We start from the raw sequence: 57,671 nt of genomic DNA, 5'->3' as shown, positions 1-57,671 counted from the left end.
AGATGAAAGTATCCACCAGAGGGGAATACGCACTTCGAGCGTTGATTGTCTTGGGGCAGCATCCCAATGGGGTGATTCCCATCGCTGATATCTCCGAAAAAACCCTGGTGCCGGTGAACTATCTGGAACAGATTCTCCTGCAGCTGAAAAAGCTGGGTTATCTAAAAAGCAAGCGGGGATCGCAGGGCGGCTACGCCTTACGCATGCCCGCCGATCAGATTGTGATCGGAGAAGTCATCCGCCGGTTGGAAGGTCCCTTGGCCCCCATGGGGTGCGTAAGTATAACGGCTTATGATCCCTGTCCGCTGGAAGAAGGATGTTTGCTAAAGCCTTTGTGGGGACTGATCCGGGATACGGTGGCCCATCTGTTGGAACATACCACTTTGGATGATTTGCTCCAACAACGTATTCAAACCGGAAAGGAGAGCTTTGGTGCACAATGAATGATTCACTTTTGTCTCAACTGCAGGTTGATCGGATTATCAAAGCGTTGGATGGACTCAAATATGGTTCGGTCCTGATCACGGTTCACGATGAACAGATCGTCCAGATCGATCGAACGGAAAAGCACCGATTTTCCGTGGAAAGCCCCCGGCTTTCGAAACGCAGCTCTGTCAGGAGGCCGCAAAAGTAATGGATTCAAATAATCAAATACTGCCGACCGGTCCACCGGAGGCCCCTTTTACCCTTATGGTTTTTGTTCAGGGTAAACGGGGCTTTTTCATTTATTAAAGGAGGTTGTTGAAATGAAACGCATCGTCACGATTTCCGGTAGTCCGTCCCCGTCTTCGCGGACCACTGCCGTTGTCGAAAGGATTAAAAAGCAACTGGCCGTGAAAGGATGGCAGGCGGATTCCATCGAGGTCCGGAATTTGCCGCCGGAAGATTTGGCTTATGCCCGTTTTGACAGTCCATCGGTTCAAGATACGGTTCGCTTGCTGGAACAAGCAGACGGTGTCATCATTGCCACCCCGGTGTATAAAGCTTCGTACACAGGGGTGTTAAAGGCCTATCTAGATCTGCTGCCGCAGGATGTTTTATCGGAAAAAGTGGTCTGGCCTATTGCCGTGGGAGGTACACTCGCTCATTTGTTAGTGCTCGATTACGCATTAAAACCGGTGCTTTACGCTCTTGGCGCTCAAAACGTATTAAGCGGTGTCTATATCCAAGACCAGTGGATTCGGGTGTATCAGGGTGAGATCTTGCTGGAAGAGAGTGTGGAAAAACGAATCGAGACCTCTCTTGTACGTTTTACCCAAGCCTTATCCATCCCAGCTAATTGAGGTGAATCGAATGTTTCAGTTTTTTGATCTAAAACGTTTCAAGCCGCTGGTATTGTTGTTATCCCTTTTCCTACTGTTGGGGGTATGGAATACAGGTTGCAGTACCGGTATCTCCGGGGAGAAGAAAAATGTGGTACGAATCGGTTACCAGAAGTTTGGGACACTCAGCATCCTGAAAGCCCGCGGAACTTTGGAAAAGCGTTTGAAGTCCAAGGGTATCAAGGTGGAGTGGGTTCATTTTCCCGCCGGTCCGCAGTTACTGGAGGCGATGAATGTCGGGAGCATTGATATCGGGGCAACGGGAAATACACCGCCGATCTTTGCCCAAGCGGCAAAAACACCGCTGGTGTACATAGCCACCGGAACGCCCAAACCAGAGAATGAAGCCATCATCGTACCCAAGGACTCCCCAATCAAAAGTGTAAAGGATTTGAAGGGGAAAAAAGTGGCCCTGAACAAAGGTTCCAACGTGCACTATTTGTTATTGCAAGTGTTGGACAAAGCTGGGCTGAAATACAGCGACATCCAACCGGTTTATCTTCCCCCGGCAGATGCTCGGGCGGCCTTTGCCAAAAAAAGCATCGATGCCTGGGTGATATGGGATCCCTATTATGCTGCGGCAGAGACGGACCTAGGAGCTCGAACGATTACCGATGCTGAGGGATATACCACCAACCGGGAGTTCATCCTTGCCTCCAAAGACTACGCCAACAAACATGAAGATAATATCCAAATCATCTTGGATGAACTGGATAAAACAACGGATTGGTTCAATAAACATCCCGACGATGCGGCCAAACAGCTTTCCCGACAGATCGGGATGGATGCCTCATCGGTGAAAAAGGCTATTACACGATCCAAGTACGGGCTGAAACCGCTGGACGACTCCATCATCCGAGAGCAGCAGCGGATTGCGGATACTTTTTTGGCAGCGAAACTGATTCCGGAAAAAATTCAGGTGAAGCAAGCGATATGGTCTGGGAACCGGACAAAATCGAAAGCGGAAAGGGCGGAGAGAAAATGAATGTTTTTTGGTTTATTCCTATCCACGGTGATGGCCGGTATTTAGGTACTCCAAAGGGCGGACGCGCAATCACCTACCCGTATATCAGACAACTGGCCCAAGCGGTGGATCATCTGGGCTACAGCGGAGCACTCCTGCCTACCGGGCGTTCCTGCGAAGATGCGTGGGTGGTGGCTTCTTCCTTGTTGTCTGTCACGGAGCGCATGCGTTTTCTGGTGGCGGTCCGTCCCGGACTGATCTCCCCATCGGCTGCAGCGCGCATGGCTTCCACTTTTGATCGGTTGTCCGGAGGACGCCTTTTAATCAATGTGGTGACAGGAGGGGATCCGGTTGAGATGGCCGGGGACGGGATCCACCTGGACCACGATACACGATATGAACTGACTGATGAATTCCTGACGGTTTGGCGGGACGAGATGAAGGGGAAGGAAGTGAACTTCAACGGTCGGCATCTGAACATCCAGGGCGGGAAAATCCTTTTTCCGCCGGTACAAACACCATATCCGCCCCTGTACTTTGGCGGGTCCTCGTTGGCAGGGCAAAAGGTGGCGGCAAAGCATGTGGACGTTTATCTCACCTGGGGAGAGCCTCCCGCTCAAGTAGCCCAAAAAATCGAACAGGTTCGTCAACTGGCTGCCGAACAGGGAAGGACGGTGCGCTTTGGAATTCGCCTGCATGTCATTGTGCGGGAGACAGAACAGGAAGCTTGGGATGCGGCCGACCGATTGATTCAGCATGTGGATGAGAAAGTGATCCAAGCTTCTCAACGGGCTCTTTCCCAGTTCGATTCCGTCGGACAACGCCGCATGTCCCAATTGAACGGATTTACGAAAACCGACCTGGAGGTGAGCCCTAACCTGTGGGCGGGGGTCGGTCTGGTCCGGGGGGGCGCTGGCACAGCGCTTGTCGGTGATCCGCGTACCGTGGCCGATCGGATGAAGGAATATGCAGATTTAGGAATTGAGACATTCATCCTGTCCGGGTACCCCCACTTGGAAGAGGCGTACCGGGTGGCCGAGCTGTTGTTCCCGGAGCTGCCTCTGAAAGAAAGTGCTCCCGTGCCGGATAATCTTATATACAGCCCCTTTGGAGAAATCGTCGCCAACGATCACTTTCCCAAGGAACAGAAAGGAGTGGTGGCCGATGACCAGCGGCTTTCGGCCGGGGAGAACGGTTAAATTCATGATTCCCTGGAGTGTCCCCGTCGGGTTGGTGATCCTTTGGCAGCTTCTGGCGCATTTCGGTTGGATTTCCTCCCGGATCTTACCGGAACCTGCGGGGGTGATACAGTCGGCCATCCGCTTGACAGAATCGGGGGATCTTCTCCGGTATATCAGTGACAGTACCTCACGGGCCTTGGTGGGATTGGTGATCGGGGGGAGCATAGGATTGGTTTTGGGTTTTTTCAACGGCTTTTTCCCTGTGGCGGAAAAGCTGCTGGATACCACGATCCAGATGCTTCGCAATATCCCCCACCTCGCCTTGATTCCTGTAGCGATTCTGTGGTTCGGGATCGGTGAGGAGTCCAAACTGTTCCTCGTCGCTCTGGGTGTGTTTTTTCCGCTTTATCTAAACACCTTTCACGGGATTCGTTCGGTGGATCCCGGCTTGATTGAAATGGGGAAAGTTTACGGTTTGCGGGGGTGGACGCTGTTTTGGAAGGTAATTCTACCGGGGGCGATGCCTTCGATTTTGGTGGGGCTGAGGTATTCCCTCGGGATCATGTGGCTGACCCTGATTGTGGCGGAAACGATTTCTTCCGATACAGGCATCGGATATATGGCGATGAATGCCCGGGAATTTATGCAGATGGATGTGGTGGTTCTGAGCATTCTGCTGTACGCCTTGCTTGGCAAGCTGGCGGATGTGTTGGCAAAAGGGCTGGAGAGCTGGTGCTTGCGCTGGCGGGTCAACCGATAAAAAGGGAGTGGTTTGCACATGGGCAAAGCGGTCGGTATCCATCTGGAGATTCGTGGACTCCAAAAGCGGTTTGGAGAGCGGCTCGTGATAGAGAACATAGACCTTCAAGTACGAGAGGGTGAATTCGTGGCGATTGTCGGGCGGTCCGGGTGCGGGAAAAGTACGTTGCTTCGTTTGATCGCCGGATTGGAAACGCCGACGGAAGGGAAGATCACTCAGGACAACATATGGGTCCAAGGGATAAATCCCGCCGTCCGGGTGATGTTTCAGGAACCGCGTCTTCTTCCGTGGCAAAAGGTGTCCGACAATGTGGCATTGGGAATGGACGGGAAGACAGAGGATATCGAAGAACGCACATCCCAGATACTCCAGCAAGTAGGACTGGAAGATTACAAGGACGAATGGCCCGCTGTTCTCTCGGGGGGACAGCGCCAGCGGGTGGCTCTGGCCCGGGCGTTGGTCAGCCGTCCCCGCTTGCTGTTATTGGATGAACCGTTGGGAGCGTTGGATGCATTGACAAGGATCGAAATGCAGCAATTGATCGAGAAGTTGTTGCAGAAACAGGGAACGACAGCTCTGTTGGTCACCCACGATGTGGAGGAAGCGGTGGCATTGGCGGACCGGGTGATTTTGCTTGAAGAAGGGGAAATCACCCTTGATCTGCCGATCCCGCTTCCGCGCCCCCGCCAACGGAACAGTACGAAGTTCGTATCCTTAGCAGGCAGGATCTTAGACCGGATCATGCAGACATCGGCCAACGAAAGCAGCAGGCAAGTCTTGTGAGCGCCGGCTGAGAGGTTCAACAAGGAGCATTTACATTCCTGGATCGGGTGAAGGGCCATAGTAATTTTGATTGGATAAGGTGCGGGGGAGGGGGCGAGGGAGTCGACAAAAGATGGAATGGAACGGGGTTTACTTTGGGGAATGGATCTGGAATTTGCGCTGGAGTGGATAATTACAGGCCGAACTCCGGGGAGCCGGTCATCCTTCCAGCGGAAACGACCGATCGATCTGATCCATTTTCAATGCTATTTGTGAAGGTCTTCTTTTACGAGCAGACGGGGTCAAGGCTACTGGATCGGGACGTATGAACCTGCCCAATCCAGGGGGAATGGGCAGGTTTTAGAAACGACGGTCAACTTTTGCAAGCGAATCGAGGGCAACCCTCGATTTTTTATTTGTTAGATCGGTGAATTTCACATGTTTTTGGGCTAGGTACTGTTTGGGGAGAGCGTTGGACTGTGGACCGCCGGCCGGCTGCAACAGCGAAAACAACGATGAGGGATGTAGACACGGTGAAAAGAGTAATGGTTTCATTCAGGAAAAGAGCGGAGAAGACAATGGTCACAAAGGGCTGAAGATATTGCAGTTGCGAAATCTTTGCCACCCCTCCCAAAGCAAGGCCCTGATACCAAGCAAAAAAGCCGAACAGCTGGCTGACCAAACTGAGGTAAACAAAACCCCACCAAGACAGCAGGGGCGCTTCCAATACTTTGGAAGAAACGGTCATAGGGAGGATGACAAGCAGGATCGGGGCGGACAAGACCAATGCCCAACAAATGACCTTCCAACCGCCCATTGTTTGCGACAACCGTCCTCCTTCCGCATAACCAACCGCAGCGGCCAGAACAGCACCCAACAAGGCTAAATCGCCTAATTGCACATGGCTCCATTTCTCTCCCATACTATAAAGCAATACGGCGATGCTCCCTGCCAGACTCGCCAACCAAAAACGCCTGGACGGCCGTTCACCGATACGCAATACGGCTGCACCCGCTGTTGCCAAGGGAAAAAGGGCGAGTATCACGGCTCCGTGGGAAGCGGGAAGGTGCTCCATTGCCCATGCGGATAAAAGAGGAAAGCCAAATACCACACCGGCAGCAACAATGGCGAGGCCTTTTATCTGTTGTAGAGAAGGGAGCTTCGCTTTTTTCCAAAGGAGAATCAAGGCGGCTGGAATGGAAGCTGCCAGCGCTCGACCCCATCCGATTCCGACGGCTCCAAAATGGTCGATGGAAATGCGGGTTACCGGCAATGTCAACCCAAATGCAACGATCCCGATCAGACCGTAAAACAACCCTTTTTGTTCCAGACTCATCAAGCGAATACCCCCTTCTTGGCTAGTTATTAACTCCTATTGTCTAAATTCTTTGTTTTTAAGTCAAATACCCCAAAACAATGGATTAACGCCTCCTTAACAGAGCTCGACTATAATGCTGTTGGCTGTAAGCCCCAAATGACAAGGAGGCGATGGATAGTGTTTCGATGGCTTAGTACGATCCTGGCGGTTCTGTTTATGGCGAACCTGCCTGCTGTTGCTTACGCGGAAGCCAATGAGCCGGCCGGACAGGAATCGGTCATGCCCTTGGCCAGGGCTCATGCCCATAACGATTACTGGCATTCCCGTCCGCTCTATGATGCTCTCGATCACGGATTTACCAGCGTGGAAGCGGATGTCTGGCTGAAAGAGGGAAAACTGCTCGTCGGTCATTCGGAAGATGAACTGGATTCCGGGCGCACTCTGCAATCGCTGTATCTAAATCCACTGAAGGAAACCGTTCAAAAGAACGGCGGAGCGGTTTATCCGGGCTATCCGCACGATTTTATTCTCTGGGTGGATATAAAAAGCGATGGCGAATCAACCTACCTTGCTGTGCACAAGGTGTTAAGCCAATACAAGGACATGCTTACCCAGTTTAATCAAAAGGGAGTAAAAGCGGGAGCGGTCACCGTGATCATCTCAGGGAATCGTCCGCGAGCCCTGATGGAGAACCAACCCGTTCGCTATGCGGGTTATGATGGGCGGTTAAGTGATCTCGGTTCCGACACCTCCCCTCAGTTTATGCCCGTGATCAGTGATAACTGGACCAAATATTTTACGTGGCAGGGTAAAGGACCGATGCCGGAAGAGGAACGCGCCAAGTTGCATGCGATCGTTTCCACTGCCCATGCCCATGGGCAGAAAGTCCGCTTCTGGGCCACCCCGGACGAGCCCTCGCCGGAACGGGACGCCCTTTGGAAGGAACTGATGAAGGCCGATGTCGATCTGATCAACACCGACGATCTGGCCGGTTTGCAAAGCTTTTTGCAGAAGTACGATCCACATCCTTCCGAGCCGTCCGTCACCTGGCAAACCGCAAACAAGTAATATCGCTTGCTATGGTTTGTTGGATGATTCGATTTAAAAAGCATTCAAAAATAAGATAAGAGCTTCAGATTCCATGACAGAACCCCCTTGAAGCAACCAACATTCGCTTCAAGGGGGTTCTTTTTACGCCACTGCTCGCTGAAAGCCCACGGCGCCCATAGGAAGTGTCCTTGGGGTATTTCAATCGCAGGATGAAAGACAGCATTGCTCGGTATCCCTTCTTGTGGGGATGCCTAAACTTGGGCGTTGTCCGAAACAGAAATGGATTGAGGACCTGACGACCCAAGAATCCCGCGGGTTCAGCCGTGGGGAGTCTCAACACAAAGTGTAGTCTACTCCCGCTCCAGAAGTTCCACCCCGGCAATTCCCGGGTGAGTCATTTCATAGGGATCCAGGATTTGATCTAGCTCTTCTTCACTCAGTACATTGTACTTCAAGCAAAGTTGGCGGACGGATTGTCCGGTCAGGATGGCTTCCCGGGCGATGCGGGCCGCAGCTTCATAGCCGATGTGCGGGTTGACGGCGGTGATGACGCCTACGCTTTTTTCCACGTACTCCTTCATCCGCTCTTCGTTGGCTTCGATGCCACGGAGGCAGTAGTCGGTGAAGACGCGGAAGGCGTTGTTCATGATGCTGAGGGATTGCAGCAGATTGAAGACCAGTACCGGTTCCATTACGTTCAGTTCCAGCTGGCCCGCTTCCGAGGCCAAGCAGATAGTGTGGTCGTTGCCGATGACCTGGAAGGCGACCTGGTTGATTACTTCCGCCATCACCGGGTTTACTTTTCCCGGCATAATGGAGGAACCGGGTTGCCGTGCCGGCAGTTTCAGTTCACCCAGCCCGACCCGGGGTCCGGAAGCCATCAGCCGCAGGTCGTTGGCGATTTTGGACATGTTCATCATGCAGACTTTGAGAGCAGCGGAGACTTCCGTATAGGCGTCGGTGTTTTGGGTGGCGTCCACCAGATGATCCGCACATACCAGGGGATAGCCGCTGATGTCGGCCAGATGTTGAACTACGCTTCTGATATAACGCGGGTCAGCATTCAGCCCGGTGCCAACAGCGGTCGCTCCCATGTTGACTTCGTACAGATGCTGGCGGGACTGCTGCATCCGTTTGATATCCCGTTCCAATACCCGGTGGTAAGCTTCAAACTCCTGTCCTAAGCGGATGGGCACGGCGTCCTGAAGGTGGGTGCGTCCCATTTTGATCACATGGTCGAAGGCTTTCGCCTTTGCTTGGAACTGGTCTGCCATTTCCCGTGCGGTTTTTAGAAGCTGTTCCAACAGTTCCAGGGTAGCGAGGTGGATCGCCGTCGGGAACGTATCATTGGTGGATTGGGACATATTAACATGAGTGTTGGGACTCAGGTGGAAATAATCCCCTTTTTCTTCTCCCAACAGTTCCAGCCCGCGGTTGGCGATCACTTCGTTGGTGTTCATGTTGATGGAAGTACCGGCGCCGCCCTGGATCGGGTCGACGATAAAATGATCGTGCCACTGTCCGTCGATGATTTCCTGCGCGGCCTTGACGATGACGTTGCCCAGCCGCGGATTCAACCGTCCGACTTCCATGTTGGCCAAGGCGGCCGCTTTCTTCACCATCGCCATGGCCCGGATCAAAGAAGGGTGCAGCCGGTAACCCGTGATCGGGAAGTTTTCTTTGGCCCGTGCTGTTTGAATGCCGTAGTAAGCAGCGGCGGGAATCTGTTTTTCGCCGAGAAAATCTTTTTCCGTTCGGTACAGTTTGTCATCTGTGATCATCACTATCTACCTTCTTTTGATAAGTTCTATGATGTCCGCTGAAGGCGGTATATGACTGAAGTTTCGTTAACAAAATACACCCTCGGGGCCCGGTATGTCCAGTTTTTTGCACAGGAAAAAACCGCCGTTTGGCGGCTTGGCTTGGAGACTGCTTTTTCTTTGATTATCCCTCGTGTACTTCCTCCACATACTCCGGATATTCCGTCAAAAAAGTTCGGGCGACCTCTTCGTATTCTTCATCCGGGATATCCTTCAAGTCTCCGTCCTCGATTTCGAAAAAGTAGGGATAACCCGCCGGGTTTTCCCGGTTGTAGTACATGCCGATCAATCGATCGCGGTAAGGGAAGGTAGCGCCCAATACCACAGACTCCATGCCGTCTTCCGTTTGCAACTGGCGAAAAAAGACGGGTTCTACCTGGTCCAGCACCACTTCGGTATAAGTTTCGCCGGGGTATCGCAGCTCCAAGCCGTCTTCCTTTTCTTCCACCACATACAGCTGGCGGGCGGCCTCTTTGTTCCAAACCAGCAACAGGTGTTTGACGTTTTCATGGATAAACACATATTGGTGCGGGGTTTGAAAACGGATGTGCACAAGCAGTCCTCCGTTCGGATATCGATTCGGTCTCAGCATATCAGAGGTTTCACCAGGCGTCCAGGATGACAGCCGAAGGAAACGAAGAAGCCCCCTTCCTTCCCCGGAAGCGGGCTTTTTTTCACTGCTCCTTCTCTGGCAATACGGTAATGTAGGCGACCATGGGGCCGTTTTGATCCACTCCGTGGTGGTTGTGGCAAATCAGTTCATAGGTACCGGGTTTATCCGCCACAAAACGGACGGTGGTAGCTTTTCCTTTTTTCACCGTACCTTGCAGACCGAACTCTTTCAGGGAAAAGTGGTGTACTTTCCCGTGCACGCCGTGCATCACCAGCTTTATCCGGTCCCCTTCACGGACGACGAGATTGCCCGGGTTCCACCGGTATACTTCCATTTCCCTGCCGTTGACCGTGGTCTTATATTCCGTGGTGATCAGGTGGAAGGTTTTTTCAGTCTGGGTTTCCGAAGTAACCTCTTCGATTACGGTTTTGCCGCCAAACCAGGGCATGGGTAACAGGGCCGACGTTGCGATGAGGACAAAAGCGAAAGCGATGCTCAAGTAGAGCCATTGTCTGGATGTAGTCATGGAATTCCTCCTTTTCCGGTTTTCATTTCCCATCCTTACCGCTTGGGGGAGAGTTTAGACGTGTTCCGTTTGAAAAATCCCAACTATTGGATGTTGTATCTTTTTCGAGGAGCTGCATATAATAGGAACAAACGTTCTGATAAGGTGCGTGTCTAACAAACTTCCGGTATCAAAAAAGAGAACCGGGGAAAACGTAACGGCTGGATTCAACATCTGTAAGAAAGAGGACTTCCGGGAGGAATCATCATGGACTGGGTACTTACACATGGATCGGCATCGGGTTTTCCCATCGATATGATTTACCTGGATGAGCAGGGGAACTGTACGCAGCGGCGTGTTCGCATCTGCTCTGTGGAAAAGGACTACATCCTGGGCTTTTGCTATGAGCGGCGGGCTTTTCGCCGCTTTAAACGGAGCGGGATCTTGGCAGCGATGAAAGGAGAAGGACACCGTGGACCGAGGCAATAAGCTGTGGGAGGGGCACCGGATGGTGCTGCCGGAGCATGTGGAATGCTATCTTGACCAGCGGAAGGAAAGATACCAGCCTCCTGTGCTGGATGAACAGCAGACAGAAGAGTTGAACCGAGTGGTACAGGAAGCAAGAGCGGAAGATCGCCCCTTGCGATGGACAGCTTATAACGAAGAGGGTCCTTATGTGGTGGAAGGGAAAGTCGGGCGTGTCCATCCGATGCATGGCTGGGTGGAAGTGCTCACCCTGGAGGGGAAGGTGCGCTTGCCCATCGTTCGGTTGCTCGATGTGGAGAAATTGGGATAGCAAAATATAGGAAGGATGGAACCATTTTTCGTCCATTTTCGATTTTTCCCAAAAGAGTTCCGGGTGCGGTATTTTCGCAAGCCCAAAACCGTGCTATACTGACCATGAAACTTATTTGAAATCGCTCACTTCGGGTAACCTAGTGAAAGGCCGGCCGGTCTCTCCGATTGCCGGTCGCGAAAATCAGGAGGGTGGAACATGAGCTCCGATTCGCGCAAGGAAAACCAAGAAAATGATTTGCTGGACATGGTGTTCGGAACGACCGTCGCAACGGTGTTCTTCATGGGCATTGCGGCTGCCGGTATGGTAATCAGCATGCTGGTGAAGTGACAGGAGCAAAAGGGCTGGGGACAAGCAGCCCTTTTGTTGTGTGTGAAAACGGCTGTTCATCAGAAAGTATATAAGGCAACGGGATTTCCAAAGGGCAGGTGAAAACGGTTCACCACCTGTGCTCCTTGGGAAGTGCGGCGGCAGACGGTTGGCAAAGCCCGTCACATGCGCTATACTTTCCATGGAGCCAAGAAGGTTCGCCCTGCTGGGATTTTTCTTCGGAATTCAGGCAAAATGCCATTGTTGCCAGAAGGTTCTGTAAGTGGTCGCATCTTGCTTGAAACCAAAAAGGGTGTCCTCGAACCCGAAGGTGAACCGCCGGGCTTTTTTTGATGAATGAAGATGAAACGAGATAGGGGGATGGGGCATGAACGTACATGAATACCAAGGCAAAGAAGTGCTGAAACAGTACGGGGTGGTCGTTCCCCGTGGCCATGTCGCTTACACACCGGAAGAAGCAGTGGACGCAGCGAAAAAACTCGGCGGAGATCTGTGGGTGGTCAAAGCCCAAATCCATGCCGGCGGCCGCGGGAAAGCCGGCGGTGTGAAACTGGCCCGCAGTCTGGATGAGGTAAAAGCCTTTGCTTCCGAGCTGTTGGGCAAAGTGCTGGTTACCCACCAAACGGGCCCGGAAGGAAAAGAAGTGAAACGCCTGCTCATCGAAGAGGGCTGCGCCATTCAGAAGGAATATTATGTCGGAATGACGCTGGACCGTTCCAAAGGCCGTCTGGTGATGATGGCTTCGGAAGAAGGCGGTACGGAGATCGAAGAAGTGGCTGCACGCACGCCGGAAAAAATCTTCAAAGAAGTGGTGGATCCGGCTGTCGGGCTGCAAGCTTTCCAGGCCCGCCGTTTGGCATACTCCATCGGCATTCCGAAGGAACTGATCAACAAAGCCGTGAAATTTATGCTCGGTCTGTACCAGGCATTCGTGGATAAAGATTGCTCTCTGGCGGAAATCAACCCTCTGATCACCACCAAGGACGGTCAGGTCATGGCGCTGGATGCCAAGCTGAACTTCGATTCCAATGCGTTGTACCGTCACAAAGACATCGTGGAGCTGCGGGACTTTGATGAAGAAGATCCGAAAGAGATCGAAGCTTCCAAGTACGATCTCAGCTATATCGCTTTGGACGGCAACATCGGCTGCATGGTAAACGGAGCCGGTCTGGCCATGGCCACCATGGACATTATCAAACACTATGGCGGAGAGCCGGCCAACTTCCTGGATGTGGGAGGCGGCGCCACCACCGAGAAAGTGACGGAAGCCTTCAAGATTATTCTGGATGATCCCAATGTAAAAGGTGTTTTGGTCAACATTTTCGGCGGGATCATGAAATGCGACGTCATTGCCAACGGTGTGGTGGAAGCGGCGAAACAAGTGGGCCTGGATCGTCCCCTCGTGGTTCGTTTGGAAGGAACCAATGTGGAGTTGGGTAAAGAGATCCTCAATCAGTCCGGACTGAAAATCGTCGCTGCCGACTCCATGGCGGACGCTGCAGAAAAAATCGTGTCCCTGGTGAATTAACAACGTCCCAAAAACATCTGGAAAGGCGGGTTCAACGTGAGTATCTTTGTGGATAAAAACACCAAAGTCATCACCCAAGGCATCACCGGCTCCAATGGCTTGTTCCACACCAAACAAGCGATCGAATACGGAACCCAGGTGGTCGGCGGGGTGACCCCGGGCAAAGGCGGTACGGAAGTGGAAGGCGTGCCGGTGTTCAACACGGTCAAAGAAGCAGTGGAAGCAACAGGTGCCAACGCTTCCGCCGTGTACGTGCCCCCGGCGTTTGCCGCTGATGCGATCATGGAAGCGGTGGACGCGGAGCTGGATTTGGTCATTTGTATCACCGAGGGCATCCCGGTGCTGGATATGGTGAAAGTGCGCCGTTACATGGAAGGAAAGAAAACACGCCTGATCGGTCCGAACTGCCCCGGCGTCATCACTCCGGGCGAGTGCAAAATCGGAATTATGCCTGGTTATATCCATACTCCCGGAAAAGTGGGCATTGTATCCCGGAGCGGAACCCTCACTTATGAAGCGGTGCATCAGTTGTCCACCCGCGGTATCGGTCAATCCACCGCAGTGGGTATCGGCGGCGACCCAGTCAACGGGACCAATTTTATCGATGTACTGAAAGAGTTCCAAAAGGACAAAGACACCGAAGCCGTGATTATGATCGGGGAAATCGGCGGTACGGCAGAAGAAGAGGCCGCCGAATGGATCCGTGACAACATGGATAAACCGGTGGTCGGCTTCATCGGGGGTCAGACTGCGCCTCCGGGAAAACGGATGGGCCATGCGGGTGCCATCATTTCCGGCGGTAAAGGTACCGCGGCTGAGAAGATCGCCAAATTGGAAGAGTGCGGCGTGGCTGTGGCCCCGACCCCGGCCGTCATCGGTGAAACGCTGGTGCGCGTCCTGGAGGAGAAAGGGCTGCTGCAAACCTGCATCACGAAGAACTGAGCGGGCATCCAGCTCGTGCATTCGTGCAATAGAACCTTTCTTCAGCGGGAATGTTGTCATCTTAGAGACGGAAATCGTGTGACCCGTCAGCCATCCATCCGGTATCCTCGACACCCGGGAGGATGTGTCTGTGAGGGATCACCACCAACATCAAGCGGAAAGGGACCTTTACGGTCCCTTTTTTCATGGGAGGGAGCGCTTGTGAAAAGCCGGAAGTGGACACGTCGGGATGGTTTGGTGGCTATGCATCAGATTGCGGGTGTGGGATGGCATACATTGGACCGCCTGTTGACAGCGGGGTGGGACCCTTCGTCCGATCAAGTGGATTCTTATCTGACGCTGCTGGAAGGGAAGGTGGCTTCAAAAAAGGTAAAAGAGCACATTTGCCAGAAATGGGGAGCGGAGCTGGTATCTCGTACGTCGGAAGAGCTCAGCCGCCGAAATATTGCTGCTGTCACCGTGTGGGATCCGGACTACCCCGATTCCTTGAAGCAGCTCCCCCAGCCTCCCTGGGTTCTGTATGTGAAGGGGGATCGGAACCTGTTAAAGAGCAGCGGGCTGGGCGTGGTGGGCGCGCGCAAACCGACAAACTACGGGAAAATCGCTGCCCGCCGGTTGGCGAAAGACGTAGCAGCGCAGGGGTGGACCGTGGTGAGCGGGTTGGCAACAGGGATTGACGGAGAAGCCCACCGGGCGGCCCTGGGGGTTGACGGAAAAACGATTGCCGTGCTCGGTTCGGGGGTGGATGTGGTATACCCCAAACATCACCGCGCATTATATGAAGAGATTTGCCGAAGGGGCGCCGTGGTTTCCGAAGTCTCGCCGGGCACGCAGCCTCACCCGGGATTGTTTCCTCAACGCAACCGGCTGATCAGCGGGCTGACCCACGGCATTTTGGTGGTGGAAGCCGCAGAACGAAGCGGTTCGTTGATTACTGCTGATTGTGCGATGGAACAAGGGCGGGAAGTGTTTGCGGTGCCGGGGCCCATCACATCGGAGTTGAGCCGCGGGACGAACCGGCTGATTCAACAGGGAGCCAAGTGTGTCACCTGTGTCGAGGATATCTGGGAGGAGTTTTCTTTTTTTACCCCTGCCCCGGCGCCGTCGCCGACATCAGCAGAGCATTCCCGACAGACAGAGCCGGTGATGTCTCTTTGTGAGGAAGAACGTCGGATTTACGCATATATAAAGGAAGAACCTCGTTCATTGGAGGAGATTGCATCCCATGTGGAGTATCCCTTGCAGGAGATGCATCGCTATCTGGTGCAGTTACAGATGAAGGGGTTGATTCGGCAGCTACCGGGAGCCCGTTTTGTCCAATGCTGAGGTTGCTCTCATCCCATTATGTTTGATAAGGTACAATAGCGGCAAGAGTAGAGGAATAAGTCCTCCACTTGCAAAACGGGGGATGTGTGACATAAGCTAAGGATATTCGAAATTACTGGAGCGGTTTATTGTGAGGGGAGGGCGCGGGATGGCCGATTCACTCGTAATCGTCGAATCACCCGCCAAAGCGAAAACGATCGGAAAATACTTGGGAAAAAAATATATTGTGAAAGCCTCGATGGGGCATGTGCGCGATCTGCCCAAAAGCCAGCTGGGTGTGGATACGGAGAACAATTTTGAACCCAAATATATTACCATTCGCGGCAAGGGGGATGTGCTGAAGGAGCTGCGGGACGCCCGCAAAAAAGTGAAACGCGTCTACTTGGCAGCGGACCCCGACCGCGAGGGGGAAGCGATCGCCTTTCATTTGGCTCACAGTCTCAATTTGGAACTGGATGAACAATGTCGCGTGGTGTTTAACGAAATTACCAAAGATGCCGTGAAGGAAGCGTTCAAGCATCCTCGGAAAATCAACATGGATCTGGTGCAGGCGCAGCAGGCCCGCCGCATTCTCGACCGCTTGGTCGGGTATGGGATCAGCCCGGTCCTGTGGAAAAAAGTGAAAAAAGGGCTAAGTGCCGGCCGGGTGCAATCTGTGGCCGTCAAGCTGATCATCGACCGGGAAAACGAGATCCGCAATTTCCAGCCGGAAGAATATTGGACCGTGACGGTGCAACTGATTGCCGGTGACGAAGTGTTTGAAGCCAAGTTTTACGGATACGGAGATAAAAAGGCGGATCTGAAATCGGAAGAAGACGTCAAGAAACTTTTGGACGCGATCAAAGGCAAGCGGTACAAAGTCAAAGACGTTAAGAAGAGCGAACGCCGCCGCAATCCGGCACCGCCTTTTATCACCAGTTCGCTGCAGCAGGAAGCAGCCCGCAAGCTCAATTTCCGTGCCGCCAAAACCATGTCCATCGCCCAGCAGTTATATGAAGGGGTGGACTTGGGCAAAGAAGGCACAGTGGGTCTGATTACCTACATGCGTACGGATTCCACCCGGGTTTCCGATGTGGCCCAGGAAGAGGCCCGGCAGTTTATCTCAAAGCAGTACGGGGACAAATACCTGCCTGCCAAACCCCGGGCACACAAGAAAAAGGCGGGGGCCCAGGATGCCCACGAAGCGATCCGTCCCACTTCGGCCATGCGCTCGCCGGACAAAATGAAGCCCTATCTCAGCCGGGACCAGCTGCGCTTGTACCGGTTGATCTGGGAGCGGTTCGTGGCCAGTCAGATGGCCCCGGCGGTGTTGGACGCCATTTCGGCGGATATTGAAGCAGGGGATGCCATTTTCCGGGCGACCGGATCCAAAGTGAAGTTTCCCGGTTTTATGAAGGTGTATGTGGAAGGGGACGACGACGGTAAAAAGGAAGAGGATAAATTCCTGCCAGCGTTGGAAGTGGGGCAAGTGCTCAAAAAAAAGAGCATCGAACCGAAGCAGCACTTTACACAACCGCCGCCGCGTTATACAGAGGCCCGTTTGGTGAAAACCATGGAGGAAAAAGGAATTGGGCGCCCCAGTACGTACGCCCCTACACTGGATACCATCCAGAAGCGCGGCTATGTGATGCTGGAAGATAAGCGTTTTGTCCCGTCGGAGCTGGGAGAGATCGTGATCTCCTTGATGGAGGAGTTTTTCCCGGAGATCCTCAATGTGGAGTTTACTGCGCACATGGAGGAGGACCTGGACCACATCGAAGAAGGGAAAGCAGACTGGGTCAAAATCCTGGAACGCTTTTACGAGCATTTTCAAAAGCGTCTCAAAGTGGCGGAAGAAGAGATGAAGGAAGTGGAAATCCAGGACGAGGTGTCGGATGAGAGCTGTGAAAAATGCGGCAAACCCATGGTTTACAAATTTGGCCGCTACGGCAAATTCCTCGCTTGTTCCGGCTTTCCGGACTGCCGCAATACGAAGGCCATCGTCAAGTCGACCGGGGTGAAATGCCCCAAGTGCGAAAAAGGCGAAATCGTGGAGCGGAAGAGTAAAAAACGGCGCACTTTCTACGGATGCGACCGATACCCGGATTGCGATTTTGTATCATGGGATAAACCGGTGGAACGTCCCTGTCCCAAGTGTCAAAGCATGATGGTGGAAAAACGGCGCAAAAAAGGGACGCTGATCAAATGTACCGAGTGTGACTATCAGGTAGAGAAGAACTAACACCAAAGGAGGGGAACCCAATGTCCCAGGAACAAGTGACGATTATCGGCGCGGGCTTGGCGGGAAGTGAAGCGGCGTGGCAGGCTGCCCGCCGCGGCGTACGGGTCCGTCTCATTGAAATGCGGCCCCAGAAGCCGACACCGGCGCATCGTACCGGCCAATTTGCAGAATTAGTATGCAGCAATTCCCTTCGTTCCAACGAGTTGACCAACGCGGTTGGTATTTTGAAGGAAGAGATGCGCCGGCTGAATTCCCTCATCATCGGCAGTGCGGATGAACATGCTGTCCCTGCCGGGGGAGCGTTGGCGGTGGACCGGGATCTCTTTTCCGCGGAAGTGACGAAACGGCTCAAGGAGCATCCCAACGTGGAGATCGTGGAAAGGGAGATGACAGAAATTCCTGATGGGATTGCCATTATTGCTACGGGGCCTCTCACTTCCGAAGGGTTGTCGGAAAACATTCGCCGTCTGACCGGGGAAGAATACCTGTATTTTTATGATGCAGCAGCTCCGATTGTGGAAAAAGAGAGTATCAATATGGAGAAGGCGTTTGTCGCATCCCGATATGACAAGGGAGAAGCTGCTTACATCAACTGCCCGATGACGGAAGCGGAGTTTGACCGCTTCTATGAAGCACTGATCAACGCGGAAGTGACTCCGCTGAAGGAATTTGAAAAAGAGATATACTTCGAGGGCTGCATGCCGATCGAAGTGATGGCCAAGCGCGGCAGACAGACGATGCTGTACGGCCCGTTGAAGCCGGTCGGTCTGGTCGACCCCCGAACCGGTGAGCAACCATTTGCCGTTGTACAGCTTCGTCAGGACAACAGCGCCGGCACCCTGTACAATCTGGTCGGTTTCCAAACCCACCTGAAATGGGGGGACCAGAAACGAGTAATTCACATGATTCCCGGCTTGGAAGAAGCGGAAATCGTCCGCTACGGCGTGATGCACCGGAATACCTTTATCAACTCACCGAAGGTGTTGAAACCGACCTATCAGTTCCGGAAGCGGGACACCCTTTTCTTTGCCGGGCAGATTACCGGGGTGGAAGGCTATGTGGAATCTGCCGCTGCCGGTTTGATCGCCGGGATCAATGCCGCCCGCCTGGCCAAAGGGTATGAGCCGGTCACCTTGTCCCCGGAGACGGCGATGGGCAGCTTGGCCCACTATATTACCACGGCAGCTCCGGATAACTTCCAGCCAATGAATGCCAACTTCGGTCTGTTTGCTCCCCTGGAAAAGCGCATCCGCAACAAGCGCGAGCGCAATCAGCGCATCGCAGAACGGGCGCTGGCCCGCATCGATGAGGCGGCGAAAGCCCTAGATGGGGTTCAGTGTTGACGTCTCTTTGGTGACACATAGCGTCCGAGACAACCGCGGCCTGCCCAGATGAGGCCGCGTCTCATCCATCCTTATAGATGGCCGTTTGTTAGCACAAGTCGCGAAAAGGGTTTTGAAGCCATTGCTGGATACATATATAACCTTTAAAAATCAATGTTGTCGCATTGTTGGATTTTGATCGTTTGCACCAACGAAAAGAACGGTATAGTGGTAGGTAGGTTCTGTGCCTCTTAGTTCGATTGAACCCTTTTGTGACCCGAGGAGGAAAGTGAATGGACACCTTTCACGCAACCACCATTTTTGCCATCCGGCATAAAGGAACTGTGGCGATGGCGGGAGATGGGCAGGTCACGTTCGGCAACCAGATGATCATGAAACACCAAGCAAAGAAAGTTCGCCGTTTGTACAGGGGGAAAGTAGTAGCCGGCTTTGCTGGTTCGGTGGCAGATGCAGTCACCCTCTTTGAGAAGTTTGAAGGGAAGCTGGAAGAATTTCACGGAAACCTGCCACGAGCCGCAGTGGAATTGGCCAAAGAGTGGCGAGCGGATAAAGTGCTCCGCAAGCTGGAAGCGATGCTGATCGTAGCAGATAAAGAGCATCTACTCTTGGTATCCGGTACCGGTGAAGTGATCGAACCGGATGACGGAATGCTGGCGATTGGTTCGGGCGGCAGCTATGCCTTGTCTGCCGGGCGGGCTTTGGCTCGACATGCTCAAGAGATGACCGCGGCTGAGATCGCCAAAGCAGCGTTGACCATCGCCGGTGAGATCTGCGTCTTCACCAACGATCAGATCGTTCTGGAGGAGGTATGACAGTGGCAAGTCAATCCAGGAAACAACAGGAACAATGGACGCCCCGGCAAATCGTGGCGGAACTGGATAAATATATCGTGGGACAACATACTGCCAAACGCGCGGTGGCCATCGCCCTGCGCAACCGCTATCGGCGGACGCTTCTGGCCGAAGAGCTGAGGGATGAAGTGGTCCCCAAAAACATCCTGATGATCGGTCCCACCGGTGTAGGGAAAACGGAAATCGCCCGCCGGTTGGCGAAACTGGTTGGCGCTCCTTTTGTCAAGGTAGAAGCGACCAAGTTTACCGAAGTGGGTTACGTGGGCCGGGATGTGGAATCCATGGTTCGCGATCTGGTGGAAACCGCCATCCGCATCGTTAAAGGGGAGCAGATGGAATCTGTCAAAGAGAAGGCGGAAGAGTTGGCAGACGAGCGGATTGTCTCTATCCTGGTCCCATCTAAAAAAGCGGAAAGCGCCTTTAAAAACCCGCTGGAAATGTTCTTTAACCAATCCGCCAATCGGGTCGGCGAAAAAGAGAGTGTACAACAAGATCAAGAGCTGGAACAACGGCGGCGTCAGGTGCGCTTCCAGCTGAAAAGCGGACAGCTGGAAGACGAAGTGATCGAGATCGAAGTGGAGGATCAGGCGCCGATGCTGGATATGTTCGCCGGTTCCGGCATGGATCAGATGGGGATCAATATGCAGGAAATGCTGGGTCAGTTCATGCCCAAGAAAATGAAGAAGCGGCGTCTGCCGATCAAGGAAGCGCGAAAAGTGCTGGTGCAGGAAGAAGGGCAAAAGCTGATCGATATGGATCAAGTGATTCAGGAATCCCTCGAACGGGTGGAGCAATCCGGCATCATCTTCATCGATGAGGTGGACAAAATCGCGGGCAAAGACCAACGCGGCGGGCCGGATGTTTCCCGAGAAGGCGTGCAACGGGACATTTTGCCGATCGTGGAAGGCTCAACGATCATGACCAAATACGGTCCCGTCAAAACCGACCACATCCTGTTTATCGCTGCCGGAGCGTTTCACACAGCGAAGCCCTCGGATATGATTCCGGAGTTGCAAGGGCGTTTTCCGATCCGGGTGGAGTTGAATGACTTGACTGCGGAAGATTTTGTCCGGATTTTGACGGAGCCCAAAGGAGCTCTTCTGAAGCAGTACACTGCCTTGTTGGAAACGGAAGGCATCTCCGTAAAGTTTACCGACGATGCGATCAAGGAAATCGCTAAACTGGCAGCCGAAGTGAACCAGGGAACGGAAAATATCGGAGCCCGTCGCTTGCATACAGTGATGGAACGTCTGTTGGAGGAACTCTCCTTTGAAGCCCCGGACATCACGTTGGAGGAAGTATCCATCACGCCGGAATATGTGCGGGAACGCCTTTCCGATATCGTCGAAGACCGGGATCTGAGCCAGTACATTTTATGAGGACCGACCATGGCGTGACCAGTACTCCATGTGTGCATTCACATTGTGCCGCGACTTGCGGATCATATTGGGGCGGACAGTGACTACTGCATCTCTGTCGGAGGAAAGGGACCAACGAGCATAAGCGCTTTTGAGCGTACGGGTACGGTTGGCTAAATGAGTGGTGCTTAAGAAGTGGCGGACTTGCTTTTTTAACGAGCTCCTTTGATGGAACAGCAAGAGAGCGAAAGGAAAAAACAACGCCACGAATCATTTCTGAGGGCTTTTGGAGAAGCAGTTCGCAGATTTGTCGGTAGAGCCGATTCCAAGACGTCCCGCCGTAAGGTGCATCCTTTTCAAAAAAAAGGCGATGCAAAACCTTGCGGCGGGATATTTGCATGTGGTATATTATAGGACGGTGTTAAGCACACACGTCGGCGGATGCATCAGGCGGTGCCGGAGAAGGAACCGGTCCTGCATGCAGTAGATGCCGGCGGAGGATAAAACCAAAGGAGGATATATACATGGCTGTCGTTTCTATGAAACAACTGCTGGAAGCAGGGGTTCATTTCGGTCACCAAACCCGCCGCTGGAACCCCAAAATGGAAAAATACATTTTCACCGAGCGGAACGGGATTTACATCATCGACCTACAAAAAACGGTGAAAATGATGGAGGAAACGTACAACTACGTACGTGATCTGGCCTCCAAAGGCGGTAAAATTCTCTTTGTCGGAACCAAAAAACAAGCGCAAGACGCAGTAAAAGAAGAAGCGGAACGCTGCGATATGTTCTACGTGAACCATCGCTGGCTCGGCGGTACCCTGACCAACTTCCAAACCATCCGCAAGCGGATCAACCGCCTGCATCAGCTGGAAGCGATGGAGGAAGACGGCACCTTCGATGTGCTGCCGAAAAAAGAAGTGGTCATGCTGAAAAAAGAACAAGCCCGTCTGGAGAAATTCCTGGGCGGCATCAAGCATATGAAAGAACTGCCGGATGCCGTGTTCATCATCGACCCGCGCAAAGAGCGGATCGCCGTGGCGGAAGCCCGCAAGCTGAACATCCCGATTATCGCAATCGTGGACACCAACTGCGATCCGGATGAGATCGATCACATCATCCCGGGGAACGATGACGCGATCCGTGCCGTGCGTCTCTTCACCTCCAAAATGGCAGATGCCGTGTTGGAAGGCAAACAAGGGACCCAGCAAGGCGAACAAACCCAAGAGGCTGAAAAGGCTGAAACAACTGCGTCCTGATGAAACAAAAAGGGGTGGCCGCGGGATGCGTGACCACCCTTTTTTCTACGAGATGCAATCACCCTGACAATCAAGGAGGAACCCATGATGGCAATTTCTGCGGCCCAAGTAAAAGAGTTGCGCGAAAAAACCGGCGCAGGCATGATGGATTGCAAAAAAGTGTTGACGGAAGCAAACGGTGACATGGAAAAAGCGATGGAGCTGCTGCGGGAAAAAGGCTTGGCCAAGGCCGAGAAAAAAGCAGACCGCGTCGCTGCCGAAGGTCTCGTGGAATCCTACATACATGCCGGCGGCCGGATCGGCGTTTTGGTTGAGGTGAACTGCGAAACCGACTTCGTGGCCAAAACCGAGGAATTCCAAGCCTTTGTGAAAGATGTGGCCATGCAAATTGCGGCCATGAATCCGCAATACGTGCGCCGGGAAGATGTGCCGGAAGAAGAAGTCCAAAAAGAGCGCGAAATCCTGAAAAACCAAGCTCTCCAAGAAGGTAAACCGGAACACATCGTGGACAAGATGGTGGAAGGTCGTCTTGGTAAATTCTACGAGCGCGTCTGTCTCTTGGAACAGCCGTTCATCAAAGACGGTGACAAAACCATCGATGAGATGGTAAAAGAAAAAATCGCCAAGATCGGAGAAAACATCTCCATTCGTCGTTTTGCCCGTTTTGAGCTGGGTGAAGGAATTGAGAAGCGGGAAGACGATTTTGTGTCTGAAGTGATGTCTCAAGTGAAGCAATAAGGGTGAAATAGTCCCTTATACCGATGGGGAACACACCGTGTTCCCTTTTTTTGCACAGGGGAAGAGAGGAAACTCTCCCCCCTTGTCGAATTGGATATTCGGGCGGAAATGGAGGAACCGTGGATGGATCGGCCAAGGTATAAGCGCGTCGTCTTAAAACTCAGCGGTGAAGCGTTGGCAGGAGAACAGGGATACGGCATTGATCCCAACGTCATTCATTCCATCGCTCAGCAAATCAAAGAAGTAACCGAGCTTAACGTGGAAGTGGCCATTGTCGTGGGCGGCGGCAACATCTGGCGCGGCATGGCCGGCAGTGCCAAGGGGATGGACCGGGCTACGGCAGACTATATGGGCATGCTGGCTACGGTGATGAATTCCCTGGCCTTGCAGGATGCTTTGGAACATCTGGGCGTCCCGACTCGAGTGCAAACTTCCATCGAAATGCGGCAGGTGGCGGAACCCTATATTCGGCGCCGGGCCATTCGTCATCTGGAGAAGGGCCGGGTGGTCATTTTTGCTTCCGGCACGGGCAACCCGTACTTCTCTACGGATACCACTGCCGCATTGCGGGCAGCCGAGATCGAAGCGGAAGTCATCCTGATGGCCAAAAACAACGTGGACGGCGTTTACTCAGCAGATCCGGCACGGGATCCGGAGGCCGTCAAATATGACTCCCTTACGTATCTGGATGTGCTGAACCAAGGGCTGGGTGTGATGGATTCCACTGCGTCGACCCTGTGCATGGATAACGACATCCCGCTGATTGTCTTTAACATCGGTAATCAAGGAAACATTCGCCGCGTGATCATGGGCGAAGAAATCGGAACAGTGGTTAGGGGGAATGGTTAACGATGAACGACGTCAAAAAACAAGCTTCCGAACGGATGGAGAAAGCGATTCAAGCATTGAAGCGGGATTTGGCTTCCCTGCGTGCCGGGCGTGCCACTCCAGCCCTGTTGGATAAAGTGACGGTGGAGTATTACGGAACGGAAACGCCCCTCAACCAAATGGCCAATATTTCCGCCCCGGAACCGCGGATGCTGGTCGTACAGCCCTGGGACAAATCGGCTTTGGCGGATATTGAAAAAGGGATTCTCAAGTCGGAACTGGGCTTGACACCCACCAACGACGGCAATATCATTCGCATCACCATCCCGGCGCTGACGGAAGAACGTCGGGCTGAACTGGTCAAAGTGGTGAAGAAGACCGGGGAAGAAGCCAAAGTGGCGATCCGCAATATTCGACGGGATGCCAATGATGATGTGAAGAAGTTGGAGAAAAATGGAGACATCTCCGAAGATGAAGCCCGTCGCGGCCAGGATGAAATCCAAAAGCTGACGGATAAGTTCATTGCGGAAGTGGACAGCGTTGTGAGCGCGAAAGAAAAAGAAATCATGGAAGTGTAACAGGGCAAACCCCCTTCGCTGCAAGGGGGGTTTGTTTTAACTGCTGATGATTGAACGGGTTGTCACTGGAAGGTTGTCCGCATGCTGACGGGTTTTTGGTACAATAGAACCATTGGATGAAAGCTTATCCTATAGACCAAGACTGCAGCACGTGAGACGAGAGAGGAAACAGCGGAGGAAATGACCATGATTCAACGACTGAAACAATGGCTGACCGGTTACACTGCAGCTGATCAAACACCGGTGGATCGGGACCGGATGGAGGCGCTGAAAAAAGGGCCGTTGCCGAAGCATGTCGCGATTATCATGGACGGAAACGGCCGGTGGGCAAAAAAACGGGGCATGCCGCGGATTGCCGGACACCGGCAGGGGATGATTACGGTGCGTCACATCACCCGTGCCGCGGATGACCTGGGAATTCAGGCCCTGACCTTGTATTCCTTTTCCACGGAAAATTGGAAGCGTCCCAAAGATGAAGTGAACTATCTCATGGGTTTGCCTGCGGAGTTTTTGCGTACGGATCTGGATGAATTGGTAGAGCGCAATATCCAGGTTCGCATGTTGGGAGAAGAAGAGCAGCTTCCGAGCCATACCCTGGATGCCATAAGCAAATTTAAAGAGGCGACCAAAGAGAATACCGGCATGGTGCTGAGCTTTGCACTGAACTACGGCGCTCGCCGGGAAATAACCGAAGCGGTGCGTCGGATTATAGATGAAGTAAAATCGGGCAAGCTGGATAAAGAACAAATCGATGAGGAACTGATTAGCCGACACCTTTATACGGCGGAGCTGCCGGATCCCGATCTGATGATCCGGACGAGCGGTGAAATCCGTATCAGCAATTTCATGTTGTGGCAATTGGCATACAGTGAATTATACTTTACCGATGTGCAATGGCCGGACTTCTCCCAGGAGATGTTCTTTGAGGCCATAGAAGATTTTCAACGACGCTCCCGCCGTTACGGGGCGGTGTGAACGAAGACGGGTGAGAAATATGCGCAAACGTGTGGCAACGGGGGTGTTGGGGGGGATAGGGTTCCTAACGCTGTTATGGCTGGGCGGTTGGTGGTACGCCGGCTTGATCATCCTTCTGGCGACAGCAGCCTATGCGGAGTTTTGTCGAATGAAAGCCGTTCGACTGAACACGCCCCAAACCCTGATCGGCCTAATGCTGGTATGGCTGTTGCTCGGAAGCGGACTGGCAGCCCATGAGCTGGTTGCCCCCGTTTGGCTGCTTCACGATCCTGAAAATCTGCTCTTTGGCATGATCCTTTTTCTCCTCTGGGTGGTGATCAGCCGCAATCAATTTCAGATCAACGAGATGGCCTATCTCTTTTTCGGGTCTATATACATAGGTTACGGCTTTTCCTATATGTTGCAGACACGTCTGGTGACTGAGGGGATGGCTTGGTCCCTGTGGGTGCTAGCGGTGACTTGGGCGAACGATACAGGAGCTTATTTCATTGGGAGAAAATGGGGAAAACGAAAGTTATGGCCGGCGGTCAGTCCCAATAAAACGAGGGAAGGTTCTCTGGGTGGATTGCTGCTCTCCCTGGTGGTCAGCTGGGGGCTTTTGGCCTTTTTTCCACAGCTGGGTGAATGGTGGACGGTCACAGGATTGGCTTTGTTGATCGGTGTAGCGGGACAACTGGGAGATTTGGTGGAATCAGCCATCAAACGAACCACCGGCGTCAAGGACTCCGGCAGTCTTCTTCCGGGTCACGGAGGCATTTTGGACCGGTTTGACAGTTTACTGTTCGTGTTCCCCATCCTGCACATCATTCACCTGGTTTAAAGGAGGGAGTTCCGTTGATCAAGAGAATTTCGCTTTTAGGATCCACCGGTTCCATCGGGCAGAACACGCTGGAAGTGGTTCGGCAGCACCGGGAGCGGTTTGAGATCGTGGGCTTGGCCGCGGGAAGCAATGTGGACGAGATGATTCGGCAGGTGGAGGAATTCCAGCCGAAAATCGTCTCCATGGCGACCAAAGAGGCGGCGGATCAAGTCCGCCAGTCTGTGTCCGGTTCTACCCGGATCACCTATGGAAATGAGGGGTTGGAGGAAGTAGCAACCCATGTGGACGCTGTCTTTGTGGTGTCCGCGATCGTGGGCAGCCGCGGGCTTCCGGCCACCCTGGCCGCGATTCGGGCCGGAAAAACCATCGGTCTCGCCAATAAGGAAACACTGGTGATGGGCGGTTCGATTGTCATGAAAGAGGCGGAGCGGGCCGGGGTCGATATCTTGCCGATTGATAGTGAACACTCTGCTATTTTTCAATGTTTGCAGGGCGAACGCCTTGATTCGGTGAAACGGTTGATCCTGACGGCATCGGGCGGGGCGTTCCGGGATTGGACCCGGGAACAGCTGGCGAAAGCCACTCGGGAGGAAGCATTGAATCATCCCAACTGGTCCATGGGGGAGAAGATTACCATCGATTCGGCGACCATGATGAACAAAGGCTTGGAAGTGATCGAAGCCCACTGGCTGTTCGGTCTGCCCTATGATCAGATCGATGTGGTGATACATCCGGAAAGCATAGTCCATTCGTTGGTGGAGTACCATGACGGGGCCCTGCTGGCAGAACTGGGAACGCCGGATATGAAAGTTCCCATTCAGTACGCGTTGAGTTGGCCGGAACGCCTTCCTCTTTCCACTCCTTCTCTCGATTTGGCTATGCTAGGTTCCCTTCACTTCCGGCCGCCGGATTTCGAACGGTTTCCCTGTCTGAAAATGGCGTATGAGGCGGGCCGAACCGGGGGAACGACTCCAACGGTACTCAATGCAGCCAATGAGGAGGCTGTCGCTCGTTTTCTCGCCGGAGGGGTTTCATTCCTGGCGATTGAGGAGATTATCGCTGAAGTTTTGTCCCGTCATACGAATCACCCTGATCCTTCATTAGAGGATTTGTATGAAGCAGACCGGTGGGCCAGAGAAATGGCGAAGCAATGCCGGATCTATGCAGTCTAGGATTCGGATCTATCAAGGCGGTGATACATTTTGCAAACGATACTGGCGTTTGTCGTCGTACTCAGTTTGTTGGTGTTTATCCATGAATTGGGGCACTTTCTCTTTGCCAAACGGGCGGGGATTCTCGTCCGGGAATTTGCGATCGGATTCGGCCCCAGGCTGATCTCCTGGTTTCGCGGAGAGACGCAATATTCCCTCCGTCTGCTTCCATTGGGCGGCTATGTGCGGATGGCAGGGGAAGACCCGGAAATCGTGGAATTGAAAACCGGCACCTATCTGCTGTTGGACCAGGATGAACAGGGACGGGTGGTTCGGATCCGGACACCCAAACCGGATGCGCAAGCGGACGGCGATGTCATGGGGATGGAAGCCCATGACGGTATGGCTGGGGGAGATCTTCCGGACCATTTGCCCCGACCGGTGAAGACCGTCGGCGGTAAGCTGCTGGAAGCCGACTTGGAGGAAAAGCTGTTTATTTTGCTGGAAACCGGCGAGGGGGAAGAAGAGCGCTATTCCCTGCATCCCCAAGCCTTGATCCAATACGATGAAAAAAATAAAATCCAGATCGCGCCTTTGGATAGGCAGTTCGGTTCGAAGACGGTGGGAGAGCGGGCATTGGCGATCTTGGCAGGACCCGTTTTCAATATCGTCTTGGCGGTGATTCTGTTCGCTACGTTGACCAAAATGTACGGATTGGAAACCCATGTTTCCATTCAAGGGGTTCAGCCGAATACACCGGCGCAAGAAGCGGGGATCAAACAAGGGGATATTATTCAGCGAGTAAACGGGGAAGAGACAAAAACGCTGGCTTCTGTGGGGATGAAAGTTCAGGAAGCGCAAGGAAAGCCGGTCGAAATGCAATTGACACGGGACGGTCAGCCCTATACGGTGAAGGTCAAACCGGCCAAGAATGAACAAGGTCAATATATGATCGGCATTCAAATGCATCAGGACAAACGGGCGGCTTCCATCATGGAGTCGATTACCGATGGATTCCATGAGACGTATGTGTGGACCGTTCGGATTTTTGACGGTTTTGCCCAACTGCTTACCGGTAAAATCGGGTTGGAGAGCCTGGGAGGCCCCGTACGGATTGCTTCGATGACGGGGGAAGCTGCTCAAGCCGGGTATCTCGCCCTGATTCAGTGGACAGCGGTATTAAGCCTGTATCTGGGTGTGTTCAACCTGCTGCCCTTCCCAGCACTGGACGGCAGCCGTTTGGCTTTCATTCTCTTTGAAGGGCTGCGCGGACGGCCCATCGATCCCAATAAAGAGAGCATGGTTCACTTTGTCGGTTTTGCACTGCTGATGTTGTTAATGGTGGTCGTTACCTACAACGATATCCTGAAAGTCTTTTTCAGCTAGATTGTGCGGATAGGAGACGGAGGAGGAAAGACGATGAGGCAGAAGTCGATGTTGATCCCCACCCTGCGGACGGTGGGGGCGGAAGCGGAAATGGCCAGCCATCGCCTGATGCTGCGGGCAGGTATGATCCGTCAGCTGGCGGCGGGGGTGTATACCTATTTGCCCCTGGGGTATCGTTCTTTGGCCAAAGTGGAGCAAATCGTGCGGGAAGAAATGGATCGAATCGGTGCCCAAGAACTGCTCTTACCGGCGCTGAACCCGGCGGAACTCTGGCAGGAAACCGGCCGCTGGGAGAATTATGGAGCGGAGCTGGTCAAGCTGAAAGACCGGCATGACCGGGACTTCCTGCTGGGACCTACCCACGAAGAAGTGATCACCGACTTGTTGCGGAATGAAGTGAACTCGTACAAAAAACTGCCTCTCTCCTTGTACCAGATCCAGACCAAGTTCCGGGATGAGCGACGGCCGCGTTCCGGTTTGCTCAGAGGTCGGGAATTCCTGATGAAGGATGCCTACTCCTTCCACGCCGATCGGGACAGCCTGGATGCCACTTACAAAGATATGTATGAAGCCTATCATCGGATTTTCGAACGGTGCGGGCTGGACTTCCGTGCGGTGGAAGCCGATGCGGGTGCCATCGGAGGCAAAGGTACCCATGAATTTATGGTAATGGCGGACTCCGGTGAAGATACCTTGGCCCTGTGCGAGGCGTGCGACTATGCAGCCAACCTGGAAATGGCCGAGGCCAAGCGGGAGGAGGAAACGGCGGTTCAACCTGCCGGTGACATCCCTGCTCCGGAAAAAGCGGTAACCCCGAAGGCTTCCACCATCGAAGAGGTAGCGCGGTTCCTCGATGTCAAGCCGATTCAGGTAGTCAAAAGCCTTCTCTTCGTAGCGGATGAAGAACCGGTGCTGGTATTGGTTCGGGGTGATCACGATGTCAATGACGTGAAAGTGAAAAACGTCCTGGATGCCACCGTCTGCGAACTGGCAGACGAAGAGACGGTACGCCGGGTTACGGGGGCTCCCACTGGGTATGCCGGTCCGATTGGGTTGAAAGAAGACGTGAAAATACTGGCTGACCATGCGGTGAAGGGCATGGCGGAAGCGGTTGTCGGTGCTAACGAAAACGAGCATCATCTGCTTCACGTAGTACCGGGCCGGGACTTTGAACCGCAATATGCCGACCTGCGCAATGTCCAGGAAGGGGATCGCTGTCCTCGCTGCGGCAGCCGGATCCGGTTCGCCCGGGGTATCGAAGTGGGTCACGTATTTAAGCTGGGCACCCGCTACAGCGAAGCGATGCGGGCGACTTTCCTGGATCAGAACGGGAAGGAGCAACCCTACATCATGGGGTGCTACGGAATCGGCGTCTCCCGTGTGGTGGCTGCCATCATCGAACAGCACCATGATGACAACGGAATCCTCTGGCCGCTCAATGTTGCTCCGTTCCAGGTGCACTTGATTGCTGTCAATATGAAAAACGAAGAGCAAGCCAAACTGGCAGAAGATCTTTACGCTCAACTGCAGCAAGCGGGGATCGAGGTGCTTTTCGACGATCGGCAAGAGCGGGCCGGCGTCAAATTCAAAGATGCCGATCTGATCGGGATTCCGCTCCGGATTACCGTCGGCGGCAAAGCCTCCGAAGGTCTGGTGGAATACAAGTTCCGCCGCAACGGGGAGAGCGGCGATCTGGTAGCCGGTGAGTTGTTGTCCCAGTTGCCCGAATTGCTGAGACGGGTGGATGAAGCCTAATTTCCGGAATGGGAGGAGGAGGACATGAACACCATTCTTCTTCTCGGAATCGGGATGTTGGTCATTTTGGCAGGTGTTCAGACGGTACTGTTGTACCGGTACTTGCGACAGCAGCACCACATGCTTCAAAAACAGCAGGAGCTGCTCCAATACTGGTTGGAGCGTCCGCGCCGGGTAGAGAAAAACTTAATGAAACACCATCAAACACTCTTAGCCAGCGATTTGGACGAGCTGGACGGCAGCGTGGAACGGTTGTTGAAACGGTCGGAAAAGTGGGTGGGGAAGAGCAAACAAGGTTCTTCCACCCCACACCGATAAGCGGCACAGGAAGTGCCGCTTGAGGCTGCTGACAAAGTTTCTCGAAATGAGCGGAAGAACTCTTTTGCCCGAGCAGCGACTTTTGACGACGAACTCAGCGACAAGAGAGGAGACGTGACAAAAAGCGACGCACCCCACATTGTGCCGCGTCTCGTTGAATCTCTTGGAGCGGACAGTATGACTTCTGCGTCGGAGGAAAGGGAGCAACGGGCAAAAGAGTCGAAACTGTGATACGGCTTGTCATCAATTAGGTGCGGTACATCAAGTGCCGCTTTTTTGTTTGCCAGTTATCTGGCTCTCTTTGAAACTTTTTGATACACTCGATGCTGTATAAGAACATGTAATATAAATAGAGACAGCTCGATGCCGGGTTGCTCCCCGACTGTATAGGGGAGTCTTGACGACCAGCGGGCTGAAAGACACAAGCTTGCGCTTTTTTTCTAGGAATCTACTATACGAAAGAACTGTCGGGAGGTGAGCCGGATGTCCATGTCAGCGGAAAAACGGGACCGATTGGAGCAGTTGTTTCAACAGGCCCGGATTTCTCGGGACGTGAAAGAACAGCACTTTTACCATGCGTACATAGAAAAAGTGAGAGTGAGCCGGCGCAACCGAACATGGACCTTTTATCTTCGGTTGGAAAAACCGGTGCCGCCCAATGTGCTGCAGCAGGTGGAATCCCGGGTGGCCGAGGCGTTTCAATCCATAGCCGGGGTTACTTTTGTGATCAACTACAATCAGGCGGATTTGCCGCAATTGATGGAGATGTACTGGCAGTGGATCCGCCAAAAAGTAGCGGAGAAGCTATCTCCCTCTGCGGCAGGTTGGCTGTCCCGCGCGGAGTGGCAGTTGGAAGGAAATACGCTGACGATTGCCTTTGCCAATGATGTGGTTACCAAGATGGCGATCAGCAAGCAGTTGGATCAGGTGGTGACCTCCCTTTTTCATGAGATTTCCGGAACCCGGATCAAGGTGGTCCTCACCCAGCAGCAACAGGAAACCGCCCGGGAGCAATTTCAAAAGGAACAGGAAGAGGCGGAGCGCAAGTTGATCGAAGAAGCGATGAATGCCATCGAGGAGCCGCCGCTGGAAGCGAAAGAGGAGGCACCGTCCGATGAAAAGTTAGCTATCGGGTATGACTTTTCCGATGAACCGATCCGGATCAAGGAGATTACGGATGAGGAACGGCGCGTTTGTGTGCAGGGCAGCGTCTTTAAGACGGAAATCCGGGAGCTGAGAAGCGGCCGGACGTTGCTCACCTTCAATGTGACGGATTACTCCGACTCCATCGCGGTGAAAATGTTCGCCCGGGACAAAGAGGACGCCGCTAAACTGAGCCGTTTGAAAGACGGGATGTGGGTGGCGCTCAGAGGTTCGGTCCAGTATGACACCTTTGCCCGGGATCTGGTGATTATGGCCAATGACCTGAAGGAGATCCCTCCCTACAAGCGGCAAGATACCGCCGAGGAAAAGCGGGTAGAATTGCATCTGCATACGGCCATGAGCGCCATGGACGGCGTTTACCATGCAGGAGAAATGGTAAAGCGGGCCGCCCAATGGGGGCATCCAGCAGTAGCCATTACGGATCACGGAGTGGCCCAGGCTTATCCGGAGGCTTACTCTGCCGGACAGAAGCACGGGATCAAAGTGATCTTCGGCTTGGAAGCTTTTGTGGTGGATGACGGGGTGGATATTGTGCAGAATCCCGCCCCCCGGGAGTTGAAAGAGGATACCTATGTCGTGTTTGACGTGGAGACCACCGGCCTCTCCTCGGTCCACGACGATATCATCGAGTTGGCGGCAGTAAAGGTGAAAAACGGGGAAATCATCGACCGCTTTGAATCCTTTGTCAATCCTCACCGCCCCTTGACTGCCCAAATTACGGAATTGACGGGGATCACCGATGACATGGTGGCGGATGCCCCCGATCTGGAGGATGTGCTGCCGAGGTATCTGGAGTTTATTGGAGACAGTGTGCTGGTGGCTCACAATGCCCGCTTTGATATGGGTTTTCTCCAGATGGCCTGCAAGAAAACGGGACGGAAACCGGTGGAAAACCCGGCGCTGGACACTTTGGAACTGGCCCGCTTCTTATATCCCCGTATGAAAAATCACCGGTTGAATACGCTGTGCAAGCAGTTCGACATCCACCTGGAACAGCATCACCGAGCGATCTATGACGCCGAGGCCACCGGGTACCTTTTGTGGCGGATGATCACCGACTGTTTCAAACGGGAGATCACCCGGCTGGATCAGTTGAACGAATTTACGGGCGACCGGGATTTGAGCCGATTGCGTCCCTTTCACGCCATCATCCTGGTGGAAAACTACACCGGGCTGAAGAATCTCTATAAGTTGATTTCTCTCTCCCACTTGGAATACTTCCACCGGATGCCCCGCATTCCCCGCAGTGTGCTGAACCGGTATCGAGAAGGGCTGATTATCGGTTCTGGCTGTGAAAAAGGGGAAGTCTATGAGGCGGCCATCACCAAATCCCGGGAGGAAGTGGAAGGGCTGGCGGAGTACTACGATTACCTGGAAATCCAGCCGGTGGATGTCAACCGGCACTTGGTGGAGAAAGGCATCGTCGAATCCGAAGAACGCCTTAGGGAAGCCAACCGCATGATCGTAGAGATCGGCGAATCTCTGAACAAGCCCGTGGTGGCCACGTCCAATGCCCACTATCTGGATGAATGGGATGCCATCTATCGCGAGATTCTCGGATTCAACCAGACCGGAGCCCGGGTACGGGGACCGCTGCCGCCGGCGCATTTCCGGACTACCGACGAGATGTTGGAGGAGTTTTCGTATTTGGGGGAAGAGAAAGCCCGTGAAGTGGTCGTGAAAAACCCGCGAGCCATCGCAGAACGGATCGAAGAGTTGAAGCCTTTCCCCGATGATCTGCACACTCCCATCATCGAAGGGGCGGATGAGGAACTACGGCGGATCTGCTACGAGACAGCGGAAAACATTTATGGCTCTCCATTGCCGGAGATTGTGGAGAAGCGGCTGGAAAAAGAGTTGGGAAGCATCTTGGAGCACGGGTTTGGCGTGATTTATCTGATCTCTCACAAGCTGGTGACCAAGTCCCTTTCCGACGGCTATCTGGTCGGTTCCAGGGGTTCGGTGGGCTCTTCTTTTGTGGCGACGATGAGTCACATCACCGAGGTGAATCCCTTGCCGCCCCATTATGTGTGCCCCGAGTGCAAGTACAGCCGGTTTATCGAAGACGGCTCCGTAGCCTCCGGTTTCGACCTGCCGGATGCAGATTGCCCGGAGTGCGGAACGAAAATGAAGAAGGACGGGCATGACATTCCCTTTGAAACCTTCCTCGGGTTCAAGGGGGACAAGGTGCCGGATATCGATCTCAACTTCTCCGGTGAGTATCAGCCCCGGGCCCATAAATACACCGAGGAGTTGTTCGGCAAGGAGTACGTGTACCGTGCCGGAACGATTTCCACAGTTGCCCAAAAAACGGCCTACGGATACGTGAAAAAGTTTGAGGAAGAAAAGGGGTGCCAGTGGCGGGCGGCGGAAGTGGACCGGATGGTGGAAGGATGCAGCGGGGTAAAACGGACCACCGGACAGCACCCCGGCGGCCTGATGGTGATCCCCCAGAACAAAGAGGTATATGATTTTACTCCGATCCAGCGGCCTGCAGACGATGTAAAGTCGGAGACGATCACCACCCACTTCGATTACCATGCCATCAGCGGCCGTCTGTTGAAGCTGGATATTCTGGGGCACGATGATCCGACGGTGATCCGGATGCTGCAGGACTTGACGGGGGTGGATCCTAAAGAGATTCCCATCGACGACCCCGCGGTGATGAAACTGTTCAGCAGCACGGAATCCCTCGGGGTGACGCCGGAGGAGATTGGTACGGTGACCGGCACCCTGGGGATTCCCGAGTTTGGTACCCGTTTTGTGCGGCAGATGCTGGAGGATACCAAACCGACCACCTTTGGGGAGCTGGTGCGGATCTCCGGTCTGTCCCACGGGACGGACGTGTGGCTGAACAACGCCCAGGATCTGATCCGCCAAGGCACGGCGGTGTTGGCCGAGGTGATTTCCACCCGGGACGACATTATGGTCTATCTGATCTACAAAGGGATGGAGCCTTCGATCGCCTTTAAACTGATGGAAAAAGTGCGGAAGGGGAAAGGCCTCACCGATGAAGAGGCGGAGTTGATGCGTCAGCACAATGTGCCGCAGTGGTATATCGACTCCTGCCGCAAGATCAAGTACATGTTCCCGAAGGCCCACGCCGTTGCCTACGTGTTGATGGCGGTGCGAATTGCTTGGTTCAAGGTGCATTACCCGATCGAATATTATGCGACCTATTTTACGGTGCGAGCAGACGATTTCGATCTGGAAGTGGTTATGAAGGGAAAAGAAGCGGTCCATCAGGCAATCAAGGAACTGAACGAAAAAGGGCCGGCAGCCAGCGCCAAGGAAAAAGGACTCTTGACCGTGTTGGAGTCGGTGCGGGAGATGCTCGCCCGCGGGCTCAAGTTTCAAAAGCTGGACCTATACCGGTCGGATGCCACCAAATTTTTAGTGGACGGTGACTCGTTGATCCCGCCTTTTTCCTCGGTATCCGGGATTGGGGAGAATGCTGCTCGCAACATTGTGGAAGCGCGGAAAGATGGAGAATTCCTCTCCATCGAAGACCTTCAAAAGCGAAGCCGTGTTTCCAGTGCGGTAGTCGAGGTGTTAAAGCGGCTGGGTTGTCTAGAAGGCATGCCGGACAGCAATCAGCTGACGCTGTTTTAAAATCGGCACGGTTTGTCCCGACGGGTCTGACAACGTTTCCTGTTTTGCATGCCAAGGGTTGGTTGTGTTATAATTCTTTTGGCTATACTGATGGTAGATATGTCCGGCCGGAAAGAGTGGGTTTCAGCCCACTCTTTCCCTTTGTGGATGACATCCGGGAAAGAAACAGCGCAGCGCAGCGGACGGAATCAAGGAGGGAAACAAGGTTTGAGTCGCAAAGTGACAGAAGCCGTGGAAGCGATTGTGGAGCCCATCTTGGAGGAAGAAGGGCTGGAACTGTACGAGACGGAATTTAAAAAAGAGGGTAAGAACTGGTATTTACGGGTGTATATTGATCGGCCCGAGGGCCGGGTGAACCTGGATGACTGCAGCCGCATCAGCGAGCGGCTCAGTAAAGAACTGGACCGTGTGGATCCGATCCCCGGCGCGTATTTCTTGGAGGTGTCATCCCCAGGGGCGGAACGGCCGTTAAAAACGGAAAAGCATTTCCGACAGGCGGTTGGCAAGCATGTTTACCTTACCACGTATGAACCGGTAGACGGCTCTAAAACCTTCGAAGGGAAATTGGCGGCTTATACCCCCGAGAAGTTGACCATGGACATGGATGGGGAAACCGTAGAGATTCCAGCGGATAAGGTGGCAAAAGCCCGGCTGGCTGTGGTCTTTTAACCGAAGGGAGGAGAAATGGTTATGAACGCGGAGTTTATTGAAGCCCTGAGCCAACTGGAAAAAGAGAAGGGCATCAGCAAAGAAGTTTTGATCGAAGCGATTGAGGCCGCCTTGATCTCTGGATATAAACGCAACTTTCATTCCGCCCAAAACGTGCGGGTGGATATTGACCGGGATTCGGGGCAGGTGCGTGTGTTTGCGCGGAAAACCGTGGTGGATGAGGTGTTGGACCCCCGATTGGAAATTTCTCTCGATGCGGCCACGGAAATCAACCCCGGCTATCAGCTGGGTGATATCGTGGAAATTGAAGTGACGCCCGCCGATTTCGGACGCATTGCCGCCCAGACAGCCAAACAGGTGGTGACTCAGCGGATCCGTGAAGCTGAGCGCAGCATCATTTACGAACAATTCGTAGACCGGGAAGAAGATATCGTTACCGGGGTGGTGCAACGCGCAGACAATCGTCATTATTATGTGGATCTGGGTCGGGTGGAGGCGCTTTTGCCCCATTCGGAAACGATGCCGGGAGAGCGTTTCAAGCATAATGACCGGGTCAAAGCTTTCATTACCAAAGTAGAAAAGTCGACAAAAGGGCCCCAGGTCTTTCTGTCCCGGACACATCCGGGCCTGCTGAAGCGGTTGTTCGAACTGGAAGTGCCGGAGATCTACGATGGGATTGTAGAGATTCGCTCTGTGGCCCGTGAAGCCGGCTTTCGTTCGAAGATTGCGGTCAGCTCCCGGGATGAACAGGTGGATCCTGTAGGCGCTTGTGTGGGTCACCGGGGCATGCGGGTACAAACCGTGGTAAACGAACTGCGTGGAGAAAAAATCGATATCGTCCGTTACTCGGAAGAGCCGGTGGAGTTTGTCTCCAATGCGCTCAGTCCATCCAAAGTGGTCAATGTCGATATCGAAGAAGAGGAAAAAGTAGCCCGCGTGGTGGTTCCCGATCATCAGCTCTCTCTCGCCATTGGCAAAGAAGGGCAAAACGCCCGCCTCGCCGCCAAGCTGACCGGCTGGAAAATCGACATCAAGAGTGAGTCGGAAGCGGCAGAGACAGCGGAAGACGAAGAAACGCCTCTCCCTTCTGATGAGGCATCTGAAGCCGCTGCGGAAGCGGTGGAAGATGCTGCAGGCACAGTGGAGAAAGCGGAAGATACACTGGAAGAAACGGAAGCACCCGATGCGGAACACCACACCGTAGAGGAAAAAGAGTAACTGCAACCATCCGTCGAGGAGGTGGGTGGAGTTGAAAAAGCGTAAAGTACCGATGCGCAAATGCGTCGCATCCCAAGAGATGTTTCCGAAAAAAAGCTTGATCCGGGTCGTTCGTACCCCGGAAGAGGAAGTATTGATTGATCCTACCGGCAAGAAGTCCGGTCGAGGGGCTTATCTTTGCGCCAAGCCCGAATATGTGGAGATGGCACGGAAAAAGAAGGCCTTGGATCGGGCGCTGAAAACCAAAGTGGACGATGCCGTTTATGAGCAGTTGATGGAATACGTTTCCAAGGTGAATCCCAATGGATAAGTTATATCAGCTGTTGGGGCTGGCGATGCGGGCAGGCAAGGTGGTTACTGGAGAAGAAACCGTGTTGCAGGCGATCCGCGGCGGCCGGGCTCATCTGGTGCTGATTTCCCGTGATGCATCGCCCAATGCAGTCAAAAAAATGACGGATAAATGCGCTTATTACCGGGTTCCTCTCGTGCAGGCCGGGACCCGGGTAGAGCTGGGGAAAGCGGTCGGAAAAGAATCGCGGGTGGTACTCGCCGTCACCGATCCAGGTTTTTCCCGAACGATGCGGAAGTTGGTTCAAGTAACGGACGGGGGTGACCATATTGGCGAAAGTTCGCGTTTACGAATACGCAAAACAGATGAACATGACCAGCAAAGAGGTTTTGACCATCCTGAAGCGCATGGGGATCAATGTCAACAATCACATGAGCGTAATGGATGAGGACATGGTGAAAAAGGTGGAAGCTTTTTTGAAAGATGTAAAAGAGGGGGCGGAGAAATCGCAACAGCAAACGAAGGTCAACAACCAGAATCAGCAGAACAAGGGAGAGAAAAAACCAACCAATCATAACAACAACCGCCGCCGCAGCTCGAACAACCAGGCTTCGGGCAACGGCAACGCCGATCACCGCCGGAAAGGCGGCAACAGCAACCGCGGCAAGGGGAACCGCGATCAACAAACCAAAAACTTCCGCGGAAAAAAAGGAAAAGGCGGCCGTAAGAACAACCGCACCCAGCAAAACAAACCGGCCCCGGTTCGTCCGACGGAGATCGAAATAACCGGGCCCATGACCGTAGGGGAACTGGCTCACACGTTGCGTCGGGAAGCTTCGGAAGTGATCAAAAAGCTGATCGGATTGGGCACGATGGCAACGATCAACCAAGAGCTCGACGTGGAAACAATCATGTTGGTCTGCGAAGAGTTTGACGTTACCGTCAATTACAAAGAGCCGGTGGATGAATCTGCCTTCGAAGAAGTGGAAGAAATCGATGCACCGGAAGATTTGAAAGAGCGTCCGCCGGTGGTAACCATCATGGGTCACGTAGACCACGGGAAAACGACGTTGTTGGATACGATCCGCAGCACCAAAGTGACCGCCGGGGAAGCCGGGGGAATCACCCAGCATATCGGTGCATACCAGGTGACAGTCAACGATAAGAAAATCACCTTCCTGGATACACCGGGTCACGCTGCCTTCACCACGATGCGTGCCCGCGGGGCGCAGGTAACCGACATCGCGATCTTGGTGGTGGCCGCTGATGACGGCGTGATGCCCCAGACCGTGGAAGCGATCAACCACGCGAAGGCCGCCGATGTGCCGATTATTGTGGCCATTAACAAAATGGATAAACCGGAAGCCAACCCGGATCGGATCAAGCAACAAATGACCGAATACGGATTGGTGCCGGAAGAGTGGGGCGGCGACACCATCTATGTACCGGTTTCCGCTATCCAGGGCGAAGGAATCGAAGACCTGCTGGAGATGATCCTGCTGGTTTCTGAAGTGCAGGAGCTGAAAGCCAATCCGGACAAACGGGCCCGCGGTGTGGTCATCGAAGCAGAGCTGGACAAAGGTCGCGGTGCCGTGGCGACTGTCTTGGTACAAAACGGTACCCTGCACGTCGGGGATGCCTTGGTGGCCGGCAACTATTTCGGCAAGGTACGGGCCATGGTGAACGACCGCGGCAAGCGTCTGAAGACTGCGGGTCCTTCCACGCCTGTGGAGATTCTCGGGCTGGCGGATGTGCCGGAAGCCGGCGATCCGTTCATGGTGTTTGAAGATGAGAAAAAAGCCCGGGAGATCGCCGATGCCCGGATCGAGAAAAAACGGCAGGCGGAGCTGGGAGCCCACACACGTGTCACCTTGGACGATCTGTATAAGCAGATTAAGGAAGGGGAGATGAAGGACCTGAACGTCATTATCAAAGCGGACGTGCAAGGGTCCGCCGAAGCCCTGAAAGGCTCCCTCGAAAAAATCGACGTGGAAGGCGTTCGCGTCAACATCATCCACTCTGCTGTGGGTGCCATCACCGAATCCGACGTCACTCTGGCTTCCGCCTCCAACGCGATCATTATCGGATTCAACGTGCGGCCGGAGCCGAACGCCCGGGTGACGGCCGAGCAGGAAAAAGTGGATATCCGTCTTCATCGCGTGATCTACAATGTGATCGAGGAGATCGAATCGGCGATGAAAGGGATGCTCGACCCCGAATATGTGGAAAAAATGGTGGGGCGTGCCGAAGTGCGGCAAACCTTCAAGGTTTCCAAAGTGGGGACGATTGCCGGATGTTATGTGACGGAGGGCAAAGTGCTGCGCGACGGCAAAGCCCAGTTGATCCGGGACGGTGTGGTGATCTACGAAGGAGAGATCGACACCCTGAAACGGTTCAAAGATGACGCCAAGGAAGTCAGCCAGGGCTATGAGTGCGGTCTGACGCTGAAAAACTTCAATGACATCAAAGAAGGAGACGTCATTGAAGTCTTTGTGACTGAGGAAGTGGAGCGTACGTAACCATGGTCGTCGGCATCATGGAATGCCGTTGCCGCATCTTGGGTTCCACTTCGCTGAAAGATAAACGCCGAGCAGTGAAAAGCGGGTTGGAGCGGGTGAAGCACCGCCTCAACCTGTCTGCGGCGGAAGTGGGTGCCCAGGACCACTGGCAGCTGGCAGAACTGGCTTTTGCCGGTGTATCCGGCGACAGAGGATTGGTGGAAAAAGAGTTGCAACAGGCCCGCCGCCTGTTGGAACAAGTAGACGGTTTAGAGATCATCGATGCTGTTGTCACAATCGAGTGAGGCGGCAGGTAGGAGGTGTCGGCTGTGACCCGCATTCGGGCGAGTCGTGTCGGCGAACAGGTAAAAAAAGAATTGAGCCAAGTGCTGCAGTATGAGATGAAAGATCCGCGTATTGGTTTTGTAACCGTCACTGCCGTGGAAATGAGCGGGGATCTGCAACAAGCCAAAGTGTATATCAGCGTGTTGGGCAGCGATGAACAAAAGCAGGAGACATTGGAAGGATTGGCGAAGGCCAAAGGTTTCCTCCGGACGGAAATCGGCCGTCGGATCAAGCTGCGTCACACGCCCGAACTGGTGTTTAAATTTGATGAATCCATCGAGTACGGGCAACGCATTTCCAAGTTGTTGGAAGAAGTGAACGAAGATGACGCCAAATCATGAGCAAGCAGCTGAAGCGGTCCGCTTTATCCGGGAAGCGGATCGGTTTCTCGTGGTTTCCCATGTAAACCCTGACGGGGATGCGATCGGTTCCACCCTGGGGGTTGCCTGGATGTTGAAGCAATTGGGGAAGGAATTTCATCTGGTGAATGCCTCCCCGGTTCCGGCCAAATTTCGGTTTTTGCCGGGGGCGGAATGGATTCGGCCCCCGGAGGCGCTTCGCTCGGCTGCACCTTTTTCCCATGTGATTGCGGTAGATGCAGCGGACGCGGAACGGATGGGAGAAGCCCGTTCGCTCATTGCGGAGGATGCCCAGCTGCTCAATATTGATCATCATGCGACAAATGACCGTTTCGGCACTTCCAACTGGGTGGTGCCGGATGCTGCAGCTACCGCTCAGGTGCTGGCAAATTTGGTGGAAGCGTTAAAACTGCGATGGGAGACGCCTCTAGCCGCTTGTATATATACGGGGCTGTTGACAGATACCGGAGGGTTTCGTTACTCCAATACCACGCCAGCTGTATTGGAGCTGGCCTCTCATCTCCTGAAACAGGGGGTGCATCCCGGGGAGATTGCCGATCGGGTGATGGAAACGATGACGCTTGGGCAGCTGGCATTGACCAAGCGCGCCCTGGATACGCTTACCTTTTCCGATAGCGGCCAGGTCGGGTGGATGTGGTTGAAACGCCGGGACTTTGAAGAGGCCGAGGCCAGCGAGGATGAAATGGACGGTATCGTCAATTATGCCCGCAATGTGGAAGGAGTGGACGTCGGTATCCTGTTTCGGGAAACGGATGACGGTGCTATAAAAGTCAGCTTGCGTTCCCGGGAAAAAGTGGATGTCGGGGAATTGGCCAAAAGCTTCGGCGGCGGCGGCCATGCCCGTGCAGCGGGCTGCACCTTGGAAGAATCCCCGGAAAAAGTGGAGCAAATGGTGCTGTCCAGAGTTTCGGATGCACTGAAGCGAGGGAGTTCCTAATGCTGCACGGTGTAATTCCCATCCGAAAACTTCCCGGAATGACTTCCCACGATGTGGTAGCCCGTGTACGACGGATTGCCGGTCAAAAAAAAGCGGGGCACACGGGCACCTTGGATCCTGATGTAGAGGGCGTGCTCCCCGTTTGTCTCGGACAGGCTACCCGGATTGCAGAATACATTCAGGATTTGCCGAAGCGGTATCACGGCACGCTTACCCTGGGGATCGCCACCGACACAGAGGATGCTTCCGGCCGAGTGACGGCCGAGACAGCGGTGGATTCTTTGGACCCGGATGAGGTAAACGAGGTGTTTCGCCGCTTTGTCGGGGAAATGGAACAAATTCCCCCGATGTACTCCGCTGTCAAAATAAAAGGGAAACGACTGTACGAGTTGGCTCGGGAAGGAAAAGAAGTGGAACGAAAGTCCCGTACCATCCGGATTTATGAGTTGATCGTCACCTGGTTGGAGCTGGACGAACCCCATCCGCGGATCCACTTTGATGTGCTGTGTTCCAAGGGGACCTATGTTCGGACACTTTGTGTGGATTTGGGCAAAGCCTTGGGATATCCGGCTCACATGTCCCGTTTGATTCGAGTGGAAAGCGGCCCTTTTCACCTGGAAGACGCTGTCACCTTGGATGCTCTGGAAGAGCGGGTGAAAGAGGAAGGTTGGGATCAACTGCTGGTGTGTCCCGGAGAGGCATTGGGGCATTTACCCGTGCTGTTCGTTCCCGAATCCGCTTTTGCTTCGGTTATGAACGGCATGACACTGCAATTGGACGCTCCCGTCGCTTTTCCTGCTGGATCGCTATGCCGGGTATATACGGAAGAAGGACGTTTTTGCGCGTTGTATCGTCTGGTGGAGGAAACGACGGCACGTCCAGAAAAAGTTTTTCGGGTTAGGTGAAATTGATGGAGACGCTACACTTGACGTATCCGCTGGAAGCAGACCACCCATTTCCTCCTACGACTTTGGCCATCGGATATTTTGACGGGGTTCACCGGGGACATCAGGCCGTTATTGCACAAGCCCGCCGTTTGGCTGAAAAGCATGGAGCCGTTCTCGGTGTGATGACTTTTCATCCTCATCCCCGGGAAGTGTTGGGCAAAGGAGAGATGAGCCAATATCTCACGCCGCTTCCGGAAAAGTTGAAGCAGTTTGAGCGACTGGGTGTGGAACGCACGTATGTCATGCGATTTGATCGGGACTTTGCCGATTTGACGGAGAAAGCCTTTGTGAATGAAGTCTTGCTGCCCCTTCAGGTAAAAGGTACTGCGGTCGGTTTCAACTTTACCTTTGGCCGTGGAGCTGCCGGAAAGGCTCAGGATCTCGTCCGTCTAGGGACGGGGCTCTTTGACGTCGAAGTGGTGAAACCGATCCACTCGGACGGACTTCCCTTAAGCAGTACCCGCCTTCGTCAGGCCTTAGCCAAAGGGGATGTAGAAGAAGCCCGCAAGATCCTGGGCCGACATTACACCGTTCGGGGCAGGGTGGTGCAGGGAGATCAACGGGGACGAAAGATCGGGTATCCGACAGCCAACCTTTCCTTGGATGGCCCCTATCATATACCTGCTTATGGCGTGTACATCGTTCAGGTGGAGGGAGCCGGCAAACCCCGTTACGGTGTGATGAATATCGGTGTACGGCCCACTTTTCATGACCCGGAACCTCGTCTTTCCTTAGAAGTTCATTTGTTGGATACACAAGAGAACTTATACGGACGGACGCTGCAAGTAGCATTTCTCCGCTTCTTGCGGCCGGAAAAGCGTTTTGATTCCGTGACGGAATTGGTCGGGCAGATTCGGGCGGACGAACGGCAAGCCCGCGAGTGGTTAAAAGGCCGCTGACTAAGAGCTCTATCGCAAATTTATTTACTTCGTTTCGACTTCTATGCTATACTAAATCTGTTGCAAAGGGTGAAGCAACACCTTTTGCACGTGTTCTGAACCCTGGCGTGGATGATCGAGTGCCTCGGCGATCAACTAGGCTATGGGGGATTGGTATTAAAGGGAGGTGAATGGCATGAGCCTGTCTTTGGAACGGAAACGGGAGATTATCAACGAGTTTAAAACCCATGAGAATGACACGGGTTCTCCGGAAGTGCAAATCGCGATCCTGACTACCCGGATTAACGAGTTGAACGAACATCTGCGGGAACATAAAAAGGATCATCACTCCCGCCGCGGGTTGTTGAAGATGGTTGGTCAGCGCCGCAACCTGCTCAACTATCTCAAGAATAAAGACATCACCCGTTACCGCAACCTAATCCAAAAACTTGGTCTGCGTCGGTAACTTGGCAAAGCGGGGATTCTTCCCCGCTTTTTTCCGTAATGTGGTGCTGTCTAGAGCGTCGACGGAAGGAAATACTATATGGATGAAGAAATTAAGGAAATGTGTGATTTGAGAGGAGGAAATGCAGCTACGATGGAATCATCTGTGTTTGAAACCGAACTGGCGGGACGACCATTGAAGCTGGAGTTCGGCAAGTTTGCCAATATGGCTAACGGGTCCGTTTTCGTCCGCTACGGCGAGACGGTGGTGCTGGCAACTGCCACGGCATCCCAAGAGCCGAAGGACCTCAACTTTTTCCCGCTGACGGTGAATTATGAAGAACGTTTGTATGCCGTGGGAAAAATCCCGGGCGGCTTTATCAAAAGGGAAGGACGTCCGAGCGAAAAGGCCGTGCTCGCCAGCCGGCTGATCGACCGGCCGATCCGCCCTTTGTTTCCGGACGGTTTTCGCAATGAAGTACAAGTTGTTACGACGGTGATGTCGGTGGATCAAGACTGCTCTACGGAGATTGCTGCGATGATCGGGGCTTCCGCTGCTTTGTCCGTGTCCGATATTCCTTTTACCGGCCCCATCGCGGGTGTGATCGTAGGACGGGTGGACGGCAAATTTGTCATCAACCCTACCGTGGAAGAAGCGGAAAAAAGCGATATGCACCTGGTCGTGGCGGGGACCAAGGATGCGATCAACATGGTGGAAGCCGGAGCGGATGAAATACCGGAAGAAGTCATGTTGGAAGCGATCCTCTTCGGCCACGAGGAAATCAAGCGCTTGGTGGCTTTCCAAGAGGAAATCGTCAAGCAAGTGGGCAAAGAAAAGATGGAGCCTCAGTTGCACCAGGTGGACCCCACGCTGGAACAGCGCGTACGGGAACTGGCGACCCAGCGCTTGATCGAAGCGGCTCAGGTGGTGGAAAAGCAAGCCCGTCAGGAAGCGATTGACACTGTGAACGACGAGGTGTTGGAACAGCTGGCTGAAGAATTCCCCGAGGAGGAGCAACAAGGGGAAATCCAAGAAGTGCTGGGCACCATTTTGAAAGAGGAAGTTCGTCGGATGATCCTGGATGAAGGGAAACGGCCGGACGGACGTACTCCTGAGGAGATTCGTCCGTTGTCCAGCGAAATCTCGATTTTGCCGCGGACACACGGATCCGGACTGTTCCGCCGGGGACAGACCCAGGTATTAAGTGTTTGTACATTGGGTGCATTGGGAGATGTTCAGATTCTGGACGGGTTGGATCTGGAAGAATCAAAGCGGTTTATGCACCACTACAACTTCCCGCCATTCAGCGTGGGAGAAGCCCGGCCGCTGCGTGCCCCAGGACGGCGGGAAATCGGCCACGGTGCTTTGGGTGAACGTGCACTGGAGCCGGTGATTCCTTCGGAGGATGAATTTCCTTATACCATCCGTTTGGTGTCCGAAGTGTTGGAATCCAACGGATCGACATCCCAGGCCAGCATCTGTGCATCTACCTTGGCCATGATGGACGCTGGAGTCCCGATCAAGTCTCCGGTTGCCGGGATTGCCATGGGTTTGGTGAAAGAAGGGGACAAAGTTCAGGTCTTGACCGATATTCAAGGGATGGAAGATCACTTGGGGGATATGGATTTCAAGGTGGCCGGCACCAAAAAGGGTGTTACCGCCTTGCAAATGGATATCAAGATTCAGGGAATCGACCGCACGGTTTTGGAAGAAGCCTTGAAACATGCGCATCGTGCCCGGATGGTGCTGTTGGAAAATATGGCTGAAGCCATCTCCGAACCGCGCAAGGAACTGTCGCCTCATGCGCCGAAGATCCTTACACTGCGGATTCATCCGGATAAAATCCGGGATGTCATCGGGCCGAGCGGCCGCGTAATCAACAAGATCATCGACGAAACCGGCGTCAAAATCGATATCGAGCAAGATGGGCGTGTCTACATCGCCTCACCGGATCCTGCTCAAAACGAAAAGGCGAAGAAAATCATCGAAGATCTCGTACGGGAAGTGGCTGTCGGAGAAATTTACACCGGGACCGTCAAACGGGTGGAAAAGTACGGTGCTTTTGTGGAAGTATTGCCCGGCAAGGAAGGGCTGGTGCACATCTCCCAGCTGGATAAAAATCGGGTGAATAAAGTGACCGATGTGGTCAACCTCGGTGACAGCATTTTGGTGAAAGTGACGGAGATCGATAACCAGGGCCGGATCAATCTGTCCCGCAAAGCGGTGCTGCTGGAGCAAGAAGCTCAGGGGCAATCCTGATCGCTCCCGGCACTTCCATATAACATCGCACAAAAAGAGTCAGAGCGATCTGCCTCTTTTTTGTTTGCCCAAAGGGGGTGCTTGTATAGGAGATCTTTTCCTTGCATAAGTTAGTACCGAACCGTAGGAGGTGCTGCTGTATGAAAAGGAAAAGACTCCGAATGGGACTGTTTTTGTATGCGGTTGTCCCTTTACTGGCTGCTGCTTCCCATTTCCCTTCGGTAACGGCATATATCCATACGGTAAGGGCCGGGGAGGCGGTGCCCGTCTTGTCCCGGGATGCCTTGTGGGAAAAAATCGAAGAGGGGGCGGCAGCGCGCAGTGAGTTGCCGGTAAAGGCCCGAATCGATCGCGTATGGAGAGCGGTGCCGGGATATGACGGAGTGACGGTGGATAAGGAAACGACTTACCGCATTGCCAAAAGGAAGCCCAACGATCCTACCATCCACTGGGTGTATAAAGAGGTGCCGTTACCCGACCGCGACGGGTTGGATGCTTTGTTTCGCAAGACGGGTCCCCAACCGATTTATCGCGGCAACGAACAGAAACCGATGGCGGCCTTGATGATCAACGTGGCCTGGGGAACGGAGCACCTGCCCGAGATGCTGGATATATTGGCTCGGGAAAAAGTTTCCGCCACGTTTTTTCTGGATGGTTCCTGGTTGAAAAAGCACCCCGAAATGGCCCGGGAATTGGTGCGCAGAGGGCATGAGATCGGCAACCATGCGTATTCACATCCACTGATGAGCGGGTTGAGCACGGGAGCGATCCATCGGGAGATCGCCAAAACGGAAGCCTTGATCGAACAAACCACCGGGTTGAATTCGCGTTTTTTTGCTCCGCCGGCAGGAGATTTCAATGATGCCGTGGTGAAAGAGGCGGATAAATTCGGGATGAAAACCGTATTGTGGACGGTGGATACGGTGGACTGGAAAAAAACATCCACGCCGAAATGGATGGTGAACCGAGTGAAAAAAGGGGTGGGCAAGGGCTCATTGGTGCTAATGCATCCGACGGATCGAACGGCAGCAGCACTTCCCAAAATTATACGCACGGTGAAGCATAAGGGAATAAAATTGGGAACGGTCAGTGAAGTTCTTTCGTCAAAACGAGTGGAACATGTTGAGCCTGTTATCGCCTTTTGATATAGTGGGGATACTTCGCGGAAAATACTTACATTTGATAGACAGCGAGAGACAAGCAGGATGAGGGGGAGCAATTTGATAGAGAAACATCAATTGGGAAACGGTGTCCGCGTGGTAGCGGAAAAAATTTCATCGGTCCGCTCGATAGCTTTCGGGTTGTGGATCGGCACGGGTTCCCGTCAGGAAAATGCCCGCAATAACGGCATTTCTCATTTTTTGGAGCACATGATGTTCAAAGGGACCAAAAACCGAACAGCCCGGGAATTGGCGGAGACTTTTGATGAAATCGGCGGCCAGGTAAACGCCTTCACATCCAAAGAGATGACCTGTTATTACGCTAAGGTGTTGGATCAACACCTGAATGTCGCGTTGGATGTCTTGGCGGATATGTTTTTTGAATCCACATTCGCGGAAGAAGAGCTCATAAAGGAACAAAAGGTGATTGTGGAGGAGATTCGGATGGTGGAAGATACACCGGATGATATCGTCCACGATTACCTTTCCCAAGCAGCGATGTCCAACCATCCTCTGGGCTTCCCGGTTCTTGGCAATGTGAACAATGTGCTTTCCTTTGACCGGCAAACCGTGGTGGATTACCGGGACAGCCACTACAGTCCGGAGAATTTGGTGATATCTTTGGCCGGCAACTTGCCGGATGATTACCTGCAACGGATTGAGGAGCGGTTTGGACATTTTCAAAGAGGGGCTCGGCTGGAAGAAATCGCAAAGCCCCAATATACCGCCGGTACGTTTATCCGCAAAAAATCAACGGAACAGACGCATTTATGTCTGGGATTTCCCGGTATTTCCATCCGGGATCCTCGCATTTATACGTTTATCCTGTTAAATAACATATTGGGAGGTAATATGAGCTCCCGTTTATTCCAGCAGATACGGGAAGACCGGGGATTGGCCTACTCCGTCTTCTCCTACCATTCCGCCTATCGTGACACAGGGCTTTTTACCATTTATGCCGGGACAGCCCATGGCCAGGAAAATAACGTGATCGAGATCATCTTGGACAATCTGAAGCAGATTCGTGAAAACGGTGTAACCGAAGCGGAACTGAACAAAGGGAAAGAGCAGTTGAAAGGCAGCCTGATGCTGAGTTTGGAGAGCACCAACAATCGAATGAGCCGGTTGGGGAAAAACGAGCTGTTGCTCGGAAAACACAAAACGCTGGATGAAATCATCGAGAGTGTACAACAAGTCTCTCACCAGGATGTGTTGCAATTGGCTGGGGACATTTTTACCCAGCCCATGTCACTATCTCTGATATCTCCGGAGGGACGAGTTCCAAGCGTGTTCAGGAGGGATGCTCTTGTTTAAGGTGCGTATTCGGCATCTGCCCGGGAATGAAGATTTGCCTCTTCCCCGACAAATGTCTGCAGGAGCTAGTGGTTTTGATATACCGGCAGCGGTAACAGAACCGGTCATTCTTTCTCCGGGGAAGCGTGGATTGATCCCGGCCGGGTTCGCTTTGGAAATGCCGCAGGGGTTGGAAGCGCAAGTCCGTCCGCGCAGTGGACTAGCATTAAAGAAAGGAGTCACCACGTTAAATTCACCCGGAACCATCGATGCGGATTACCGGGGGGAAGTGGGCGTCATTCTGATTAATCACGGGGAAGAGCCCTTCACCGTTCGGCGTGGAGATCGGATCGCTCAACTGGTATTTCAGGAAGTTCCCGCCGTCCGTTTGGAACCGGCGGATGATCTTGCGTCAACCGCACGTGGAGCAGGCGGATTTGGGCATACAGGAAAATAACCGAAGCGGGGGGAGCATGTTGGATTCCACGCGATTGAAATATTTGGAACAGGAAGTGGAACAGTTGCGGGCGGTTCTGTATCAGGCAGTGGGCGGAAAGCCCACCCGGCTGACCCATGCGGCGGTGATGCCGATCAGTCAGGAATTGGATGCACTTATTAACCAGTACCAGAAGGAAAAAAACAACCGGGAACAGTGATGAACGGACAAGCCATCCACAAGGGCTGGAGGCTGCTGACAAAATCATCTATGGGAAAGAAAAAGGCCATCTCACAAGGAACGACCTATGAACGTATCCAGCTTTCATGCGTAGAACCGAGGCAATAAGCGAGTTGGCACGCCTCGGTCATCGCACTACAAGAAGCGCAACTCGTGCTTTTTGTCGCTCCTGCTCCAATGTGCACGCTCTGTTTCGGACGGAGAGAGGGCGACGGGTAGAAGAACATTTTGCTGGGTTCAATAGGTTTGTCATCCAACTGAGATGGCTTTTTTCTATGGACATAATCCACTCGCTGGACGGATACATTCTACCAAGTACCAAACACGCCGAAGGAGAGTGGAAACATGCGCTGGAGCGAGTTCTCGGATAAAGAATTGATCGATTTGTTGGGTGGAGAGCGGATCGGCGTCATTGGGCAGGCGGATTTGGAAGTGGATCCCCAAACCGGAAAAATTCGCTCCATGATCGTGCCGACAGGCAGCGGATGGTTTGGGAAAAAACAGGGCACTGTAGAGATTCATTGGAATAAAATACGGAAAATCGGACCGGAAATGGTGATCGTTGAATCCGGATTTCGGCGAACAGATTAAGGAAAAAGGACAGTGTTTCTCAGGTACCGTTTTTTTGACCCCGTCATATGATGCATCATAGTCGCCATATGAGAATTCTTTCCGGTTGGGTTCCGGCGAAGGGTCAGGACACTCCAGGGGAAAGGGGTCATGACGGATGCTGACGGGAAAACATGTCGCTTTCCTTGGCGGGGATGCCCGACAGCTGGAAGTAATCAAAAGCTGTATTGAGTTGGATGCCGGGGTAAGTTTGATCGGATTTGACAATTTGCAAAGTCCATTCAGCGGAGCGAGTAACCGGGAACTGACCTTTGAGTTGTTAAAGACGGTGGATATGTTGATTTTGCCCATTGTCGGCACCGATGAGGAAGGACGTGTCGAAAGCATTTTCACGTCGAAAAAATTGGTGTTGACAGAGGAACATATCGAAGCCCTTCCTTCCCATGCCGTAGTTTATGCGGGTATTGCCAAATCCTACTTAATAGAGATGTGCAAACGACACTCCATTCGGCTGGTGGAGCTTTTGAAGCGGGATGATGTCGCGATTTACAACTCCATCCCCACGGTGGAAGGTGCATTGATGATGGCGATTCAAAACACCAACATCACACTGCACGGATCCAATTGTATCGTTCTCGGTTTGGGTCGGGTGGGGATGACACTCGCCCGTACGTTGCACGCATTGGGTGCTCGGGTAAAAGCGGGTGTTCGTAAGCCGAAAGATTTGGCCCGCGCGGTGGAAATGGGCCTGCACCCCTTTGATATGGAAGATCTGGAGGAGCAGGTAGAGGATGTGGATGTGCTGTTTAACACGGTGCCCGCCATGGTAGTGACCGCCAAAGTGTTGGCTCATATGCCTTACAGTGCGGTCATTATCGATTTGGCTTCCAAACCGGGTGGCGTCGATTTCCGTTATGCCGAAAAACGGGGAATTAAAGCGCTTCTCGCACCGAGTCTGCCGGGGATCGTTGCACCGAAAACCGCCGGCCGGATTTTGGCGCAAACCATGACGAGATTGATGTTGAAAGAGTTTGGTGACGAGGGGGCAACACCATGAATCTCGAAGGAAAAACCATCGGCTTTGGGATGACGGGATCCCATTGCACACACGATGAAGTGCTCCCGCAAATGAAGCGGTTAAAAGACCTGGGAGCCCGTGTCGTCCCGATTCTTTCCCACACGGTCCAGACCGTGGACAGCCGCTTCGGCACGGCTGCGGGATGGATGGAGAAGATCCGGGAGATTACCGGTGAAGAACCCATGACCAGTGTGCCGGATGCGGAGCCCATCGGTCCCAAAAAGTTATTGGACTGTATGTTGATTGCACCCTGCACAGGCAACAGCCTGGCCCGGTTGGCCAATGCGCTGACAGACGGACCGGTGTTGATGGCGGCGAAGGCGCAGATGCGCAATCACCGACCGGTGGTATTAGCCATTTCCACCAACGATGCCCTGGGGCTCAATGCATCCAACTTGGCCAAACTGGTGGCCGCCAAAGATATTTATTTTGTTCCCTTCGGACAGGATGCACCCGAAAGGAAGCCGAAATCGATGGTTTCCAGGATGGAGCTGATCCCCGAAACTTGCGAAGCGGCAATCAATGGGTATCAAATCCAACCAATGATAGTTGAAAAATACCGCGATTTGACCTCATAATAGATAGTATAATCATAGCTCTTGCCGGATAGATACAATGGCCTTCGTCCAGTTGAAGGCCTTTGTATCTTTCGGCAAAGATTTGGAGGAGGATTTCATCCATTATGCCGACACGTGAATATACGGTAGCCGTTTTAGGTGCATCAGGAGCTGTAGGACAACAGATTCTCAGAAACTTAGAAGAGCGTTCTTTTCCGGTAAAAGAACTGAAGCCTCTTGCATCCAAACGGTCTGCCGGAAAAACGGTCCGTTTCCGCGGGGAAGATGTGGTGATTCAAGAAGCGACCCCGGAAGCATTTGAAGGTGTCGATATCGCGCTGTTTAGTGCTGGGGGCGGTGTCAGCGAGAAGTTTGCTCCGGAAGCGGTCAAACGGGGAGCGGTTGTGGTGGATAACACCAACGCCTTTCGGATGGATCCCGAAGTTCCCTTGGTCGTGCCGGAGGTGAACGCGGAAGCGATCCGGAACCACAAAGGGATCATCGCCAACCCCAACTGTTCTACCATTCAAATGGTGGTGGCATTGAAACCCCTCTATGATCGGTTTGGTTTTGACCGGGTTATTGTCTCCACCTATCAGGCGGTTTCCGGTTCCGGCGCCAGCGCCGTGGAAGAGTTGCGCAAACAGTCGGAGGCAGCGCTGAAAGGGGAAGAAGTTCCGAAAGAAATCATGCCGGTGGGCAAATTGGATAAACATTATCAGATTGCGTTCAATGCACTCCCGCAATGCGACGTAGCCCAGGAAAACGGGTTTACGCTGGAAGAGATGAAAATGGTGCGGGAGACCAAAAAAATCTTTAATGACGACAACATCGGCGTAACCGCCACCTGTGTGCGGGTGCCGGTGATGCGCGGCCACAGCGAAACGGTGTATGTAGAGCTCAAAGAGGACTTTGATCTGGAAGAGGTACGCCAAGTACTGAGCGAAGGGAAAGGCATCATTCTGCAAGACGACATCGATAACCAGGTGTATCCGACGCCGTTGGATGCTGAAGGGCGAGATGAGGTCTTTGTGGGACGTGTTCGCCGGGATGTGATCAACCCTCGTGCGCTCAACATGTGGGTGGTTTCCGACAACCTGTTGAAGGGAGCTGCTACCAACGCAGTCCAAATCGCCGAACATCTTGTTTCACTCGACAGTTGAGAAAGGGATCAGAGTATGAAAATCCGAGTTCAGAAATTTGGTGGAACCTCTTTGGCCACGCCCGAGCTTCGCGCTCGGGTCGTGCATCATATTAAGAGCGCGTTGGAAGAAGGATGCCGATTGGCGGTGGTCGTATCCGCCATGGGGCGCAAAGGGGATCCGTATGCTACAGATACATTGTTGGATTTAGTAGGTCAAAACGAAAACGGACAAACGCTTCCTCCCCGTGAGCAGGATTTGCTGCTCTCCTGCGGGGAGATTATTTCGGCAACCACTTTGGCCAGTCTGCTGAAAAACGAAGGAATCGACACCTGTGTGTTGACAGGCGGCCAAGCTGGCATTATAACCAATAACGATTATACGAATGCGCAAATTGTGACGATCAACCCGAACCGGATTCGGGAAGAACTGGACAAAGGGAAAGTCGTCATCGTCACTGGGTTTCAAGGCCGAACCACCGACGGAGAAATCACCACTCTGGGCCGGGGAGGCAGTGATACCACGGCTACCGCTCTCGGTGTCGCACTGAATGCGGATATTGTGGATATTTTTACCGATGTGGACGGGATCATGACGGCGGACCCCCGGATTGTGGAAGATGCTTCTCCGCTGGAAACGGTGACGTATACCGAGATGTGCAACCTGGCTTTTCAAGGAGCGAAAGTGATTCACCCCCGTGCCGTGGAACTGGCGATGCAGACCAACGTTCCGATCCGGGTTCGATCCACCTGGACAGATAATCCCGGTACATTGGTGTGCAGCACAACGGAAGCCAACCGGTTGGCCGGAGAAGTGAATGACCGGCTGATCACCGGGATCACCCAAGTCCCGAATGTTACTCAGATCAAGGTGAATGCCAAAGAAGGGCAGTACGATATCCCGTTGCGCGTATTTAAAGCCATGGCGGAAAACGGGATCAGTGTGGACTTTATCAATGTGAACCCCAGCGGGTTGGCTTATACCGTGTATGATCATGTGGCGGACAAGGCGGAGGAAATTTTGCACGGGATGGAATTGGAACCGATCCTTCACCGGGGTTGTGCCAAAGTATCCACGGTTGGAGCAGGAATTGCGGGAGTTCCCGGCGTCATGTCCAAGATCGCGGAGGCCTTGACCCAGGAAGACATTCAGATCCTGCAGTCCGCTGATTCCCACACAACCATCTGGGTGTTGGTTCGCGGAGAGGATATGGCCAAAGCTGTCCGCGCCCTTCATCGACAATTCAATCTCCATAATATTCACCTTCACGAAAACCCAGTGAATGGATTACGATAGATAAAGACAGTTGATCATTCCTGATCCGTATCTGGAGGGATGGACGCCGTGTACTTTGGCAGATTGTTAACAGCAATGATAACCCCCTTCACCACGGACGGGGCCATTGATTGGCCCCGGGTGAAGGATACGATGGAACATCTGATTCAAACAGGAACCGAAACTCTCGTGGTAGCGGGCACGACGGGAGAATCCCCGACGCTGTCCCATGAGGAGAAGGTAGAGCTGTTCCGCTTCTGTGCCGATGAAGCAAAAGGCCGGGTCAAAGTGATAGCGGGGACGGGAAGCAACAACACCGCCGCCTCCATCGAGCTGACAAAGGAGGCGGAGTCGACCGGTGTCGATGGGGTGATGGTGGTGGCACCCTACTACAATAAACCGTCCCAGGAAGGGATGATTCAGCACTTCAAAGCGGTAGCCGGTGCCACGAATCTCCCGGTGATGGTGTACAATGTGCCCCACCGAACCGGTGTGAACATGGCTACGGAGACGATGTTGCGGCTGGCTCATGAAGTGGAAAACATCACCTCGATCAAGGAAGCCAGCGGGGACCTAGTCCAGGCGGCTCAGCTCATCTCCCGCAAACCGGAGGATGTGGCGGTCTACAGTGGGGTGGATGAATTATTTATCCCGTATTTGTCGGTGGGGGCCGACGGGATCGTCAGTGTGGCCAGCCATTTGCTCGGTTCGGAGATGAAAGAGATGATGAATGCTTTTTTTGCGGGAGATGTCAAGAAGGCAGCCGAAATGCAGCAAACATATAACCCGCTGATGCAAGCGATGTTCATGACATCCAGCCCCGCTCCCCTGAAATATGCGATGGCTTTAAAAGGGATCTGTGAAGAACATGTCCGACTCCCGGTGATCCCCCTGAATGACCAGCAAAAAGATATCGTCTCCACTTTGCTGGAGGAGCTGAAAGTTTAAACCCGCCAACCGGCGGGTTTTTTTGATGTTTGGAAAAGGAATGGGAAGATTTTTTGGCTGTTTCTTGCAAGCGGGATCAGCAATCGGGTATAATGGAACCAAGTGACTTGTGCGGTTTTTGGGTGAACTACAATTAAATACAGGAGGAATTTTTTTGGGAAAGAACAACTCACGAAGCAAACTCTCCATTTTTGCTCTCGGTGGGTTGGATGAAATCGGGAAAAACATGTACGTGGTGCAGTACGGGGATGACATCGTCGTCATCGATGCGGGACTGATGTTTCCGGAAGAGGAAATGTTGGGAATCGATGTGGTGATTCCGGACATCACGTATTTGTTGGAAAATCGCGACAAAGTTCGCGGCATTATTTTGACGCATGGACATGAGGATCATATCGGCGGACTTCCTTACATCTTGAAGGATTTGAATGTACCGGTATTCGGAACCAAACTGACGATGGGACTCGTGGAGCACAAGCTGCGCGAAGCTCATCTTTTGAACCAGACCAAACGTGTGCTGATCAACAGTCGTTCGGAGATTAAAATGGGTTCGATGAAGGCGACCTTCTTCAAAACGAACCACAGTATTCCGGATTCTGTCGGCGTATGTTTGGAGACACCCGAAGGCTGTGTAGTTCATACGGGTGACTTCAAATTTGACATGACACCTGTCAACGGACAGGCAGCCGACATGCACAAAATGGCGGAAATCGGCAAAAAGGGAGTCCTCTGCCTGCTGTCCGACAGCACCAACGCGGAACGCCCGGGCTTTACCGGATCGGAACGCACGGTCGGGGAAGCGCTGGAAGAGGTGTTCCGCAAGGCCAAACAGCGGGTGATCGTTGCTACATTCGCCTCCAATATTCACCGGATTCAGCAAGTGGTTGATGCTGCGCACATGCATAATCGGAAATTGGCGGTCATCGGCCGCAGCATGGTGAATGTAGTAAACATCGGGATGGAACTGGGTTATTTGCGGGTTCCATCGGATCTGTTAATCGACCCGGACGAAATCAACCGATTGCCCGCTCATAAGGTAGCGGTGATGTCTACCGGCAGCCAAGGGGAACCGATGTCTGCGCTGACACGGATGGCCCATGGCTCCCATCGAAAAATCGAAATCCTGCCGGGAGATACCGTTGTTTTGGCGGCGACACCGATCCCCGGAAACGAAAAGCTGGTAGCACGTACGGTCGACCAGTTGTTCCGGGTCGGGGCCGACGTTGTCTACAGCACCAACGCTCAGAACGGCGTTCACGTGTCTGGTCACGGTTCCCAGGAAGATCTGAAACTCATGCTCACCCTCATGCGTCCCAAATATTTCATCCCGATTCATGGTGAGCACCGCATGCTTCGGGCTCACGGCCAACTTGCAGAGTTAGTGGGCGTTCGTCCGGAAAACATCTTTATCTGCGACAATGGAGATGTTGTGGAGTTTTCCGGCGGGAAAGCCCGTTATGGTTCGAAGGTAACGACAGGTAATGTTTTGATTGACGGTTTAGGTGTCGGAGATGTAGGAAATATCGTGTTACGTGACCGCAAATTGCTGTCGCAAGACGGAATTTTGGTGGTTGTAGTCACCCTAGGTAAAAACAATGGCAAAATCTTGTCCGGACCGGATATTATCTCCCGCGGCTTTGTCTATGTACGAGAGTCGGAAAAGCTGCTGGAGGAAGCCAACCGCATTGTCACCCAAACGATGGAAAAGTGTGCGAACGAACGCGTCAGCGAATGGGCGTCGCTCAAGACGAGCATCCGGGATGCGCTGAGCCGCTTCTTGTATGATAAAACTCGGCGCCGGCCAATGATTTTGCCAATCATTATGGAAGTATAAGTATAATTCCATGAACAACGATAGCCGCAACCCCTTGATAAATAAGGGGTTGCGGCTATTTTTTTGTGGCGGAATACATCCAACTCGAGCGGGCCGGGGGAAGTATTCTGTGGAATGCTTTTTTGTATGGAATAAGAGGAAAGAAGTACATACTACAAAAGAAAAGGAGGTTACTGCCATGGATATGGAAACCAAATCGGAGACACAACCTCAGGTGAGTCCGCCATCCCCACCCGAACCGCCGAAGACGCCGGAAAAGCCGGAAAAGATGGATGAGGATCGCAAGAAAAGTGTAGTGGATGCCATTCAACAACTGGGGCAGGCCAATGTTCCCCACTTGGCATCCAACATCTATTGTTTATCGGTGGTCGGGCAGGTGGAAGGGCACTTGGTGATGCCGGCCCAAAACAAGACGACGAAGTATGAACATGTGATACCCCAGATTGTGGCTGCTGAGCAAAACAAAAACATTGAAGGGGTCGTTATCATTCTCAATACCGTCGGCGGGGACGTGGAAGCCGGTCTGGCCATCGCTGAAATGATCGCCAGTATGAGTAAACCGACAGTCTCGTTAGTTCTGGGAGGAGGGCACAGTATCGGTGTACCCATCGCCGTTTCCGCCGATATGTCCTTTATCGCCGAAACGGCCACGATGACGATTCACCCCGTGCGATTGACCGGAATGGTTGTAGGTGT

57 protein-coding genes (1 of these 57 only partly in view) are annotated in these 57,671 nt (G+C 53.3%); 53 read left to right on the top strand and 4 right to left on the bottom strand.

All coding sequences use genetic code 11. The features are described 5' to 3' along the window. Positions 1-2 precede the first annotated feature (2 nt). The 7 genes from IEW70_RS14675 (at position 3) to IEW70_RS14645 (ending at position 5,010) form a co-directional block, all read left to right on the top strand. Positions 3-443 (top strand): RrF2 family transcriptional regulator, encoded by a 441-nt coding sequence (locus IEW70_RS14675; RefSeq protein WP_188648661.1) that lies wholly within the window; start codon positions 3-5, stop codon positions 441-443. After that, positions 440-634 carry a YezD family protein gene (locus tag IEW70_RS14670; protein WP_188648660.1) on the top strand — a complete coding sequence of 65 codons (195 nt, stop codon included), beginning with the start codon at positions 440-442 and terminating at the stop codon, positions 632-634. The genes IEW70_RS14675 and IEW70_RS14670 overlap by 4 nt, the downstream gene beginning before the upstream one ends. 112 nt (positions 635-746) lie before the next feature. Continuing rightward, positions 747-1,283 carry an NADPH-dependent FMN reductase gene (gene ssuE, locus IEW70_RS14665; protein ID WP_188648659.1) on the top strand — a complete coding sequence of 179 codons (537 nt, stop codon included), beginning with the start codon at positions 747-749 and terminating at the stop codon, positions 1,281-1,283. Positions 1,284-1,293: 10 nt separating this feature from the next. Beyond that, positions 1,294-2,307, top strand: a complete 1,014-nt coding sequence (locus IEW70_RS14660) for a sulfonate ABC transporter substrate-binding protein (protein WP_188648658.1) — start codon at positions 1,294-1,296, stop codon at positions 2,305-2,307. Beyond that, a complete protein-coding gene (gene ssuD, locus IEW70_RS14655; protein WP_188648676.1) occupies positions 2,304-3,485 on the top strand; it encodes an FMNH2-dependent alkanesulfonate monooxygenase in 1,182 nt (393 codons plus the stop codon). Before IEW70_RS14660 ends, ssuD begins: the two co-directional genes overlap by 4 nt. Beyond that, positions 3,451-4,227 carry an ABC transporter permease subunit gene (locus IEW70_RS14650; RefSeq protein ID WP_188648657.1) on the top strand — a complete coding sequence of 259 codons (777 nt, stop codon included), beginning with the start codon at positions 3,451-3,453 and terminating at the stop codon, positions 4,225-4,227. Before ssuD ends, IEW70_RS14650 begins: the two co-directional genes overlap by 35 nt. A gap of 18 nt (positions 4,228-4,245) precedes the next feature. Then, entirely contained in the window at positions 4,246-5,010 is a 765-nt protein-coding gene (locus tag IEW70_RS14645) for an ABC transporter ATP-binding protein (protein WP_188648656.1), read from the top strand. Between the two features lie 391 nt (positions 5,011-5,401). Here IEW70_RS14645 and IEW70_RS14640 read toward each other — a convergent pair whose 3' ends face one another. Next, on the bottom strand, positions 5,402-6,325 hold the full coding sequence (locus IEW70_RS14640) for a DMT family transporter (protein ID WP_188648655.1): 924 nt from the start codon (positions 6,323-6,325) through the stop codon (positions 5,402-5,404). 159 nt (positions 6,326-6,484) lie between these two features. On the opposite strand from IEW70_RS14640, the gene IEW70_RS14635 reads away from it, so the two are divergent. After that, complete coding sequence (locus IEW70_RS14635; RefSeq protein ID WP_229752018.1) at positions 6,485-7,375, top strand: phosphatidylinositol-specific phospholipase C/glycerophosphodiester phosphodiesterase family protein; 891 nt, start codon at positions 6,485-6,487, stop codon at positions 7,373-7,375. A gap of 332 nt (positions 7,376-7,707) precedes the next feature. On the opposite strand, the gene aspA is transcribed toward IEW70_RS14635, so the two are convergent. The 3 genes from aspA to IEW70_RS14620 form a co-directional block, all read right to left on the bottom strand. After that, positions 7,708-9,138: an aspartate ammonia-lyase gene (aspA, locus tag IEW70_RS14630; RefSeq protein WP_188648654.1), complete on the bottom strand. Its 1,431-nt coding sequence runs from the start codon at positions 9,136-9,138 to the stop codon at positions 7,708-7,710. 163 nt (positions 9,139-9,301) lie between these two features. After that, the gene (locus IEW70_RS14625; protein ID WP_188648653.1) at positions 9,302-9,730 is read right to left on the bottom strand and encodes a hypothetical protein; all 429 of its coding nucleotides are present in this window, start codon (positions 9,728-9,730) and stop codon (positions 9,302-9,304) included. Positions 9,731-9,851: 121 nt separating this feature from the next. Next, on the bottom strand, positions 9,852-10,316 hold the full coding sequence (locus IEW70_RS14620) for a cupredoxin domain-containing protein (protein WP_188648652.1): 465 nt from the start codon (positions 10,314-10,316) through the stop codon (positions 9,852-9,854). A 246-nt stretch (positions 10,317-10,562) separates the two neighbouring features. Here IEW70_RS14620 and IEW70_RS14615 point away from each other — a divergent pair, with 246 nt between their 5' ends. The 45 genes from IEW70_RS14615 to IEW70_RS14400 form a co-directional block, all read left to right on the top strand. Further along, positions 10,563-10,784 (top strand): hypothetical protein, encoded by a 222-nt coding sequence (locus IEW70_RS14615; protein ID WP_188648651.1) that lies wholly within the window; start codon positions 10,563-10,565, stop codon positions 10,782-10,784. After that, complete coding sequence (locus IEW70_RS14610) at positions 10,768-11,091, top strand: YolD-like family protein (RefSeq protein WP_188648650.1); 324 nt, start codon at positions 10,768-10,770, stop codon at positions 11,089-11,091. The genes IEW70_RS14615 and IEW70_RS14610 overlap by 17 nt, the downstream gene beginning before the upstream one ends. 198 nt (positions 11,092-11,289) lie before the next feature. Continuing rightward, entirely contained in the window at positions 11,290-11,421 is a 132-nt protein-coding gene (locus tag IEW70_RS18195) for a hypothetical protein (RefSeq protein ID WP_268234887.1), read from the top strand. Between the two features lie 367 nt (positions 11,422-11,788). Continuing rightward, positions 11,789-12,949: an ADP-forming succinate--CoA ligase subunit beta gene (gene sucC / locus IEW70_RS14605; protein ID WP_188648649.1), complete on the top strand. Its 1,161-nt coding sequence runs from the start codon at positions 11,789-11,791 to the stop codon at positions 12,947-12,949. Between the two features lie 36 nt (positions 12,950-12,985). Continuing rightward, complete coding sequence (gene sucD / locus IEW70_RS14600) at positions 12,986-13,891, top strand: succinate--CoA ligase subunit alpha (RefSeq protein WP_188648648.1); 906 nt, start codon at positions 12,986-12,988, stop codon at positions 13,889-13,891. A 201-nt stretch (positions 13,892-14,092) separates the two neighbouring features. Next, positions 14,093-15,217 carry a DNA-processing protein DprA gene (dprA, locus tag IEW70_RS14595; RefSeq protein WP_188648647.1) on the top strand — a complete coding sequence of 375 codons (1,125 nt, stop codon included), beginning with the start codon at positions 14,093-14,095 and terminating at the stop codon, positions 15,215-15,217. 148 nt (positions 15,218-15,365) lie between these two features. Continuing rightward, positions 15,366-17,438, top strand: a complete 2,073-nt coding sequence (topA, locus tag IEW70_RS14590) for a type I DNA topoisomerase (RefSeq protein ID WP_188648646.1) — start codon at positions 15,366-15,368, stop codon at positions 17,436-17,438. Between the two features lie 20 nt (positions 17,439-17,458). Beyond that, a complete protein-coding gene (gene trmFO, locus IEW70_RS14585) occupies positions 17,459-18,781 on the top strand; it encodes an FADH(2)-oxidizing methylenetetrahydrofolate--tRNA-(uracil(54)-C(5))-methyltransferase TrmFO (protein WP_188648645.1) in 1,323 nt (440 codons plus the stop codon). A 272-nt stretch (positions 18,782-19,053) separates the two neighbouring features. Beyond that, positions 19,054-19,593 (top strand): ATP-dependent protease subunit HslV, encoded by a 540-nt coding sequence (gene hslV / locus IEW70_RS14580; RefSeq protein ID WP_188648644.1) that lies wholly within the window; start codon positions 19,054-19,056, stop codon positions 19,591-19,593. Next, the gene (gene hslU, locus IEW70_RS14575) at positions 19,590-21,011 is read left to right on the top strand and encodes an ATP-dependent protease ATPase subunit HslU (protein WP_188648643.1); all 1,422 of its coding nucleotides are present in this window, start codon (positions 19,590-19,592) and stop codon (positions 21,009-21,011) included. The genes hslV and hslU overlap by 4 nt, the downstream gene beginning before the upstream one ends. A gap of 503 nt (positions 21,012-21,514) precedes the next feature. Then, positions 21,515-22,252: a 30S ribosomal protein S2 gene (rpsB, locus tag IEW70_RS14570; RefSeq protein WP_188648642.1), complete on the top strand. Its 738-nt coding sequence runs from the start codon at positions 21,515-21,517 to the stop codon at positions 22,250-22,252. Between the two features lie 87 nt (positions 22,253-22,339). Then, complete coding sequence (tsf, locus tag IEW70_RS14565) at positions 22,340-22,990, top strand: translation elongation factor Ts (RefSeq protein WP_188648641.1); 651 nt, start codon at positions 22,340-22,342, stop codon at positions 22,988-22,990. 123 nt (positions 22,991-23,113) lie between these two features. After that, entirely contained in the window at positions 23,114-23,839 is a 726-nt protein-coding gene (gene pyrH, locus IEW70_RS14560; protein ID WP_188648640.1) for a UMP kinase, read from the top strand. A gap of 2 nt (positions 23,840-23,841) precedes the next feature. After that, entirely contained in the window at positions 23,842-24,396 is a 555-nt protein-coding gene (gene frr, locus IEW70_RS14555) for a ribosome recycling factor (protein ID WP_188648639.1), read from the top strand. A 186-nt stretch (positions 24,397-24,582) separates the two neighbouring features. Beyond that, positions 24,583-25,371 (top strand): undecaprenyl pyrophosphate synthase, encoded by a 789-nt coding sequence (uppS, locus tag IEW70_RS14550; protein ID WP_188648638.1) that lies wholly within the window; start codon positions 24,583-24,585, stop codon positions 25,369-25,371. 19 nt (positions 25,372-25,390) lie between these two features. After that, entirely contained in the window at positions 25,391-26,191 is an 801-nt protein-coding gene (locus IEW70_RS14545; protein WP_188648637.1) for a phosphatidate cytidylyltransferase, read from the top strand. A 17-nt stretch (positions 26,192-26,208) separates the two neighbouring features. Continuing rightward, the gene (locus IEW70_RS14540; RefSeq protein ID WP_188648674.1) at positions 26,209-27,363 is read left to right on the top strand and encodes a 1-deoxy-D-xylulose-5-phosphate reductoisomerase; all 1,155 of its coding nucleotides are present in this window, start codon (positions 26,209-26,211) and stop codon (positions 27,361-27,363) included. 30 nt (positions 27,364-27,393) lie between these two features. Further along, a complete protein-coding gene (gene rseP, locus IEW70_RS14535; protein WP_229752016.1) occupies positions 27,394-28,728 on the top strand; it encodes an RIP metalloprotease RseP in 1,335 nt (444 codons plus the stop codon). Positions 28,729-28,761: 33 nt separating this feature from the next. Further along, entirely contained in the window at positions 28,762-30,483 is a 1,722-nt protein-coding gene (locus IEW70_RS14530; protein WP_188648636.1) for a proline--tRNA ligase, read from the top strand. A 24-nt stretch (positions 30,484-30,507) separates the two neighbouring features. After that, positions 30,508-30,801 carry a hypothetical protein gene (locus IEW70_RS14525; RefSeq protein ID WP_188648635.1) on the top strand — a complete coding sequence of 98 codons (294 nt, stop codon included), beginning with the start codon at positions 30,508-30,510 and terminating at the stop codon, positions 30,799-30,801. Positions 30,802-31,284: 483 nt separating this feature from the next. Continuing rightward, positions 31,285-35,577, top strand: a complete 4,293-nt coding sequence (locus IEW70_RS14520; RefSeq protein ID WP_444543244.1) for a PolC-type DNA polymerase III — start codon at positions 31,285-31,287, stop codon at positions 35,575-35,577. Positions 35,578-35,784: 207 nt separating this feature from the next. Then, complete coding sequence (rimP, locus tag IEW70_RS14515; RefSeq protein WP_188648634.1) at positions 35,785-36,246, top strand: ribosome maturation factor RimP; 462 nt, start codon at positions 35,785-35,787, stop codon at positions 36,244-36,246. Between the two features lie 21 nt (positions 36,247-36,267). Next, on the top strand, positions 36,268-37,464 hold the full coding sequence (gene nusA, locus IEW70_RS14510; RefSeq protein WP_188648633.1) for a transcription termination factor NusA: 1,197 nt from the start codon (positions 36,268-36,270) through the stop codon (positions 37,462-37,464). A gap of 31 nt (positions 37,465-37,495) precedes the next feature. Beyond that, positions 37,496-37,774 carry an RNase P modulator RnpM gene (rnpM, locus tag IEW70_RS14505; protein WP_229752015.1) on the top strand — a complete coding sequence of 93 codons (279 nt, stop codon included), beginning with the start codon at positions 37,496-37,498 and terminating at the stop codon, positions 37,772-37,774. Next, a complete protein-coding gene (locus IEW70_RS14500) occupies positions 37,767-38,201 on the top strand; it encodes a YlxQ family RNA-binding protein (RefSeq protein ID WP_188648632.1) in 435 nt (144 codons plus the stop codon). The genes rnpM and IEW70_RS14500 overlap by 8 nt, the downstream gene beginning before the upstream one ends. Then, positions 38,083-40,272, top strand: coding sequence for a translation initiation factor IF-2 (gene infB / locus IEW70_RS14495; protein WP_188648631.1), 2,190 nt, complete (start codon positions 38,083-38,085; stop codon positions 40,270-40,272). The genes IEW70_RS14500 and infB overlap by 119 nt, the downstream gene beginning before the upstream one ends. A gap of 2 nt (positions 40,273-40,274) precedes the next feature. Then, entirely contained in the window at positions 40,275-40,556 is a 282-nt protein-coding gene (locus IEW70_RS14490; RefSeq protein ID WP_188648630.1) for a DUF503 domain-containing protein, read from the top strand. Between the two features lie 24 nt (positions 40,557-40,580). Next, positions 40,581-40,937, top strand: coding sequence for a 30S ribosome-binding factor RbfA (gene rbfA, locus IEW70_RS14485; protein WP_188648629.1), 357 nt, complete (start codon positions 40,581-40,583; stop codon positions 40,935-40,937). After that, positions 40,921-41,913, top strand: a complete 993-nt coding sequence (locus IEW70_RS14480) for a DHH family phosphoesterase (RefSeq protein ID WP_188648628.1) — start codon at positions 40,921-40,923, stop codon at positions 41,911-41,913. Before rbfA ends, IEW70_RS14480 begins: the two co-directional genes overlap by 17 nt. Continuing rightward, positions 41,913-42,818 (top strand): tRNA pseudouridine(55) synthase TruB, encoded by a 906-nt coding sequence (gene truB / locus IEW70_RS14475; protein WP_188648627.1) that lies wholly within the window; start codon positions 41,913-41,915, stop codon positions 42,816-42,818. Before IEW70_RS14480 ends, truB begins: the two co-directional genes overlap by 1 nt. Positions 42,819-42,823: 5 nt before the next feature. Continuing rightward, positions 42,824-43,759, top strand: coding sequence for a bifunctional riboflavin kinase/FAD synthetase (locus IEW70_RS14470; RefSeq protein WP_188648626.1), 936 nt, complete (start codon positions 42,824-42,826; stop codon positions 43,757-43,759). Between the two features lie 175 nt (positions 43,760-43,934). Then, positions 43,935-44,204: a 30S ribosomal protein S15 gene (gene rpsO, locus IEW70_RS14465; protein WP_188648625.1), complete on the top strand. Its 270-nt coding sequence runs from the start codon at positions 43,935-43,937 to the stop codon at positions 44,202-44,204. A 132-nt stretch (positions 44,205-44,336) separates the two neighbouring features. After that, a complete protein-coding gene (gene pnp, locus IEW70_RS14460; RefSeq protein WP_188648624.1) occupies positions 44,337-46,442 on the top strand; it encodes a polyribonucleotide nucleotidyltransferase in 2,106 nt (701 codons plus the stop codon). Between the two features lie 140 nt (positions 46,443-46,582). Then, positions 46,583-47,587: a polysaccharide deacetylase family protein gene (locus IEW70_RS14455; protein ID WP_188648623.1), complete on the top strand. Its 1,005-nt coding sequence runs from the start codon at positions 46,583-46,585 to the stop codon at positions 47,585-47,587. A gap of 75 nt (positions 47,588-47,662) precedes the next feature. Continuing rightward, positions 47,663-48,916 (top strand): M16 family metallopeptidase, encoded by a 1,254-nt coding sequence (locus tag IEW70_RS14450; RefSeq protein WP_188648622.1) that lies wholly within the window; start codon positions 47,663-47,665, stop codon positions 48,914-48,916. Then, positions 48,903-49,352: a dUTP diphosphatase gene (dut, locus tag IEW70_RS14445; protein ID WP_188648621.1), complete on the top strand. Its 450-nt coding sequence runs from the start codon at positions 48,903-48,905 to the stop codon at positions 49,350-49,352. The genes IEW70_RS14450 and dut overlap by 14 nt, the downstream gene beginning before the upstream one ends. Positions 49,353-49,368: 16 nt before the next feature. Then, the gene (locus IEW70_RS14440) at positions 49,369-49,551 is read left to right on the top strand and encodes an aspartyl-phosphate phosphatase Spo0E family protein (RefSeq protein ID WP_188648620.1); all 183 of its coding nucleotides are present in this window, start codon (positions 49,369-49,371) and stop codon (positions 49,549-49,551) included. Between the two features lie 365 nt (positions 49,552-49,916). Next, a complete protein-coding gene (locus tag IEW70_RS14435) occupies positions 49,917-50,162 on the top strand; it encodes a YlmC/YmxH family sporulation protein (RefSeq protein WP_188648619.1) in 246 nt (81 codons plus the stop codon). Positions 50,163-50,298: 136 nt separating this feature from the next. Next, on the top strand, positions 50,299-51,198 hold the full coding sequence (gene dpsA, locus IEW70_RS14430) for a dipicolinate synthase subunit DpsA (RefSeq protein ID WP_188648618.1): 900 nt from the start codon (positions 50,299-50,301) through the stop codon (positions 51,196-51,198). Next, complete coding sequence (locus IEW70_RS14425) at positions 51,195-51,797, top strand: dipicolinate synthase subunit B (protein WP_188648617.1); 603 nt, start codon at positions 51,195-51,197, stop codon at positions 51,795-51,797. The genes dpsA and IEW70_RS14425 overlap by 4 nt, the downstream gene beginning before the upstream one ends. 104 nt (positions 51,798-51,901) lie before the next feature. After that, complete coding sequence (locus tag IEW70_RS14420) at positions 51,902-52,939, top strand: aspartate-semialdehyde dehydrogenase (RefSeq protein WP_188648616.1); 1,038 nt, start codon at positions 51,902-51,904, stop codon at positions 52,937-52,939. Between the two features lie 15 nt (positions 52,940-52,954). Beyond that, a complete protein-coding gene (gene dapG, locus IEW70_RS14415; RefSeq protein WP_188648615.1) occupies positions 52,955-54,214 on the top strand; it encodes an aspartate kinase in 1,260 nt (419 codons plus the stop codon). Positions 54,215-54,253: 39 nt separating this feature from the next. Continuing rightward, entirely contained in the window at positions 54,254-55,141 is an 888-nt protein-coding gene (dapA, locus tag IEW70_RS14410; RefSeq protein WP_188648614.1) for a 4-hydroxy-tetrahydrodipicolinate synthase, read from the top strand. A gap of 154 nt (positions 55,142-55,295) precedes the next feature. Then, a complete protein-coding gene (locus IEW70_RS14405; protein WP_188648613.1) occupies positions 55,296-56,975 on the top strand; it encodes a ribonuclease J in 1,680 nt (559 codons plus the stop codon). A 178-nt stretch (positions 56,976-57,153) separates the two neighbouring features. Further along, positions 57,154-57,671 carry the 5' portion of a ClpP family protease gene (locus IEW70_RS14400; protein WP_188648612.1) on the top strand. Its footprint extends 259 nt past the window's final position, so only the first 518 of its 777 coding nucleotides appear in the window; its start codon is at positions 57,154-57,156; the stop codon falls past the right edge of the window.

The organism is Marinithermofilum abyssi, assembly GCF_014641195.1.
Classification (GTDB): Bacteria; Bacillota; Bacilli; order Thermoactinomycetales; family DSM-45169; genus Marinithermofilum; species Marinithermofilum abyssi.
This window is presented reverse-complemented; position numbering and strand designations above follow the sequence as displayed.

Excerpts from the sequence above, each read along its gene's own strand:
- IEW70_RS14525 (WP_188648635.1), top strand. The coding sequence starts at position 30,508 with ATGAACACCATTCTTCTTCTCGGAATCGGGATGTTGGTCATTTTGGCA.
- IEW70_RS14490 (WP_188648630.1), top strand. The coding sequence starts at position 40,275 with ATGGTCGTCGGCATCATGGAATGCCGTTGCCGCATCTTGGGTTCCACT.
- sucC (WP_188648649.1), top strand. The coding sequence starts at position 11,789 with ATGAACGTACATGAATACCAAGGCAAAGAAGTGCTGAAACAGTACGGG.
- IEW70_RS14420 (WP_188648616.1), top strand. The coding sequence starts at position 51,902 with ATGCCGACACGTGAATATACGGTAGCCGTTTTAGGTGCATCAGGAGCT.
- IEW70_RS14520 (WP_444543244.1), top strand. The coding sequence starts at position 31,285 with ATGTCCATGTCAGCGGAAAAACGGGACCGATTGGAGCAGTTGTTTCAA.
- IEW70_RS14675 (WP_188648661.1), top strand. The coding sequence starts at position 3 with ATGAAAGTATCCACCAGAGGGGAATACGCACTTCGAGCGTTGATTGTC.
- ssuE (WP_188648659.1), top strand. The coding sequence starts at position 747 with ATGAAACGCATCGTCACGATTTCCGGTAGTCCGTCCCCGTCTTCGCGG.
- pyrH (WP_188648640.1), top strand. The coding sequence starts at position 23,114 with ATGGATCGGCCAAGGTATAAGCGCGTCGTCTTAAAACTCAGCGGTGAA.
- IEW70_RS14640 (WP_188648655.1), bottom strand. The coding sequence starts at position 6,325 with ATGAGTCTGGAACAAAAAGGGTTGTTTTACGGTCTGATCGGGATCGTT.
- IEW70_RS14545 (WP_188648637.1), top strand. The coding sequence starts at position 25,391 with ATGCGCAAACGTGTGGCAACGGGGGTGTTGGGGGGGATAGGGTTCCTA.
- dapA (WP_188648614.1), top strand. The coding sequence starts at position 54,254 with ATGGACGCCGTGTACTTTGGCAGATTGTTAACAGCAATGATAACCCCC.
- IEW70_RS14440 (WP_188648620.1), top strand. The coding sequence starts at position 49,369 with ATGTTGGATTCCACGCGATTGAAATATTTGGAACAGGAAGTGGAACAG.
- IEW70_RS14480 (WP_188648628.1), top strand. The coding sequence starts at position 40,921 with ATGACGCCAAATCATGAGCAAGCAGCTGAAGCGGTCCGCTTTATCCGG.
- IEW70_RS14435 (WP_188648619.1), top strand. The coding sequence starts at position 49,917 with ATGCGCTGGAGCGAGTTCTCGGATAAAGAATTGATCGATTTGTTGGGT.
- rpsO (WP_188648625.1), top strand. The coding sequence starts at position 43,935 with ATGAGCCTGTCTTTGGAACGGAAACGGGAGATTATCAACGAGTTTAAA.
- nusA (WP_188648633.1), top strand. The coding sequence starts at position 36,268 with ATGAACGCGGAGTTTATTGAAGCCCTGAGCCAACTGGAAAAAGAGAAG.
- truB (WP_188648627.1), top strand. The coding sequence starts at position 41,913 with ATGCTGCACGGTGTAATTCCCATCCGAAAACTTCCCGGAATGACTTCC.
- rpsB (WP_188648642.1), top strand. The coding sequence starts at position 21,515 with ATGGCTGTCGTTTCTATGAAACAACTGCTGGAAGCAGGGGTTCATTTC.
- IEW70_RS14670 (WP_188648660.1), top strand. The coding sequence starts at position 440 with ATGAATGATTCACTTTTGTCTCAACTGCAGGTTGATCGGATTATCAAA.
- hslV (WP_188648644.1), top strand. The coding sequence starts at position 19,054 with ATGGACACCTTTCACGCAACCACCATTTTTGCCATCCGGCATAAAGGA.
- IEW70_RS14615 (WP_188648651.1), top strand. The coding sequence starts at position 10,563 with ATGGACTGGGTACTTACACATGGATCGGCATCGGGTTTTCCCATCGAT.
- dapG (WP_188648615.1), top strand. The coding sequence starts at position 52,955 with ATGAAAATCCGAGTTCAGAAATTTGGTGGAACCTCTTTGGCCACGCCC.
- IEW70_RS14620 (WP_188648652.1), bottom strand. The coding sequence starts at position 10,316 with ATGACTACATCCAGACAATGGCTCTACTTGAGCATCGCTTTCGCTTTT.
- dpsA (WP_188648618.1), top strand. The coding sequence starts at position 50,299 with ATGCTGACGGGAAAACATGTCGCTTTCCTTGGCGGGGATGCCCGACAG.
- IEW70_RS14645 (WP_188648656.1), top strand. The coding sequence starts at position 4,246 with ATGGGCAAAGCGGTCGGTATCCATCTGGAGATTCGTGGACTCCAAAAG.
- uppS (WP_188648638.1), top strand. The coding sequence starts at position 24,583 with ATGATTCAACGACTGAAACAATGGCTGACCGGTTACACTGCAGCTGAT.
- trmFO (WP_188648645.1), top strand. The coding sequence starts at position 17,459 with ATGTCCCAGGAACAAGTGACGATTATCGGCGCGGGCTTGGCGGGAAGT.
- IEW70_RS14470 (WP_188648626.1), top strand. The coding sequence starts at position 42,824 with ATGGAGACGCTACACTTGACGTATCCGCTGGAAGCAGACCACCCATTT.
- pnp (WP_188648624.1), top strand. The coding sequence starts at position 44,337 with ATGGAATCATCTGTGTTTGAAACCGAACTGGCGGGACGACCATTGAAG.
- IEW70_RS18195 (WP_268234887.1), top strand. The coding sequence starts at position 11,290 with ATGAGCTCCGATTCGCGCAAGGAAAACCAAGAAAATGATTTGCTGGAC.
- IEW70_RS14530 (WP_188648636.1), top strand. The coding sequence starts at position 28,762 with ATGAGGCAGAAGTCGATGTTGATCCCCACCCTGCGGACGGTGGGGGCG.
- frr (WP_188648639.1), top strand. The coding sequence starts at position 23,842 with ATGAACGACGTCAAAAAACAAGCTTCCGAACGGATGGAGAAAGCGATT.
- topA (WP_188648646.1), top strand. The coding sequence starts at position 15,366 with ATGGCCGATTCACTCGTAATCGTCGAATCACCCGCCAAAGCGAAAACG.
- ssuD (WP_188648676.1), top strand. The coding sequence starts at position 2,304 with ATGAATGTTTTTTGGTTTATTCCTATCCACGGTGATGGCCGGTATTTA.
- IEW70_RS14660 (WP_188648658.1), top strand. The coding sequence starts at position 1,294 with ATGTTTCAGTTTTTTGATCTAAAACGTTTCAAGCCGCTGGTATTGTTG.
- IEW70_RS14650 (WP_188648657.1), top strand. The coding sequence starts at position 3,451 with ATGACCAGCGGCTTTCGGCCGGGGAGAACGGTTAAATTCATGATTCCC.
- dut (WP_188648621.1), top strand. The coding sequence starts at position 48,903 with ATGCTCTTGTTTAAGGTGCGTATTCGGCATCTGCCCGGGAATGAAGAT.
- IEW70_RS14500 (WP_188648632.1), top strand. The coding sequence starts at position 37,767 with ATGGATAAGTTATATCAGCTGTTGGGGCTGGCGATGCGGGCAGGCAAG.
- hslU (WP_188648643.1), top strand. The coding sequence starts at position 19,590 with ATGACAGTGGCAAGTCAATCCAGGAAACAACAGGAACAATGGACGCCC.
- IEW70_RS14455 (WP_188648623.1), top strand. The coding sequence starts at position 46,583 with ATGAAAAGGAAAAGACTCCGAATGGGACTGTTTTTGTATGCGGTTGTC.
- IEW70_RS14425 (WP_188648617.1), top strand. The coding sequence starts at position 51,195 with ATGAATCTCGAAGGAAAAACCATCGGCTTTGGGATGACGGGATCCCAT.
- aspA (WP_188648654.1), bottom strand. The coding sequence starts at position 9,138 with ATGATCACAGATGACAAACTGTACCGAACGGAAAAAGATTTTCTCGGC.
- tsf (WP_188648641.1), top strand. The coding sequence starts at position 22,340 with ATGGCAATTTCTGCGGCCCAAGTAAAAGAGTTGCGCGAAAAAACCGGC.